This is a genomic window from Streptomyces sp. NEAU-YJ-81 (assembly GCF_017592595.1).
GTDB classification, from domain to species: Bacteria; Actinomycetota; Actinomycetes; order Streptomycetales; family Streptomycetaceae; genus Streptomyces; species Streptomyces hygroscopicus_B.
In genome coordinates this window covers 1-57671 of sequence record NZ_JAGFNO010000041.1, presented here as the reverse complement: position 1 = coordinate 57671, position 57671 = coordinate 1, and the positions used below count along the sequence as shown (strand labels likewise).

Below are 57671 nucleotides of genomic sequence, written 5' to 3'. Positions count from 1 at the left end.
GGTGTCCCACCTGAGCTTCATCGAGCGCTCCTCTTCCTCAGCGCACGGGTCATGCGCACCCTCACGATCCGGTCCACGCTGATGGCCGCCAGCAGCAGCGCACCCGCGATGGCGTCCTGCCAGAAGGAGTCGACCTTCAGCACGGCCAGGGCGCTGCCGATGGTGGTGAGCAGCAGCGCGCCCAGCGCCGCGCCCCACACCGTGCCGGTGCCGCCGACGATGGCGACGCCACCGACCACCACCGCGCTGACCACGGTGAGTTCCCAGCCGTGGGCGTTGTCGGCGACGACGGTGCCGAAGCGGGCCAGCCACAGCGCGCCCGCGAAGCCCGAGACGGCGCCGGAGAACAGATACGCACCGAGCACCCGCCGCCGGATCGGCACCCCGGCCAGCCGGGCGGCCTCCGGGCTGGAGCCGATGGCGTACAGCTCACGGCCGCTCCGGTAGGTGCGCAGCACGTACGCGGTCGCGGCGAGCACCGCGAAGGCGATCAGAGGGAGATACGGGATGCCCAGCACACTGCCGCTGCCGAGGTCCAGTACGGACTGCGGCACATCGGCCGCGTTGATCTGCTCGCCCTGCGCCCACCAGTAGTCGACGCCCTGAATGATGTAGAGCATCCCGAGGGTCACCACCAGCGCGGGCACCCGGCCGAAGCTCACCAGCGCACCGCTGACGATGCCGCAGCCCGCGCCGACGAGGAGGCCGAGCAGCAGAACCGTCAGCACCCCGTGGTCGGTGCCGGAGACGAACTTCCCGCAGGCGAAGGCGGACAGGCCCACCACGGAGCCGACCGACAGATCGATGTTGCGGGTGATGACCACCACCGACTGCCCGACAGCGAGCAGCACCAGGATCGCGGCGTTGAGCAACAGGTCCTTGATGCCCTGGTCATTGAGGAAGCGCGGCTCGGCGATCCAGGTGAACAGCACCAGCAGCAGGAGGGCGCCGGCGATGCTGATCTCCCGCGCGCGGAAGACGGCGTCGACGAGCGAGCGCGCCGAGCGCGCCGTCTCCGGCGCGGCGGCGGGCTTCCCGGGTTTCTCGACGGTCACGCTCACGTCCGTGTCCTTTCGCCGGTGAGGCCCGTGACGTCGGTGTCACCGGTGTCACCGGTGACACCGATGTCGCCGGTGAGCCCTGTCGCGGCGGCCATGACGGACTCCTCGGTGGCCTCGGCGCGCGGGATCTCGGCGACCAGCCGGCCCTCGTGCATCACCAGGACCCGGTCGGCCATGCCCAGCACCTCGGGCAGATCGGAGGAGATCATCAGCACCGCGAGGCCGTCGGCGGCCAGCGACGACAACAGCCGGTGCACCTCGGCCTTGGTGCCGACGTCGATCCCGCGCGTGGGCTCGTCGACGATGAGCACCGTGGGCTCGGTCGCCAGCCACTTGGCGAGCACGACCTTCTGCTGATTGCCACCGGAGAGCACCCCGACGTGGTCGGCGAGGCTGCCGTACTTCAGCTGGAGCCGGACCGCCCAGTCGGCCGCCCGGCCGCGCTCCAGCGTCCGTTGCACCAGCCCCGCGCGGCCCAGTTGGTCGAGGCCGGTCAGGCCGATGTTCCGTTCGATGGACATCTCCATCACCAGGCCCCGCTGGCGCCGGTCCTCGGGGACGAGCGCGAGCCCGGCGTCCATGGCGGCGGTCGGCGAACCGGGCCGCAGCACCGTCCCGTCGACCCGCACCTCGCCCGCGTCCGCCCGGTCCACGCCGAAGACGGCCTGGGCAACCTCGGTGCGCCCGGCGCCGACCAGCCCGGCGAGCGCGACGATCTCACCGCGCCGCACTTCGAAGGAGACGTCCCGGAAGACGCCCTCACGGGTCAGCCGCCGCACCGACAGCGCGGTTTCGCCGACCCGGCTGTCCTGCTTGGGGTAGAGCTCGGCCAGGTCCCGGCCGACCATGCGGCGGACCAGATCGTCCTGGGTCAGCCCCGTCAGCGGCTCGGAGGCCACCCACCGGCCGTCCCGCAGGATGGTGACCCGCTGGCAGAGCTCGAAGATCTCCTCCAGTCGGTGGGAGATGAAGAGCACGGCGGCGCCCTCGGCACGCAGCGTCTCGACGACCGAGAAGAGCCGGGCGGTCTCGCTTCCGGTCAGCGCCGCCGTCGGCTCGTCCATGATCAGCACCCGGGCGTCGAAGGAGAGCGCCTTGGCGATCTCGACGATCTGCTGATCGGCGATGGACAGGCCCCGGGCGGGCCGGTCCGGGTCGAGGTCGACGCCGAGCCGCGCCATCAGGGCGGCGGTGGAGGTCCGTACGGCCTTGTGGTCGATCCGGCCGAGGGCCCGGCGGGGCTGACGGCCCATGAAGATGTTCTCGGCGATGGACAGATCGGGGAAGAGCGTGGGCTCCTGGTAGATGACGGCGATGCCGACGTCGCGCGCGTCGGCGGGGCCGTGGAAGACCACCGGCTCGCCGTCCAGCAGCACCCGGCCGGAGTCGGGCCGGTGCACCCCGGCGAGGGCTTTGATCAGCGTCGACTTACCCGCCCCGTTCTCACCGGCCAGAGCATGGGCCTCACCGGCGAAGAGCTCGAGCGAGACATCGCGAAGGGCCCGTACGGCGCCGAAGGATTTGTTCACCCCCTCGAGGGCGAGGACCGGCACACCGGTCGAAGCAGGCTGGCTCACGGAGTCTCCTGACGCGTATGCAGGGGCAACAAATGAAATGTTTCAATGCCGGATTCCGGGAAGCTAGCCGCGCCCCATGCGGTCGTCAAGGGGGTGTGCACGGGATATACCCGCATCGTTTCAGCCCCCTTGACGCGCCCCGAGCCGCGGCCCTACGGTCCAGGCGCCTTGGGTTGAATCGTTTTCATCGATCGTTCTCATCCAGCCGTCCCTGGAGGAAGCCCATGATCAGCAGACGCCACCTGCTCGCCACCACCGCCGCCACCGGCACGGCCCTCACGGGCCTGCCCGCCCTCACCCCGTCCGCCGCCGCCGAGGACCGCCCCACCGCCGGGCTGCGGGTCCGGAGCACGACGGTGGAGTACGCGCCCCACCCGCTCGGCCTCGACACCCCCCGCCCCCGCCTGAGCTGGATCCTCGACTCGGACGCCCGCGACCAGTCGCAGAGCGCGTACCACATCCGGGTCGCCACCTCCCCCGACCGGCTCGGCGACCCCGACGTCTGGGACAGCGGCAAGCAGACCTCGCACCAATCGGTCCTGGTCCCCTACGACGGTCCGGCCCTGCGTCCGCGCACCCGGTACCACTGGTCGGTGCGGGTCTGGGACGACCACGGCCGCCCCTCCCCGTGGTCCGCTCCCGCCTGGTGGGAGACCGGGCTGCTGGGCGACGGGCAGTGGCAGGCGCGCTGGATCACCGCGCCCGCCGCGCTGACCACGCCCCCGGCCCTGGACGGCGCCTCCTGGATCTGGTTCCCCGAAGGGGATCCGGCCACCGAGGCCCCGGCGGCCACCCGGTGGTTCCGCGCCGCGGTTCAGGCCACGGGCACCGTCCGGCGCGCCCGGCTGGTGGTGGCGGCCGACGACGGCTTCACCGCCTATGTGAACGGCACGGAGGTAGCCGCCCGCGAGGCGCTGGGCGTGCTCAAGGCATGGAGCCACCCGGCCACCGTCGACGTCACCGAATTCCTGGACCGGGGCGCCGCCACCCTCGCCATCTCGGCCACCAACGCCGAGAAGGGCCCGGCGGGGCTGCTGGCCACCCTGGAGCTCACCACCGAGGACGGCACCACCACCCACCACCACACGGACGCCACTTGGCGCACGACCGACGCGAAACCCCCCGCCGCCTGGCCGGCCCCGGACTTCGACGACAGCGGCTGGGCCACCGCCAAGAAGCTGGCCGCCTGGGGCAGTGGGCCCTGGGGCAGGGTGCTCCCCCTCCAGGCCCCCGCCCAACTGCGCCGCACCTTCCGGCTCACCAAGCCCGTCGCGCGCGCCCGGCTCTACTCCACGGCACTGGGCCTCTACGAAGCGCACCTCAACGGCGTTCGCGTCGGCCGCGACCAACTGGCGCCCGGCTGGACCGACTACCGCAAGCGGGTGGCGTACCAGACCTATGACGTCACCGACGCCCTCCAGCGCGGGGCCAACGCCCTCGGTGTGACCCTCGCCCCCGGCTGGTACGCCGGGAACATCGCCTGGCTCGGCCAGGCCCAGTACGGCGACCACCCCGCCCTGCTCGCCCAGTTGGAGGTCGTGTACGCCGACGGCAGCACCGAGCGCATCACCACCGACCAGCAGTGGCGCGCGGCCGCCGGTCCGCTGCTGACGGCCGACGTGCTGATGGGCGAGGAGTACGACGCCCGTAAGGAGACCCCGGGCTGGTCCTCACCGGGCTTCGACGACACCGGCTGGCAGCCCGCCGTCACGGCCACGGACATCACCGCCGAGGTCGTGGCCCAGACGGACGCCCCGACCCGCGTGGAACGCGAGATCAAGCCCGTCAAGGTCACCGAACCCGCCCCCGGCGTCCACCTCTTCGACCTGGGCCAGAACATGGTCGGCAGCGTCCGCCTCACCGTCTCGGGCCCGGCCGGCCGGAAGATCCGGATCCGCCACGCCGAGGTGCTCAACCCGGACGGCACCGCTTATACGGCCAACCTGCGCACCGCCCGCCCCGTCGACACGTACACCCTCAAGGGCGGCGGCTCCGAGACCTACGAGCCGCGCTTCACCTTCCACGGCTTCCGCTACGTCGAGGTCACCGGCTACCCCGGAAAGCCCTCCCTCGACGCGGTCACGGGCCGGGTCATGCACACCGCCGCGCCGTTCACCATGTCCTTCCACACCGACTCGGCGATGCTCAACCAGCTCCACTCCAACATCACCTGGGGCCTGCGCGGCAACTTCCTGTCCATCCCCACCGACACCCCCGCGCGGGACGAACGGCTCGGCTGGACCGGCGACATCAACGTGTTCTCCAGCACCGCCGCCTACGCCATGGAGTCCGCCCGCTTCCTCACCAAGTGGCTCCAGGACATGCGCGACGGCCAGACCGACGACGGCTCCTTCCCCAATGTGGCACCCAACCTCGGCGACGTCGGCGACGGCGTCGCGGGCTGGGGCGACGCCGGGGTGACCGTGCCCTGGAACCTCTACCAGGCGTACGGCGACACCCAGGTGCTGCGCGAGAACTGGCCGGCCATGCGCCGCTGGATCACCTATCTGGAGCAGCACAGCACCGGCCTGCTGCGGCCCGCCGAGGGCTACGGCGACTGGCTCAGCGTCGAGGCGGAGACCCCCAAGGACGTCATCGCCACCGCCTACTTCGCCCACGCCACCGACCTCGTCGCCCGCACCGCACAGGTCCTGGACGAGGACCCGGCCCCGTACGAAGACCTCCTGGCCCGCATCAAGACGGCCTTCAACCGCGCCTATGTCTCCGCCGACGGCAGGATCAAGGGCGACACCCAGACCGCGTACGTCCTGGCGCTCTCCATGGACCTGCTCCCCGCCGCCCTCCGCAAACCCGCCGCCGACCGGCTCGTGGCCCTCATCCAGGACCGCGACTGGCATCTGTCCACCGGCTTCCTCGGCACCCCGCGGCTGCTCCCCACCCTCACCGAGACCGGTCACACCGACGTCGCCTACCGCCTGCTCCACCAGCGCACATTCCCCTCCTGGGGGTACCAGATCGACCGGGGCGCCACCACGATGTGGGAGCGCTGGGACTCCATCAAGCCGGACGGGAGCTTCCAGGACGTCGGGATGAACTCGTTCAACCACTACGCCTACGGCTCGGTCGGCGAGTGGATGTACCAGAACATCACCGGGATCGCCCCCGCCGCCCCCGGCTTCCGCGAGATCCTCATCCGGCCCCGCCCCGGCGGCGAAGTGCGCTCCGCCGAGGGCCGCTACGACTCCCTCTTCGGCCCGGTCACCACCCGCTGGTCCCAGGGCGAGGACTTCACCCTCACGATGTCCATCCCCGTCAACACCACCGCACAGATCTGGGTCCCCGCACGCCGCGCATCGGACGTGACCCGTCGCGGGGGCCGCCTCCTGCGCATGGCGGACGGCTGCGCGGTGTTCGCCGTGGGCTCGGGGACCCACCACTTCTTGACGCGTGGCCGACCGCGCGACTAGGTTTCTTGAATCGTTTCATGAAGGAGATTCATGTCTGACGTTCCAGCCGTGAAGGCGGCCCTCAAGAGCCAGGCGGTCGAGACGCCGTCATGGGCGTACGGCAACTCCGGAACCCGGTTCAAGGTCTTCGCCCAGCCCGGTGTGCCGCGCTCCCCCCAGGAGAAGCTGGACGACGCCGCCCAGGTGCACGCCTTCACCAAAGTGGCGCCCACCGTCGCCCTCCACATCCCCTGGGACCGGGTCGAGGACTACGGGGCGCTCGCCAAGTACGCGGAGGAACGCGGCCTGAAACTCGGCGCCATCAACTCCAACGTCTTCCAGGACGACGACTACAAGCTGGGCTCGGTCACCCACCCCGACCCGGCGGTCCGCCGCAAGGCGCTGGACCACCTCCTGGAGTGCGTCGACATCATGGACGCCACGGGCTCCAGCGACCTCAAGCTCTGGTTCTCCGACGGCACGAACTACCCCGGCCAGGACGACATCGCGGCCCGTCAGGACCGCCTCGCCGAGGCCCTGAGCGCCGTCTACGACCGCCTCGGCGACGACCAGCGCATGCTGCTGGAGTACAAGTTCTTCGAGCCCGCCTTCTACACCACGGACGTCCCGGACTGGGGCACCGCCTACGCCCACTGCCTGAAGCTCGGCCCCAAGGCGCAGGTCTGCGTCGATACCGGCCACCACGCCCCCGGCACCAACATCGAGTTCATCGTCGCCCTCCTCCTGCGCGAGAAGAAGCTCGGCGCCTTCGACTTCAACTCCCGCTTCTACGCGGACGACGACCTCATGGTGGGCGCCGCCGACCCCTTCCAGCTCTTCCGCATCATGTACGAGGTGGTCCGCGGCGGCGGGCTGACCTCGGGGGTCGCCTTCATGCTCGACCAGTGCCACAACATCGAGCCCAAGATTCCGGCGATCATCCGTTCCGTCATGAACGTCCAGGAAGCGACGGCCAAGGCCCTCCTGGTCGACGGTGACGCCCTGGCCGCCGCCCAGCGCACGGGCGACGTGCTCGGCGCCAACGCGGTGCTGATGGACGCCTACAACACGGACGTACGGCCGCTGCTTGCCGAGGTCCGCGAGGAACTGGGCATCGACCCCGACCCGATGGCGGCGTACCGGGGCTCGGGGTGGGCGGAGCGGATCGTTTCGGAGCGGGTGGGTGGGCAGCAGGCGGGGGGGGGGGCGTAGCGCCTGCGGCGGGCCCTTCCCCACCCCGCCCCTTCCCGAAACCGGGGGCAAGCCCCCGGGCCCCCGGGAACCCGGGGCTGCGCCCCGCACCCCCTGGGGCGCTGCCCCGAACCCCGGGGCGCTACCCCGGACCCCTGGGCTCGGCACCGAACCCGACGGGGCTCCACCCGAACTCGCCGGGAAACCGCCCCGAACCCGCGGGGCTCGCCCCGAACTCCCGGGGCGAAGCCACAAACCCCGGGGCACTACCCCAAACCCCAGGGGCTCCGCCCCAAACCCGACGAGGCTCCACCCGAACACCCCAGACAGCCATCCCAAACACGCGGGACTCCGACCCGGGCCCCAGAGGTTCGCCCCCACAGCCCGGGGCGCTGCCCCGAACTTCAGGGACTCCGACCCGAACTCGCCGGAGCCCGCCCGAACACCTCAGACAGCCGCCCCAAACACGCGAACCCCTTGGCGCCGCCCCCGACCACTATCGGCCCCCAAGCGCACCCCTGCGGGACACGCCTCCCGCCGCCACCGAAACCCGCTGAGACCGGTCCACACAAAGAGGACGACATGACCGCAGAACCCCACCCCGAGGCGGCCACGCTCCTGGAGCGCTCGCACCGCCTCGGCGCCGACCCCCGCAATACCAACTACGCGGGCGGAAACACCTCCGCCAAGGGCACCGCGACCGACCCCGTCACGGGCCAGGACGTCGAGCTGATGTGGGTCAAGGGCTCCGGTGGCGATCTGGGCACCCTCACTCACTCCGGCCTTGCCGCACTCCGTCTGGACCGGCTTCGCGCGCTCACCGAGGTCTACCCGGGGGTGGAGCGCGAGGACGAGATGGTCGCGGCCTTCGACTACTGCCTGCACGGCAAGGGCGGGGCCGCGCCGTCCATCGATACCGCCATGCACGGCCTGGTCGACGCCGCGCACGTCGACCACCTCCACCCCGACTCCGGCATCGCCCTCGCCTGCGCGGCCGACGGCGAGGCGCTCACCAAGGAGTGTTTCGGCAACCACGTCGTGTGGGTGCCCTGGCGCCGCCCCGGCTTCCAACTGGGCCTGGACATCGCCGCCATCAAAAGGGCCAACCCCCAGGCCATCGGCTGCATCCTCGGCGGCCACGGCATCACCGCCTGGGGCGACACCTCCGCCGAGTGCGAGGCGAACTCCCTCCGCATCATCCGCACCGCCGAGGAGTTCCTCACCGCACGCGGCAAGGCGGACCCGTTCGGCCCCGTCGTCCACCCCACGCTCCCCGAGTCCGAGCGCCGCGCCCGCGCGGCCGCCCTGGCCCCCGTGATCCGCGGCCTGGCCTCCACGGACCGCCCCCAGGTGGGCCACTTCACGGACAACGACACCGTCCTGGACTTCGTCTCCCGCGCCGAACACCCACGCCTGTCGGCCCTCGGCACCTCCTGCCCGGACCATTTCCTCCGTACGAAGGTCCGCCCCCTGGTCCTGGACCTCCCCCCGGACGCGCCCCTCGACACGACGATCGACCGCCTCAAGGAACTCCACGCCGCGTACCGCACCGACTACGCGGCCTACTACAACAACCACGCCACCCCCGACTCCCCTCCCATGCGCGGCGCGGATCCTGCCATCGTGCTGATCCCCGGCGTCGGGATGTTCAGCTACGGCAAGGACAAGCAAACCGCCCGCGTGGCAGGCGAGTTCTACGTCAACGCCATCAACGTCATGCGCGGCGCGGAAGCGGTCTCCACCTACTCCCCCATCGAGGAGTCGGAGAAGTTCCGCATCGAGTACTGGGCGCTGGAAGAGGCCAAGCTCCAGCGCATGCCGAAGCCGAAGCCCCTCGCCACCCGCATCGCCCTGGTGACCGGCGCCGGCTCAGGCATCGGCAAGGCGATCGCCCACCGCCTGGTGGCCGAGGGCGCGTGCGTCGTCGTGGCAGACCTGAACACGGAATCAGCGCACACCGTGGCCCAAGAACTGGGCGGCCCGGACAAGGCCACCGCCGTAACCGCCGACGTCACCTCGGAAGAGCAGATCAAGGCGGCGTTCGCTCAGGCAGCGCTGGACTTCGGCGGGGTGGACATCCTGGTCAACAACGCCGGGATCAGCATCTCCAAACCGCTCCTCGAAACAACGACCCACGACTGGGACCTCCAGCACACCATCATGGCCCGAGGCAGCTTCCTGGCCTCTCGCGAAGCGGCACGGACCTTCATCGCCCAGAACATGGGCGGCGACATCGTGTACATCACCTCCAAGAACGCCGTATTCGCGGGCCCGAACAACATCGCGTACTCCGCGACCAAGGCCGACCAGGCACACCAAGTCCGCCTCCTCGCAGCCGAGTTGGGCCAACACGGCATCCGCGTAAACGGCGTGAATCCTGACGGCGTAGTCCAGGGCTCCGGCATCTTCGCAAGCGGCTGGGGCGCGCAACGCGCCGCCGTCTACGGCGTCCCCGAGGAGAAGCTGGGCGAGTTCTACGCCCAACGCACCCTGCTCAAGCACGAAGTACTCCCAACCCACGTGGCGAACGCGGTCTTCACGCTCGTAGGCGGCGACCTGACCCACACCACGGGTCTGCACATCCCCGTCGACGCAGGGGTCGCGGCGGCGTTCCTGCGCTGACACGCGCGTGAGGGGGGCGGGGTCGCAGGGGTGGGGTCCTGGACGCTTACGTGTATTTGTGGCGCCGATCTCCGGCCCACTCAACGTCTCCGGTCAATGGCGCCGTAAATACGGTCCAGGACCCCGCCCCGGAGGCCCCGGCCCCCGCCCCGACGAACCACAGCAACCACCCACGCACCCCACCCACCACGAGGTCCACGTGTCCACCAAAGAGCACCGCTTCGCCGCCGTAGACCTCGGTGCGTCCAGCGGGCGCGTCATCGTCGGTGAGGTCGCCCCCGAACGCCTGACCCTCCACGAGGTGCACCGCTTCCCCAATAGCCCGGTCCGCGTCCTCGGCACCTTGCACTGGGACATCCTGTCGCTCTACCAGGGCATCCTGAACGGCCTGAAGGCAGCAGCGAACAGCGCCCCACACCCCCTGACCAGCATCGGCATCGACACCTGGGCCGTGGACTACGGCCTACTCGCCGCCGACGGCACCCTCCTCGCCAACCCCGTGCACTACCGCGACGCCCGCACCACCGGCGCGGCCGAAAAGGTCGCGGAAGCGCTCTCGCCCCAGGCCCTCTACGCCGCCACCGGCATCCAGCACCTCCCCTTCAACACCATCTACCAGCTCATCTCGGCCCAGGGCACCCCCGCCCTCACCGCCGCCCACCGCCTCCTCCTCATCCCCGACCTCATCTCGTACTGGCTGACCGGCGAGCCCGGCACCGAGCTGACGAACGCCTCCACCACCCAGCTCATCGACCCCCGCACCCGCGACTGGGCCACTCCCGTCGCGCGGGCCCTGGGCATCGATCTGACGCTCTTCCCTCCCCTGCGCCACCCGGGCGACCCCGCCGGAACCCTGCGCCAGGAAGTTCTCGCCGAGACGGGCCTCACCACCCCCCTCCCCGTGACCGCCGTCGGCTCGCACGACACCGCGTCCGCCGTCGTCGGCGTCCCGGCCACCACGCCCGACTTCGCGTACATCGCCACCGGCACGTGGTCCCTCGCCGGGCTGGAGCTGGACGCGCCGGTGCTCACGGAGGCGAGCCGCGCGGCCAACTTCACCAATGAGCTGGGCGTGGACGGCACGGTCCGCTATCTGCGCAACATCATGGGGCTGTGGATGCTCCAGGAGTGCGTCCGCGCCTGGGAGGCCCAAGGCAACACAGCCCGCCAAGCCGCCCATGGCACCCAAGCCACCCAGACGGAGGACCTCACCGCGCTCCTCCGAGAGGCAGCCCAAGCCACCCCTCTCCGCTCCGTGGTCGACGCCGGCGACCCCGCCTTCATCGCCCCGCACCACATGCCCGACCGCATCGCCGACGCCTGCCGCCGCACGGGCCAGCCCGTCCCCCGTACCCCGGCCGAGACCACCCGCTGCGTCCTGGACTCCCTCGCCCTGGCCCACCGCCGCGCGATCGACGACGCCGCGCGGCTGTCCGGCCGTACGGTCCGCACCGTCCACATCGTCGGCGGCGGTGTGCACAACGCGCTGTTGTGCCAGCTCACCGCCGACGCCTGCGGGCTCCCCGTCATCGCGGGCCCGGCCGAGGCGGCGGCCCTCGGAAACGTACTGGTCCAGGCCCGGGCGGCCGGAGCGATCACCGGTGGTTTGCCAGAATTGCGCTCGCTGCTTCACAGCACCCAGCCACTGAGGCAGTATGAGCCCACAGGTGATCATTCGGCGTGGGACCGGGCAGCCGCCCGGCTGGGCGACGCACAGGTCACAAGGGCCGCCACCGGCCTGGGCGACGAGGAGGAACCGTGCGCGTAGCGCTCTTCATCACCTGCGTCAACGACACCCTCTATCCACACACCGGCCGGGCCGTGGTCACGCTCCTCGAACGGCTCGGCGTGGAGGTCGGCTTCCCGGAGGGGCAGAGCTGCTGCGGCCAGCCGCAGTTCAACACCGGCTACCGCCACGAGACCGAACCGCTGGTGCGCCGCTACGCAGCCGCGTTCCGCGACTACGACTACGTGGTGGCCCCCTCGGGTTCGTGCGCGGCGATGGTGCGAGACAACTACCCCCGGATCGGCGCCAAGGCCGCCGCCGAGGGTCGTGGCCAAGAGCTCGCGGACGCGGCGGCCGAGGCCGTCCCCAAGACGTACGAGCTCACCGAATTCCTCACCGACGTCCTGAAGGTCACCGACGTCGGCGCGTACTACCCGCACACCGTGACCTACCACCCCACCTGCCACGGGCTGCGGATGCTGGGGCTCGGCGACCGCCCGCGGTCGCTCCTCGCCGCCGTGCAGGGGCTGAACCTGGTGGAGCTGCCGGGCGCCGACGAGTGCTGCGGCTTCGGCGGTACGTTCGCCGTCAAGAACGCGGCCGTCTCGGCGGCCATGGGCGCGGACAAGGCGCGCAACATCACGGCGACCGGCGCCGAGGCCGTGTGCACGGTCGACAACTCCTGCCAGATGCACATCGGCGGCACACTCGCCCGCCAGGGCTCCACGGTCCGCCCCGTCCACATCGCCGAGATCCTGGCCAGCACGGAAGGAAACGTCTGGTGAGCGGACACCGCCAGGTGAAGGCAGGCCATCAGGCGAGCGGACACCATCAGGTGTGCGAACCCCATAGGGAAGGAAACGACTGGTGAGCGGAACCCACCAAGCCACCTACCTGGGGATGCCCGCTTTCCCGGCGGCGGCCGACGCCTCGACCCGGAACACCCAGCTACGCGCCAACCTCCGCCACGCCACCCACACGATCCGCGCCAAGCGGGCCACGGCGGTGGCCGAACTGGACGACTGGTCGCCGCTGCGCGCCGCGGGCGCGGCCATCAAGGACCGTACGCTGCGCCATCTCGACCACTATCTGGAGCAGTTGGAGAGCGCGGTCACGGCGGCCGGCGGGCACGTCCACTGGGCGGCGGACGGGGACGAGGCGAACCGGATCGTCACCGAGCTGGTGCAGGCGACGGGCGAGCGCGAGGTCGTCAAGGTCAAGTCGATGGCCACGCAGGAGATCGGTCTGAACGGCGCCCTCGCCACCGCCGGGATCACGGCGTACGAGACCGATCTCGCCGAGCTGATCGTGCAGCTCGGCGACGACCTCCCGTCGCACATCCTGGTCCCGGCGATCCACCGCAACCGCGGCGAGATCCGCGACATCTTCGCGGAGAAGATGGCCGAGTGGGGCCGCCCGGCCCCGGAGGGGCTGACCGACGCGCCCGCCGATCTGGCGGAGGCCGCGCGGCTGCACCTCCGCGAGAAGTTCCTGAACGCCAAGGTGGGGATCTCCGGCGCCAACTTCATGGTCGCGGAGACCGGCACACTCGTGGTCGTGGAGTCCGAGGGCAACGGCCGGATGTGCCTGACCCTCCCCGAGACGCTGATCTCCGTCGTCGGCATCGAGAAGGTGGTCCCCACCTTCCAGGACCTGGAGGTCTTCCTTCAGCTCCTGCCCCGCTCCTCGACCGCCGAGCGGATGAACCCGTACACCTCCACCTGGACCGGCACCACGGACGCGGACGGGCCCCGCACCTTCCACCTCGTCCTCCTGGACAACGGCCGTACCGACACCCTCGCGGACACCGTGGGCCGCCAGGCGCTGCGCTGCATCCGCTGCTCGGCGTGTCTCAATGTGTGCCCGGTGTACGAGCGGGCGGGCGGCCATGCCTACGGATCGGCGTATCCGGGACCGATCGGCGCGATCCTCACCCCTCAACTGCGCGGCATCCAGAGCGAATTGGACGCTTCCCTCCCGTACGCGTCGTCCCTGTGCGGGGCGTGCTACGAGGTGTGCCCGGTCGCCATCGACATCCCGGAGGTCCTGGTGCACCTCCGTGAGCGCGTGGTCGAGGGCGGCCCCGTCTCCATCCGTGGCACCCGCACCGTCATCAAGCCCGCCAAGGGCCACGCGGCCGAGCGCGCCGCGATGCGCGCCGCCCGCTGGGCCCTGGACCACCCCCGGGTGCTGCGCACCGGCCAGCGCCTGGCCTCCCGCACCCGCCGGTTCCATCCGCGCCGACTGCCCGGTCCGGGGCGGGCGTGGAGCGATACGCGGGAGCTGCCGAAGGTGCCGGAGGAGTCGTTCCGCGACTGGTGGCAACGCACCCGGGGCGAGAGCGGCACGGAGGGAAGGAAGACGACATGACCCCGCAAGACCCCGGCAGCCAAAGCACCCAGCACTCCGGCACCCGAAGCACCCAGAACCCCGGCGTCCACAGCACCGAGGCCCCCGACACCCAGAGCCCCGGCTCCCGCGCCCTGGTCATGGCCCGTATCCGCCGCGCCCTGGCCGATGTACCGCGCGCCGAGACGCCCGACGCGGTGCCGGTCGAGCGCACCTACCACCGCGTCCACGGCGACCGCACCCCCACCGAAACCGTGGACCTCCTCGCCGAGCACCTGGCCGACTACCGCGCGATCGTCCACCGGGCCGACGCCCCCTCCCTCCCCGCCCTGATCGCCCGCCTCCTCGCCGATCGCGGCGCGACCAGCGTGGCCGTACCCCCCGGCCTTCCCGACTCCTGGCTGTCCGCCGTCCCCGACGCGGTGCGCCGGGTCCCGGACACGGCGGAGCTGACGCCGCACGATCTGGACGCGGTCTCCAGCGTGGTGACGGCCTGCGCGGTGGCCATCGCCGAGACCGGCACCGTGGTCCTGGACGCGGCCCCCGACCAGGGCCGCCGCCGCATCACCCTGGTTCCCGACCACCACATCTGCGTCATCCGGGTGCCCGACCAGGTAGTGGACTCCGTCCCCGAGGGCCTTGAACGCCTGGATCCGGGCCGCCCGTTGACCTGGATCTCGGGCCCGTCCGCGACAAGTGACATCGAACTCGACCGCGTCGAAGGCGTCCACGGCCCCCGCACCCTCGAAGTGGTCCTCGCAGGGCCGCCGGCCGGGCCGGAAACCGCTGGTCAGAGCTGACAAGGCACGGGACGCATACCCGGGCCACGCCGGGGCATATGCCATAGGGGCAGGCGAAGGAACACCCGCGCAGGCGATGCGGTCTTCCTCACATACCGCCGGTAACACCGCAGTTGGGCGGTTTACGCCGATGCCGTTGTCGGTAGGGGCCTCTACTCTTATGGCATGCGTCCCACTCCTACTCAACAACCTGCCTTACTGACCACCTCCTCCACCGACCAGGCCAACGAGGCGATTCGCGTCTTTCTGCGGGCCCGGGCAGGCCGGGCACTGCGGCCTTCGGAGCGGGCCGAGTACAGCCGGTTGCTGAAGATCTACACACGGGCGCTGCGCGGCGAGGTGGAGAAGGCCGCCTGAGCGGCACGAGCGGCACGAGCCGACCACATCTGAAAAGCGGGGGACGCCATGGGGGCTGTGGGCAAGGTCGTCTTCGGAGCGGTGGCGGCGGGGCTTCTGGGCGTCGCCGGGTACGGCGGATACAACCTCTACACGGGCGTGACCGGCGGCGATACCACCGCGGCCCATGACGGTCCGGTGACCGCGGACGAGACCCGGCGGACCGCCCGGGAATTCCTGGACGCATGGGCGGACGGCAATGACATGCTGGCCGCCGGGCTGACCAACGACGCCGAGGCGGCCATCGGCGCGCTGAGCGGCTATCGCGACGACGGCCATGTGCGGAAGGTGACGGTCACCCCGGGCACGGCGCGGGGCACCATGGTGCCGTTCACCGTCAAGGCCGAAGTGGTCTTCGACAAGACCCGTTCGAGCTGGACGTACGCATCGCGGCTGACCGTGGTGCGCGGCCGGACGACCAAGAAGCCGCTGGTCGACTGGCGGCCCTCGGTCCTCCATCCCAAGCTCGCGGCCGATGAGTCCGTACGGACGGATCTGGCGGACAATCCGCCGGTGCGGGTGCTGGACCGCGACGGCAAGGAGCTGCGGCAGGGCCGTTATCCCTCGCTCGACCCGGTACTGATCGCGCTGCGGGCGAGATACGGAGCGGACGCCGGGGGCACGGCGCGGGTGGAGGTGTCGGCGGTCAAGGCCGACGGGACCGCCGGAGCGACGCTTCATGTGGTGAAGAAGGGCACGCCGGGCACACTGCGCACCACCCTCGACGCCGGGGTGCAGAAGCGCGCGGAGAAGGCGGTGGCCACGCGCAACGGCGCCTCCGTGGTGGCGCTCAAGCCCAGCACCGGGGAGATCCTGGCGGTGGCCAACTCCGACCAGGCCGAGTTCAACGCCGCGCTGCAGGGGCAGACGGCGCCGGGGTCGACGTTCAAGATAGTCACCGCGGCCACCCTTCTGGAGGCGGGCAAGGTCAGCCCGGGCCACTTGGTGCCGTGCCCGAAGACGGCGGCGTACGCACAGGGCATGACGTTCCACAACGTCGAGGACAGCGAGAACCCCGGCGCCACCTTCGCGCAGGACTTCGCGGCGTCCTGCAACACCGCGTTCGTCTCGCTCGCCGGGGCCGTGCCCGATGGCGCGGTGGCCCAGGAGGCGCGGACCGTGTTCGGCCTCGGCCTGAACTGGCGGGTGGGCGTCACCACCTTCGACGGCGAGGTGCCGGACGGAAGCGGCGACGACAAGGCCGCCGCCATGATCGGCCAGGGCACGGTCCAGATGAACCCGCTCACCATCGCCTCCGTCGCGGCCACCGCCCAGACCGGCACCTTCAAGCAGCCCGTCATCGTGCCGCGCTCGGTCGACCACCGCGAGATCGCCACCAGCGACCGCAGCCTCAGCCCGGCCACCAGATCGCAGCTCAGGGCGATGATGCGGCTGACCGCGACGAGCGGCACCGCCGCCCGGGCGATGTCCGGGCTCACCGGCGACATCGGGGCCAAGACGGGTTCGGCCGAGATCAACGGCCAGCCCAAGACCAACGCCTGGTTCACCGCCTACCGGAACGATGTGGCAGCCGCCGCCGTGGTCACCGGCGGCGGCCACGGCGGGGATGCCGCCGGGCCCGTCGTCCGCGAGGTACTCAAAACTGGCTGACGGCGCGGTACTCAAAGCCGGTACTCACAACCGGCTGACGCGCGGTATTCAAAGCCACCATCCCCTGGCCTCCCCCGCTGCCTCAACCCTTCGTACAGGGGTTGGGCTAAGGGGTTGTCCATGGTCTGACCCACGCTCTAGCCTGGCGCGGCAGCCGCCAGAGCACAGCACGGCACCGCACCTGCCCGCGCAGAGGGGATTCCGGCGTGAAGCGCACATCCCGCGATATACGCACCGCCAACCGCTACGGGGTGCTGCGCCATATCGTCGCCCAATCCCCCGTCTCCCGGCAGGAGGTGGCCGCCGCGACCGAGCTGAGCCTGGCCACCGTGGCGAATCTCGTCGGTGAGCTGCTCGACCTCGGGATGCTGGTCGAGGTCGGCTACGAGGACTCCGACGGCGGCCGGCCGCGCGGTCTCATCGCGGTCAATGCCTCGGGCGCCGCGCTGATCGGCGTGGATGTGGCGGAGACGTATATCCATGTCGAGCTGTTCGATCTGGCGCTGACCGTCCTGGCCCGCGCGGACGAGGAGTTGCGCCCGGAGGAGAACGACCCGGGCAAGGTGGTGGCGCGTATCGCGGACGCCGTGTCCTCGGTGGTCGGGCAGGCGGGCGTGGCCGCGGACCGGGTGCTGGGCGTCGGCGTCAGCATGCCGGGGCAGGTGGACCGCGAGGGCGGGGTCTCGGTCTTCGCGCCCAACTGGGACTGGCATGACGTCCCGCTGCTGCGGCTGCTGGCCGAGCACATCCCCTACCCCCTCCACCTCGACAATCCGCTGCGCGCCTGCACCGTGGCCGAGCAGTGGTTCGGGGCGGCGCGCGGGCGGAACGACGCCGTGGTGGTCAACCTCGGTACGGGCGTGGGGGCCGGGCTGGCGCTCGGCGGCACCCTGCACCGCGGGGTCAGCAACAGCGCCGGGGAATGGGGGCACACCACCCTCATCCTGGACGGACGGCAGTGCCACTGCGGCAACCAGGGATGTGTGGAGACCTATGTCGGCGCCCCCGGCATCATGCGGAATCTGCGCGAGCTGAGCCCGGACAGCCCGCTGCTGCATCCGGACGACCAGACGGCCACCATCGAGGCGCTCGGCCGGGGCCTTACGGCAGGCGATCCGGTGGCCGTAAAGGTCGTGCACACCACCGCGCGCTATCTCGGCGCCGCCCTCGCCGATCTGATCAATCTGCTCAACCCGGAAGTGATCGTGCTCAGCAGCTGGGTCGCGGCCGCCCTCGGGGAGCCGCTGCTCGCCGAGGTGCGCGCGGCGGTGGCGGCGCGCGCGCTGCGCCGCCCGCTGGCGAACACCGAGATCGTGCTGTGCCCGATCCCGTCCAACCCCGTGAGCCTCGGCGCGGCGACCTTCGCCCTGGAGGGCTCGCTCGCGTCGGTGGGACTGAAGAACCGCCGCACCACACCAAGGAACCGCGGAGGAGAACGATGAGCTCCACGCAGCACACACCACTGCCCTACTACGAGGACGTCTCCCCCGGTGCGGGAGCGCTGCCGCCCCGCCCCTGGACCCCATCCTCCGACGCCGCGCGGCTGAGCCTGAACGGGACGTGGTCCTTCCGGCTGTCGCCGACCGCCACCGCCGAGGACGACTCCTTCGCCCGCCCCGGCTACGACGCCCGCGGCTGGGACGAGCTCCCGGTGCCCGGCCACTGGGTGCTGCACGGCCACGGGGCGCCGATCTACACCAATGTGCTCTATCCCTTCCCGGTGGATCCGCCGCACGTCCCCGCCGAGAACCCGACCGGCGACCATCTGCGCGTCTTCGACCTGCCCGGCGACTGGCCGGAGGGCGGGGAGGCGGTGCTGCGCTTCGAGGGCGTCGAGTCATGCGCCCGGGTCTGGCTCAACGGCGAGGAGCTCGGCACCTTCAAGGGCAGCCGGCTGCCGCATGAGTTCGAGGTCGGGGGTCTGCTCAAGCCGTCGGGGAACGTGCTGGCCGTCCGCGTCCACCAGTGGTCCTCCGGGAGCTATCTGGAGGACCAGGACCAGTGGTGGCTGCCCGGCATCTTCCGCGAGGTGACGCTGGAGCACCGCCCCGAGGGCGCGCTCGCCGACTACTTCGTCCACGCCTCGTACGACCACACCACCGGCGAGGGCACGCTGCGGATCGACTCCGACCCCGGCGGCCGGGTCACCGTCCCCGAGCTGGGTCTTGACCTGGCCACCGGGGAGAGCGCCACCGTCCCCGTCGAGCCGTGGACTGCGGAGACACCGCGGCTGTACGAGGCGCGGCTGACCACCGTGGGCGAGAGCGTCTCGCTGCGCGTGGGCTTCCGTACCGTGGTGGTCGAGGACGGGCTGCTCAAGATCAATGGGCGGCGGGTGCTCTTCCGCGGCGTCAACCGGCATGAGTTCCACCCGGAGAACGGGCGGGCCGTGGACCTCGCGACCATGCGCCGCGATCTGGTGCTGATGAAGCAGCACAACATCAACGCCGTGCGCACCAGCCACTATCCGCCGCATCCGGCCTTCCTCGGGCTCTGCGACGAGCTGGGGCTGTGGGTGATCGACGAATGCGACCTGGAAACCCACGGCTTCGGCGTCCTGGACTGGCGGAACAACCCGGTGGACGACGACCGCTGGACCCCGGCGCTGCTCGACCGCGCCGAGCGCATGGTCGAGCGCGACAAGAACCACCCGTCCATCGTGATGTGGTCGCTGGGCAATGAGTGCGGCACCGGACGCGGGCTGTCCGCCATGGCCGACTGGATCCGGGAGCGCGACCCGTCCCGGGTGATCCACTACGAGGGCGATCTGTCCTGCGCCGACACGGACGTCTACTCGCGGATGTACGCGCCGCACGAGGAGGTCGACCAGATCGGCCGGCGCACCGAGGCGCCGTGGGGCGATCCCGAGCTGGACGCGAAGCGCCGGGCGCTGCCGTTCATCCAGTGCGAGTACGCGCACGCCATGGGCAACGGGCCGGGCGGACTGGGCGAGTACCAGCGGCTGTTCGAGGCACATGAGCGCTGCCAGGGCGGTTTCGTCTGGGAGTGGATCGACCACGGCTTCACCCGGCGCGCCCCCGACGGCCGCTTCTACCACGTGTACGGCGGGGACTTCGGCGAGGAGCTGCACGACGGGAACTTCGTCTGCGACGGGCTGGTCTTCCCCGACCGCACCCCCTCCCCGGGGCTGATCGAGTACAAGAAGGTCATCGAGCCGGTGCGGATCGAGGGCGACGGGGCACAGGGCACGGTCCGGATCACCAACGGCCATGACTTCGCCGATCTGTCCCATCTCGTCTTCTCCTGGAGCTATGAGGCGGAGGGGGAGGCGATCGGCTCGGGTGAGCTGGCGGTGGAGCCGCTGCCGCCGGGCGAGTCCGCCGATCTGAAGCTCCCGGCACCGCCCGCCGCCGAGGCGGGGGCGGAGACCCGGTGGACCGTCGAGGCGCGGCTCGGGGCGGCGACGGCATGGGCCGAGGCGGGCCATACGGTGGCCTGGGCCCAGTTCCCCGCCGCCGCTCCCGGCACCGGCCGGGTGCGCGCCCTCGCCTCGGGGGAGGCGCCGCGCCGCGACGGCGACCGGATCGTGCTCGGCCCGGGTGTCTTCGACGCGGCCACCGGCGCCCTGACGGCGCTCGGCGGGCTGCCCGTCACCGAACCGCCCCGGCTGGACATCTGGCGCGCGCCAACCGACAACGACAACGGCGCGTCCTGGCAGCCGGACGAGCGCTGGGGCCTGATCTGGCGCCGGTTCGGGCTGCACCGGGTGCGGCACCGGACCGACGCGGTGGAGACGACGCCGGACGGTGCGCTGACCGTCCGTACCCGCGTCGCGCCCGCCGCCGTCGACTTCGGTCTGGAGACGGTCTACCGCTGGACCGCCGATGAGGACGGACGGCTGAGCCTGGCGGTGTCCGTCACCCCGCTGGGCGAGTGGACCTGCCCGCTGCCGCGCCTGGGCCTGCGGCTCGGGGTCCCGGCCGCGCTGGGCGAGGCCGAGTGGTTCGGCGGCGGCCCCGGCGAGGCGTACCCGGACACGCGTGCCGCCGCGCGGGTGGGGCGGTGGGCGCTGTCGGTCGACGAGCTCCAGACGCCGTACGTCCGCCCGCAGGAGAACGGCGCCCGGATCGATGTCCGCTGGGTGCGGCTGACCGCGCCCGACGGCTCGGGGGTGCGCATCGAGGGCGAGCCGGCCTTCTGGTTCACCGCGCGCCGCTGGACCACCGAGCAGCTCGACGCGGCCGAGCACACACCGGATCTCGACGCGTCGAACGAGACGGTGTGGGTGAACCTGGACCACGGGCAGCAGGGCATCGGCACCCAGTCCTGCGGCCCGGGGGTGCTGGACGAGCACCGCCTGGACGTGGCGCCGGCCGAGTTCTCGTTCACGTTTTCGCGGCTGAGCTGACACTCGCGTCGGCCGGGGCCGGTCGTGGCGACCGGCCCCGGGCCGTACGCGCCTGCACCACCCGCACCGCGCCCGCTGGTCAGAAGAGTGCGGGGGCAGTCCAAGAGGCTGCCCCCGCCGGGGGTTCGAGGGCGGAGCCCCTCAGAACGGGGTCTTCCCCCACCCCCGCCAGCACGTGTTTTCGGCCGCCTGCCGTACGCGGCCGCGTCAGGCGGCCTTACGCGCTTCTGTCGCGCAGCGCCTCGAGCGCCCGGTCCGCGTGCACGCTCATCCGGAACTCACTCTTGACGATCTCCAGCACCTTGCGGTCGGTGTCAATCACAAAGGTGACCCGTTTGGTCGGCACCGCCGCGATCCCGCGCTTCACCCCGAACCGCTCCCGTACGGTCCCCTCCGGATCCGACAGCAGCGGATAGCCGAAGGAGTACGCATGGGCGAACTCCGCCTGCTTCTCGACCGAATCGGCGCTGACCCCGACCGGCTGGGCGCCGAGTTCCTTGAACTCCGCCGCGATGTCCCGGAAGTGGCACGCCTGTTTGGTACAGCCGGGAGTGAAGGCCGCCGGATAGAAGAACAGCACCACCGGACCGTCCGCCAGCAGCCCACTGAGTGAACGGGCGGCGCCGTTCTCGTCCGGCAGCTCGAAGTCCTCGACCACATCACCGATGTCCATGGGTGCACGCTACCCGCCACCCGCCCGAGCGGCGGGGGAAACGGACGTGCGCAGCGGCACGTCAGCAGCGCAGCCGGGCGGTATGGCCGTCGATGCGCAGGATGCATTCGGTGAACAGCGTCATCGGGGGGCTGTCGTCGGTGGGGACCAGCCGCAGCCCGAGGTCCATGATGGACCGGATGACGTGGGCGGTACGGCTTCCGTCGGGGTCCGGTCCGCGCAGCGCGGACCATGCCTCGAAATGCGCCCGGACGGCTTCCCAGGCCGGTCCCGGCGTGAAGTGGCACAGAAAAACCGGCTGGTCGACCCCGTACTGGCGTAACTCGCCGACTGCGGCCTCACCTTGCATAAGCCACCATGTGGCACTCATCTCGTCCCCAACTCCGTACATGGGAGTGGATACCCATCATACGGGTGGGGAAGACCCGGCGAGGGTCGACTCCAGATCGAGGGCCCATGCCAGCAATCGCTCGTCCGCCCCCGGCCGGGCCACGCACTGCACGCCCAGCGGAAGGGAGCCCGCCGCCCGGCCCGCGGGCAGGGCGAGGGCCGGGACTCCCGCGTAGCTCCAGGGGAGGCTCATCACGGAGTTGCCGGTGCTCTGCAGGCCGTACGGCGCGGGGCCCGTGGCGGCCGGGGTGATCCACAGGTCGATGCCGTCCCGGTCCATGGCGGCCACCAGCCGGTCGCGGAAGGCGGCACGGGCGCGCAGCGCCGCGGCGTACGCGTCGTCGCCGATCCGCTGCCCCTGCCGGATCGCCTCGGCGGTCTGCTCGCGGTACCGCTCCGCGTAGCGCGGAAACCATACGGCGTGGGTCCGCGCCAACTCGTAACGGCCGATCACCACTTGATCCGCCCTGACCTGGTCGAAGTCATCCGGGAAGGGCATGCGGCGGACCGTGAATCCGGCCACCTCCAAGCGCCCCGCCCGCTCCTCGAAGGAGCTCCTGGCCTCGGCGTCGGCGCGGTCGAGGTACGGGCCGAGCGGGATGCCGAGCACCGGCCGCCGCCCCGTCGCCGCGCCGCCGTCGCCGGACGGCCGCCATCCGTCGCACAGCACGGCCGCCGCCGGGGCGAGGGTCGCCACGTCGGGGGCGAAGAGGCCCACGGTGTCGAAGGTCGGGGCGTTGGCGATCACGCCGTCGGAGGGGATGCGGCCGTGGGTCGGCTTGAAGCCGACGACCCCGCAGTAGGCGGCCGGGCGGATCATCGAACCGATCGTCTGGGTCCCGACCGCCAGCGGCACCATCCCCGCCGCGACGGCCGCGGCCGAACCGCTGCTGGAGCCGCCCGGAGTGTGGCCGAGATGGTGCGGATTACGGGTGGGACCGGGAGCGGTCACGGCGAACTCGGCGGTGACGGTCTTGCCCGCCACCAGCGCCCCCGCCGCCCGCAGCCGATCCACGAGCGACGCCTGCGGCCCGGCCAGCGCCTCGGCCGGAACGTCCGAACCGGCCCGCGTGGACAACCCGTCGGCGTGCACGATGTCCTTGACGCCCACCGGCACGCCGAACAAGGCCGGCCGCCCGCCCGAACCGTCCCACCGCTGATCGGCCATCCGCGCCTCACGCAATAACCGCTCACGGCGGCCGGGTTCGGGGACGAAGGCATGTATCTCGCCGTCCGCCGCCTCGATCCGGTCACAGACCCGCGCGGCCGCGGTGGCACAGGAGGTGTCCATGACCCCCGAGGCTACGCCGCCCCCTGCGTCAGTCCACCTCCTCAGCAGCCCTTGACCGTGGGGTGTCCCTGCTGGCGCCGGGCGGCCGGCCGGTGACGCGTTTGAAGGCACGGCTGAAGGCGGCCTGAGAGGTGTAGCCGAGGCGTTGCGCCACGGACTGGATCGGCACGGTGTCCTGGGCCAGCCACTGCCCGGCGAGGAGCATCCGCAGCTCCGTGGCGTAGCGGAGGGGCGGCATGCCGATCGTGGTTTGGAATCGGTCCGCGAAGACGGACCGGGAGACATTGCATTCCGCCGCCAGCTCGGCCACGGTCCAGTGATGCCCGGGCTGCCGGTGCAGGGCCAGAATGGCGCAGGCCAGGCGGGGGTCGCGCAACGCGGCCACGAGGCCGGAGGTGTTGTCGCATCCGCATTCGACCCAGCCCCGCACGATCATGGCCGCCGCCACTTCGGCCAGACGGGCGAGGATCCCGGCGAAGCCCACGCGTCCGGCGCAGACTTCGCGCCTCATGGACGTGAGGATCGGCATGAGCCCGGGGTAACGCTTCCCCTCGGCATCGACCAGCATGACATCGGGCATCAGCCGGCTCAGGCCCTGCATTCCGCCGAGGTCGAAATCCATGAAGCCGTTGAAGAAGATGGCGCTGGGGGTCGGGCTGGTGCTCGGGCAGGCATCCACATCACACACCGCATTGCTGAGCGGGACCGCATCGAAACTGTCTATGCCCCGGACCGGTATATCCGGACCGGAGAGCAGCTGATGAGACTCGCCGTGGGGCATGAATACGGCATTTCCAGCCGAAAGCTCGTGGACAGTTCCGTCCTCGGTGCGCAGGACGGCGGAGCCGACGGCGAGGAAATGAAAATAGGCGCGTCCTGGCTTGGCATCGAAATTGAGGCCGAACCGCGGGCCAGCATGGACACGACGATACCGGACACCGCGCAGCCGCATGCTGGTCAGCAGTTCGCTGATGAGGTCGGACGACAGGGCGAACTGCCCCGCAGGCCCTCCACCCGCAGGTGCCCCATCCGCAGGCGCCCCGCCCGGAGTCCCCCCGCCCGGACTCCCGGTCAAATATTGCAGACGTTCTGTCATAGCTCATCCTGAAATTCGTGCTTAGCCTTGACTCGAAGCTCTCATGCGATTCAGGGAGAAGCAAACAGTTGAGTAGCGATGTGCGCACCACCGTGCCCGATGCCAACCCTGGCGAAGCGGCCGATGGGGAATTGGTACCACCCGAACCGGCCGCACCGTCCTGGGCGGCGGTGTTCTCGCTGGCGATGGGTGTATTCGGATTGCTCACGGCGGAATATCTGCCGACCAGCTTGTTGACTCCGATGGCCGCCGACCTAGGAGTATCGGAAGCTCTGGCGGGGCAGGCGGTGACGGTAACGGCGGCGGCCGCGATGATTTCCGGATTGCTGACGGCGAGCCTGACCCGGAGAATCGACCGACGGATTGTGTTGCTCGGCTTCACCGTCCTATTGATCATATCCAATCTGCTGGTGGCCGTAGCCACCAATATGGCAATGCTGATGCTGATGCGGATCCTGCTGGGTGTCGCACTCGGTGGCTTCTGGAGCATGGCCGCGGCGGTGGCGATGCGTCTGGTGCCCGCGGCTCTGGTTCCGCGGGCGGTATCGATCATCTTCAGTGGCATCGCGGTGGCTACCATCGTGGCGGTGCCGCTCGGCAGCTACCTCGGCGAGCTGGCCGGCTGGCGCAGCACCTTCCTGGCGGCGGCCGCACTCGGGGGCGTGACGTTGGTGTTCCAGCTTTTCACGCTGCCCCGGATGGCGCCCCATGGCACGGCACGGCTGGGCACCTTGTGGGAGGTGCTGCGCCGCCCGGGTTTCGGGGTGGGCATCGCAGGAATGCTGCTGGTTCACATTGGGCACTACGCGCTGTTCACCTATATCCGGCCCGCTCTGGAAAACGTGGTGAAGGTCGACGTCGATGCGTTGGCGCTGCTGCTGTTCGTCTTCGGAGTGGCGAACCTCGTGGGCACACTGGTGTCCGGATGGCTTCTGGAGATCAGCCTGCGCCTGACGTTGACACTGACGCCGGCGCTGATGGGCGTCGCGGCACTGGGCGTGGCGCTCCTTCCCGCCGGGCAGGCCGGGTACGTATTTCTGGTGGTCCTCTGGGGCCTGGCCTTTGGCGGCGTGTCGGTGGCGTGGTCGAACTGGGCGACTCGCATGGTGCCCGACCAGGCGGAAAGTGCGGGCGGGCTCGTGGTGGTGGGCGTGCAGTCCGCTATCGCCGGCGGGGCCGCCGCGGGCGGTCTGATATTCGGTATCGGCGGCGTCGTCACCGTATTCACCGTCTCCGGCGTCGTGTTGCTCGCCTCCGCGTTGCTGATCCTCCTGCGGGTCAAAGCGCCCCGGCGCCTCGTAAGGAACTGATGCGTCGATGCGGTCCTGAGAGGTCCTGACCGCGCTTGGCCGCGCCCGGTCGCGGAACAGCCGCCGAAACGGTGGCCGTTCCGGGACCCTGCCGCCGGTGCCTGGTGGTGGTCGGCCGCGACCGTGTGGTTGCCCCCGGCGCCTCAGCGGGGCATGGCAGCGGCTCATTTAGAGTGAGGTGGTGACTTCGCCGAACAACCTCAGCGGCCCGTCTCGTGCGGGCGCGTCCCCGAGCCGCGGCCGCCGCCGTGAGAACGCCATCCTCGCGGTCGCGCTGGAACTGGTCAGCGAGGTTGGTTTCGATCGCTTGAGCGTCGATGCGATCGCGGCCAGGGCCCGCGCTTCAAAGGAAACGATCTACAGCCGATGGCGGACCAAGGATGAGATCGTCGCCGAGGCGCTGCGCCGTCAGAGTGAAGGGGACGAACCCGAGGCTCCGGACACCGGCAGCCTCAGGGGCGATCTCATGAAGGTCGTCGACGCGCAATGTGCCGCGCTGGGCGGCAAAGGTGACGTGTCGTTGCTCAGCTTGGTGGAGGCCGTCCGGGATCACGCCGGTCTGCGTGACACCGTCCGGGCACACATCGAGCACACCCATGCCGGGATCGGTGGGACGGTCGCCCAACGGGCGACCGCCCGCGGCGAACTGGGGTCCGGTGCTGACGTGCCTACCTGCATCACGCTCGCGCTGGGGCAGCTGCTGTTCTCGGCGTTGCTCGGCGGTTCGGTGCCAGGTCGCGCCGAGCGGGAAAAGCTGGTCGATCAGGTGCTGCTACCCATGCTCGCATCACAGGCTGATCTTCGACGGTAACCAGGATTCCGCTGCCCGACCGGTACGTCTCCGCGCGGTCCGGCTATCCGCCGATCCGCCGCGGCCTGCGGGAACGGGCACGCTCCACCGTCACCGCACCGGACACTCCTGCCAGCAGGACCAGCGCCAGGAACAGTTGCGGATGCATCCCCAGCACCTTGGGCTCGGTGGCCTCGAACTCAGGGTCCGACGCCGCGGTACCAGGGAACAACGACGCTCCGAACATGCCCAGCCACGGCACCGCCCCGATCGCCGCGGCCGTATAGAGCTGGGCTCGTTGATCGCCCCCGCGCCGCGACAGGACTCGCAGCCCGAGCCCTCCGCTCAGCATCCCCATCACGATGTACTGCGCATTGTGAAACTTCGCGTGTGGCGGCCAGTTCGGGTTGTGCAGATGCTGCCTGGCGCTCCGGGGAACGACGAAGTCGGCCAGCAACGGGCCGACCCCGGTGACCACCAGGGCAGCACCGACCACTGCCCGCGACACCTTCGACACCGGCTTGAGGGTCATAGTCATCCACGCTCCTTCTGTTCATCGGACCAGAATCCGATTCCGTTGTGAGGTAAGCCCGGCTCGGGACCGGGTCCGCCTTCGTGGGCAGCGGGCCCGGTCTGGTCGCTCAGGCCGGCTGGTGAGTCGGGTAGTCGGTGTAGCCGGCGGCGTCGCCACCGTAGGCTTTGCTCATGTCGGCCTCGGTGAGCGGCGCGCCGGTGGCGAGACGGTGCGGGAGGTCGGGGTTGGCGATGAAGAGCTGGCCGAAGGAAAGGATGTCGGCAGCTCCTTCCTCGACGAGCCGGAGGTGGTCCGCGCCGGTGCGCGATCCGGGGGTGTTCGGGTTGAGCATGAAGACCCCGGTCCAGGCCGCCCGGAGGACCGCCGTGAACTCGGGGGCCCCGGCCTCCATCACGTGGAGGTAGGCCAGTCCGAGCGGGTTCAGCGCGTCGACCAGCAGGGCGTAGGTCTCGGCGTAGTCATCCTCGACGATGTCGTTGAGCAGGTTGGCCGGGGAGATGCGCAGGCCGGTGCGGGACGCCCCGATCGCCTCGGCCACGGCGGTGACGACCTCGACCGTGAAGCGGATGCGGTTGGCGGGGCCGCCTCCCCACTGGTCGGTGCGCTGATTGGCGTTGGTCGCCAGGAACTGCTGCAACAGGTAGCCGTTGGCGCCGTGCAGTTCTACGCCGTCGAAGCCTGCCTCGATCGCGTTGCGCGCCGCGGCGGCGAAGTCCTCGATGGTCTGACGGATCTCCCCGTCGGTCATCTCATGCGGGACGACGAGATCTTCCAAGCCCTTGGGCGTGAAGATCTGTCCGTCAGCTCGGACCGCGGAAGGGCCAACCGGGGTGAGCCCGTCGCGGTAGTTCGCCGGGTGGCCGATCCGGCCGGTGTGCATGAGCTGGGCGAAGATCACTCCCCCCTGGTCGTGCACCGCGTCGGTGACCTTCCGCCACGCCTCCACTTGGGTCTTGTGGTGCAGGCCGGGAGTGTTGGGGTAGCCCTGGCCGATGACGCTCGGCTGAGTCCCCTCGGTGACGATCAGGGCGGCGCCGGCCCGCTGGGCGTAGTACTCGGCCGTAGTCGCCGTGGGGCTCTGGTCAGGCCCGTATGCACGGCTGCGGGTCATCGGAGCCATCGCGATGCGGTGCTTCAGCTCCAGCCGGCCGATCTTGATGGGCTCGAAAGCGGTGGTCATCGTCGTCTTCCTCTCTGGGATACGCGCAGGGAGCGACTGTCCCGCCTCGCATAACCGTACGCCACCGTACGGAATTCCCTGTGTGCCGCAGGTCACACACCTGCGTTTTCGCGCCCATACGATCTTCGAAATCAAGCGCGGGGGAGGAAGCCGTGACGGGTGACGGCATTGTCACGAGAGGGAAGCGCCTGGACGATGGCCCGGTGAGTGATGCCTGGGCGGGGGTCGACCCCGTCGCGCTGGAATGGGCCGTACGGGAGCGGGCCGGGCGGCCCGTGGCCGGGGTCGAGGACATGGAGAGCTACCTCGCGGCGCAGGTGGCGGATGTCTCGCACCGCGAGGTGATCGGGCCGCTGCTGAGCGGAGACGGACCCAGTGGTGTGGTCGTACGCCGCGGAGAGGTGCTCGCCCGCTGGGGCGACCCGGGCCGGGAGGAGATGGCCTTCAGCGTGACCAAGAGCGTGCTGTCCCTCGTCGCGGGCGTCGCCTTCGACGACGGACTGCTGCGGCTGGACGAGCCCGTGCACACCTCCGTGGAGCTGCCCCAGTTCGCGGATGAGCACGGGCGCGGGATCACGTGGCGGCATCTGCTGGACCAGACGAGCCAGTGGGAGGGCGAGCTGTGGGGAAAGCCGACGCGCGTGGACGCCCAGAGCGTCCGCGAGGGCACGGAGTCGGCGGGCGGGCCGCCCGGTGAAGGCTGGGCCTACAACGACGTTCGGGTGAATCTGACGGCGCTCGCGCTCACGGTCCTGTTGCGGCGTCCGCTGCCGGAGGTGCTGCGCACCCGTGTCATGCAGCCCATCGGGGCCTCCGGCTCATGGTCGTGGCACGGCTACGGCAAGTCCTTCGTGGACCTCGATGGCGCCCGCCTCCCCGTGGTGTCCGGCGGCGCTCACTGGGGCGGCGGGCTGTGGATCAGCGCGCTCGACCTGGCCCGCATCGGCCAACTCTGCCTGGAGGACGGGGTATGCGCCGGGCATCGGGTCGTGTCCCGACGCTGGATCGCGGAGCTGTGGACGCCGTGTTCCGTCAAGCCGGAGTACGGGCTGTCCTGGTGGCTCAACGACGGCCGCGTGGTGTGGCCACAGGCCCCGTCGACCGGGCGCTGTGCCCGGGGCAACGGCGGCAACCACCTCTTGTGGGTGGACCCGGCCCGTGACCTCACGCTCGTCTCACGCTGGGGAGCCGATGTGGAAGCCCTGATCGTGGCGGTCTCGGAGGCGGTCCGCCCCGGATGACGGCCTGAGGCCACCGCTCAGCGGGCTTCCACATCGGCTGTCTCCGTCAGCTACCGCCCGTCACCTTGACGTAGTCGACGACCAGCTGCTGCGGGAAGGAAGTGTTGCCGTCCGGGTCGCCGGGCCAGTAGCCGCCCACGGCCAGGTTGAGAATGATGTAGAAGGGGTGGTCGAAGACCCAGCGGTTGCCGTTCAGGTCGGCGGGGGTGCGGGTCTGGTAGACGTTGCCGTCGACGGACCAGGTGATCTTGTTGGGCGACCAGTCGATGGCGAAGGTGTGGAAGGCGTCGGAGAACTTGCCGCCGTTGGGGAGGGTGTAGCCGGCGCCGATGCCGCCCGAGCCGGAGTAGCCGGGGCCGTGCAGGGTGCCGTGGACGGTGCTGGGCTCGAAGCCCACGTTCTCCATGATGTCTATCTCGCCGCAGTTGGGCCAGCCGGCGCTGCCGATGTCATTGCCCAGCATCCAGAAGGCGGGCCACATGCCCTGGCCCTGGGGCAGCTTCATCCGGGCCTCGACATGGCCCGAGGCGGTGGTGAACTTCTGCGAGGTGTTGAGGCGGGCGGAGGTGTACTCGCACCGGCCGTACCAGCAGTTGTAGTTGGCCGGGTTCTCCTTGCGGGCGGTGATGACGAGGTTGCCGTTGCCGTCCAGCGCCGCGTTCTTGTTGCCGTCGGTGTAGTACTGACGCTCGTGGTTGTTGACGTTGTCGCCGGTCTCCACGCCCCACTTGGAGCCGTCGACCCCGCTGCCCGCCGCGCCGTCGAAGTTGTCGGTGAACTCGGCGGCGGCGGCGGTGTTGGCCTTGGTGTCGGTGGCCTGGGGGGTGGCCGTGGCCGGGGCGGTGAGCCAGGGGGTGGCGGCGAGTGCGGTCGCGGAGAGCAGACCGATCACGGTGTTGCGCACAGTTTTTCTCATGGAGCGGTGGTGCCTTCCTGTGTGGGGGATGGGACCGGTGGGTGCCGGTCCGGTGGGGGGAAGGTATGCGTCCGGCGGCTGGGGGCCGGGGTCCGCGGCGCTATGGCACGGGCGTACGGGTGGGAGGGGTGCCCATCAGCGCTCGTCGGGGAGTGGCGGTCGGGGGACGGTCGGGAGGGGTGCCCGTCAGCGCTCGTTGGGGGGTGGTGGCCGGGCGACGGGCGGGACGGTGCGCGTCCTCGGTGAGGAAGCGGCCGACGGGGACGGTGGCGGCGCCGAGCGCCACGGCGTGGGGGCCGAGCCGGCACAGCCCGATGGTGGTGTGGGCGTACGGCCGGCGCAGCGCCTGCGCGGCGACCGTCTCACGGATCCGGGGCAGCATACGGGCGCCGAACAGCAGCCCGGCCCAGCCGCCGAGGATGATCCGCTGCGGGTTGAAGAGGTTGACCAGGTTGGCGATCCCGGCGCCCAGATACACCGCCGCCTCCTCCAGCACGCGCTGTGCGGCGGATGAGGTGTCGGCGGCCGCGAGCAGCCCGGCGAACGTGGACTCCTTGTCGACGCCGGGGATGGTGCGGCCGCGCCGGGCCTGCCGGAAGCGCTCCAGGACCGCCTCTGCGCCGACGTACGCCTCCAGGCAGCCGCGCGCGCCGCACCGGCAGCGGCGGCCCCCGGCCTGGACGGTGGTGTGGCCCCACTCGCCCGCGCTGTTGGTGGCGCCCCGGTAGGGGGCGCCGTGGGTGATGACGCTCGCGCTGACGCCGGAGCCGATGACCGCGACGACGGCGTGCTGGACGCCGCGTCCGGCGCCGAACCACATCTCGGCGCGGCCCATGGCCTCGGCGCCGTTGTCGATGTGCAGGGGCAGTGCGGTGCCGGTGCTCAGCAGCCGCTCCAGGGGGAGGGCGTTCCAGCCGGTGGCCGATACGCCGATACCGACGCCGAGGATGTGCCCCTGGGGGATCCCGGCTTCCTCGACGACGGCGTCGAGACCGGTCAGGATGTGGCCGACGACGGTTTTGGCGTCGCGCCCTTCGGAGGGTAACGGGTAGACGACACCGGCCCGTTGGGTGAGGGCGAGGTCGAACAGCCCGACGCGGACCCGGGTGTCGGCGACCTCGACGCCGATGACGTACCGGTGCTCGGGGACCAGCCGCAGCCGGGCGCCGGCCCGGCGGCCCACCGCGACGAGGGCCGATTCCGCCTCGGTGACGGCGTCTTCGGTGGCGATGCCTTTGGTGACGGCGTCTTTGGTCGCGGCGTCTGTGATGACGGTGCCGTTGGTGACGGTGTCTTGGGTGATGAGGCTTTTGGTGACGGCGCCTTCGGTGACGACGCCTTCGGCGATCAGTTTGCCGATGACCGTGCGCACGGTGGTGGCGCTGAGCCCCGTACGGCGGACGAGCTCCTGGCGGGTGAGCGGGGCATGGAAGTACAGCGCCCACAGCAGTGAGGCGCGGCTGCCGTGCCGCGGATCGCGCACGGTGGTGCGCAGCGAGGGCTGGGCTGCCTGCGCCTGGGCCGTCATCGGTCACCTCCGGGGAGACACAATGTCCAGCCCTGTTCGAGTCATGTCAATAGGTCTGGACCTTCTTGTCTCAAAGAATTTGAGACGGGCCCTGACCCAACTCCCCCTGAACCGACAGAAGTCGAACCCTCAGCGCGCTCCGCCGGTGGCGAGGAAGTGTGCCAGCGGAAGGGTGGCCGCGCCCAGCGCCACGGCGTCGGGCCCCAGTTCGGCCAGCCCGATCTCGGTCTGCGCGTACGGCCGGTGCAGCGCGTAGGAGGCGGTGGCGGCCCGGATTCTGGGGAGGACCCGGCCGCCGAGGAGCAGTCCGGCCCAGCCGCCGAGGATGATCCGCTCGGGGTTGAAGAGGTTGATCAGATCGGCGATACCGGCGCCGAGGTAAGCGGCGGTCTCCTCCAGCACCTCGCGCGCCCGCGCCTCGGTTCCGGCGGCCCCTACGATCGCGGCGAACGCGGCCTGCTGATCCTCACCGGCGCCGTCCGCGCCGTGCTCCTCGGCACCATCGACGCCGCCTTCCCCCGCACCGCCCGCCGCCGCGCGGTCGCCGCGCGCCGCGCGCCCGTAGCGGTCGAGCACCGCCTGCGCCCCCACGTACGCCTCCAGGCAGCCGACCGCACCGCATCGACAGGCGCGGCCGCCGACCTGGACGACCGTGTGCCCCCACTCCCCCGCGCTGCTGGTCGCGCCCCGGTACGGCGCCCCGGCGGTCACGATGGCCGCGCCGACGCCGGAGCCGATCAGCGCGATCACCGCGTTGTCCGCGCCCCGGCCCGCCCCGAACCACATCTCGGCCTGCCCCTGCGCGGTGGCGCCGTTGTCGATGAACAGCGGCAGATCGGTGCCGGTGCGCAGCAGCCGCTCCAGCGGCACCGCGTCCCGGCCGGCGGTCGGGCCGTGGACGAGGACCTCGTCGCCCTGTTCGACGACACCGGGGACACCGACCCCGACGCCGATGACCGCCTCCGGCTCCGTGCCGCTCTTGGCGACGACCGCTTCGAGGCCGGTCAGGATGTGGCCGACGACCGGCTCCGGGTCCCTCTCCAGCCCGCCGGGCGTCAGCGGATGCTCCCACCGGGCCAGTTCGGTCAGCATGAGGTCGAACAGCTCCACGCGCACATGGGTCTCGCCGACGTCGACCCCGATGAGATGGCCGCTGCCCGGCGCGACCCGCAGCAGCGTACGAGGGCGGCCGCCGTCGGACTCGACGGACCCGGCCTCCTCCACCAGTGCGTCGGCGAGCAGTTCGCCGACGACGTTGCTGACCGAACCGGAGCTGAGCCCGGTGAGCGCCCCCAGTTCCTGACGGCTCACCGGGCCCTGGAAGTAAAGCTGGCGCAGCAGCGTCGAGCGGTTGCCGCGCCGCAGGTCGCGGACGGTCCGTCGGTTCATCTGACCCATCGGGCTCCTTCCCCCTGCCCGAACCTACCTGACGGGGCCGCTCTTGACGCCGACTGGTTTCATCGCTTAACTCACGGTCTGAATGAAGTCTCGCGCTTCACCTTTTGAACGGTCAATGGCGTCCGACCGTCAAGGACAGCCCCTGACCGCCGCCGCGCGGCCCCGCTACTCCGCGCCCGGCGCCTGAAAGAGCGCGAGCAGATCCTCCCGCCCGAACATCCGCGCCGTCTCGACGGCCGAGGGCGATCCGGAACGCGGGTCGGCGCCCTTGGCCAGCAGCACCCTCAGCACCTCCTCCTCGCCCTTGAACGCGGCCCCGGCGATGGGCGTCTGGCCCCGTTCGTTCACCCGATTGGGGTCGGCGCCGCGCTCCAGCAGGGCCGACACCGTCGCGGGGTGGCCGTAGTAGGCCGCGAGCATGAGCAGGGAATCGCCCTTGTCGTTGGTGAGGTTGGCCGGGACGCCCGCGTCCACGTAGGCGGCGAGCGTATCGGTGTCACCCTGCCGGGCCAGGTCGAAGACCTTGGCCGCCAGTTGCAGCACCTCCGGGTCGTGGGCGGGCTCGCTCTCGGGGTTCGATTGGGTCATGGCCTGTCGCCTCCGGCTTCGCTACCTCGGTATGTGATCACCCACCCTAAGGACGGCGACCGAGTCGTCCGAGGAGGTGGCCACCCCCGCGGGAGGAGGCGGTCGGCTCGGAGCGCCACGCCTCCATGGTGATGATTACACCGATAATCCACCCAATTGCACCTTTCGCCGGATGGATACATGCTGTGATCCTGGAACCACTCATGGTGACTGATCGCCCCCCATCAGCCAGGAGACCGTGATGATCCTGTCCATTTCCGGCGTCGTACTGCTCGGCATCGTCGTCTTCATCTTCTTCCGCAAGGACGGGCTGAAGGGGTCGCACGCCATCATCTGCGCGCTCTTCGGCTTCTATCTCGCGTCCACCGCGATCGCGCCGAGCATCAAGGCAGGCGGTGCGAGCCTCGCCAGCCTCCTGGGCGGGATCAAGATCTGACGTGGCACGGAGACCGCTCCCCCGCCTCCGCCTCGGCGGAGGCGAAGGCACCCCGCTCATCCCGCTCCTCCGTGGCCGCGCGTTCGCCCGCACCGCGGCCGACGGCGTCGCCGATGTCCTCCACCCCCTGGTCGCGCTCTCCCGGGGGATGCGCCTGCTCGCCGCCACCGGGCGGCGCAAGTGGATGGAGCTACCGGGCGACCGCCGTGGACCGGTATTCGTCCTCGTGATCGCCTGCGGCTTCGTCCTCTTCCTGCTCCCGTACGGGCCACTGACGGCGGCGATCAGCCTGATCGGCGCGGCGGGCTGGGCCGGGCGGGGGCGCGCCCCCGCCGCATCGGGGACGCCCGGCACGGACGGGGCCGAGCGGCTGCGCACGCTCTACGAGGCCCTGGTGCCGTACTTCTCCGCCGCCGAGGACCCCAGCCCGCTCTACAGCCATGGCGGCGACTGGTCCACGGTGTTCGACTCCTTCGCCTTCGACGAGGACGGACGGCTCACCCGACTGCGGCTCCGCTACCCCGCCTACTTCACCGACGGCGAGCCCGCGGCCCGCACCCGGATCGAGCAGTTGCTGTACGCGAAGTCGGGACGCGGCCGTGAATATCTGTTCGAGTGGGACGAGGAGGCCAACGGCCTCAACCTGACCGTGCTGCCCGCCCTGTCCACCGCGATCCACGCCCAGCGCTTCGTCACCGCGCCCGGCGAGACGGTGCTGGGCTTCACCGACCCGTCGTCGGTGCAGCGGACGCTGCCGGTGCTGGCGGAGCCGGAGCGCTGCGAGGAGAGCGCGGGGGACGCGGCGGGCACGGGGGTCGAGCGCGCGACGGGGGACGGACCGCAGACCCATGACGTACCGCCGGTGGTCTGGCGCACCGGCCCGCGGTCGACCGAACCGCATCTGCTCGCGCTCGGCCAGCCCGGAAGCGGCACCACGACCCTGCTGCGCTCCATCGCGCTGCAGGCGCTGCCCCATGGCGAGGTGCTGGTGGTGGACGGCGGCGGAACCGGCGAGTACGCGTGTCTGGGCGGGCGGACGGGGGTGCTCGCGGTGGAGTCCGGGCTGGCCGGGATGCTGGCCACACTGGAGTGGGCGGGCCATGAGACCGAGCGCCGGCTGATCGGCGCCAACCGCGCCCGCCAGTTGGGGCATTCGCCGCCGGACGACATCCAGCGCCCGCTGTGGATCCTGCTGGACCGGCCGTCGGTGATGAGTCAGCTCGCGGCGGCCGACGGCCGCACCGACCCGCAGGAGCTGCTGGCCGTGCCGCTGCGGCACGGACGGGCGGCGAACGTACGGGTCGTGGTGGCCGATCAGCTGGATGCCACGGAGGGGCTGAGCGACGCCGTGCGGCGCCACACCCGGGCCCGGGTGGTGCTGGGCCCGGTCTCCTCCGAGCAGGTCACGGCCGTCCTCGGGGCGCCGCCGCACACCACGCCGACACCCGAGGTGCCTCCCGGCCGCGGCTATGCCCGCCTCGGCGCGGGCCCGGTGCACCGCCTCCAGGTGCCGGCCACGCCCGATCCGTACGACGAGGCAGTGAGCGAGGCCGAGCGGCAGGCGGTGCTCCGGCTGCTCCCCGCTCCGGACCCGGCGGCGCCCACGACCCCGGCGCCCGTCGGCAGATGACCCGCCGGGGTGACCGGCCGGAGTGACCCGCCGAAGCACATCCCGGCGGGGCACATCCCGGCGGGGCACATCCCGGCGGGTCAGGCCACGTACGTACGGGGCGACTCGGCCTCGATCGTGGCGCCCGAGGCCACCAGGTCGGCGGCGGCGGCCAGCCGGGTGGCGGCCTTCTCGGCCACCGCTCCCCCGACGGTGAACGGAAGCCGGACGTACCCCTCGAACGCGCCGTCCACCCCGAAGCGGGGCCCCGACGGCACCCGGACCCCCAGCCGGGCGCCCGCCTCCGCGATGCGCGAGCCGGAGAGGCCGCCGGTGCGGGCCCAGAGGGTGAGCCCGCCGTGCGGAACGGTGAACTCCCAGTCGGGCAGATGGCGTCGGACGGCGTCGACGAGCGCGTCACGGTTGCCGCGGGCGAGCGCCCGGCGCACCTCGATGGCCTCCTCCCAGCCACCGGTGTTCAGCAGCCAGGCGACGGCGAGCTGTTCGATGACGGGGGTGCCCAGATCCGCGTAGGCGCGGGCGGCGACCAGGCTGCGGATGACATCGGGCGCGGCGCGCACCCAGCCGATGCGCAACCCCGCCCAGAACGACTTGCTCGCCGAGCCGACGGTGATCACAGTGCTGCCCCCGGGGTCGAAGGCGCAGACCGGGCGGGGCAGCGCCACCTCGTCGTCCAGGCGCAGCTCGGTCATGGTCTCGTCGGCGATCAGGATCGTTCCGGCGGCGCGGGCCGCGTCGACGAGCTGCCGGCGCTGCTCCTCGGTGGCCAGGGCGCCGGTGGGGTTGTGGAAGTCGGCGATGACATAGGCCAGCCGGGGCGCGGCGGCGCTGAGGACCTGGCGCCAGGCCGGGATGTCCCAGCCCCCGAGTTGGTCGGCCACCGCGACGGGCACCAGCCGGGCGCCCGCCTCCCGCATCAGCTGGAGGATGTTGGCGTAGCTGGGTGATTCGACGGCGACCCGCTCCCCGGGCCGGACCATCAGCCGGCAGGCGGCGGCGACCGCCCCCATGGCGCCGGTGGTGACCATGATCTGCTCGGGCATGGTCGGTATGCCGCTTGCGGTGTAGCGGTCGGCGAGCGCCTGGCGCAGGGCGGGCAGCCCGGCGGGGTAGTCGCCGTGGGTGCGGGCGTAGGGCGGGAGTTCGTCCAGGGCGCCGTGCATGGCGCGGGTGAGCCACGGTTCGGGGGCGGGCAGCGCGGCACAGCCGAGGTCGATGACGGACGCCGCGGCCTCGGGCGGGAGCGGATCGAGCCCCCGGGTGGGCAGCGGGCTTCCGGCGGGCATGGCGGTCCAGCTCCCGGCGCCGCGCCGGGACTCCAGGAACCCCTCGCCGCGCAGCGCCTCGTAGGCGGCGGCGACGGTGGTGCGGCTGACCGCGAGCGCCGCGGCGAGCTCGCGCTCGGCGGGGAGGCGTGCCGCGACCGGAACCCGGCCCTCCAGGATGAGCAGCCGTACGCCGTCGGCCAGGGAGCGGTAGGCGGGGACGCGGCGCCCCCCGGTCAGTGAGGCCGCGGCCCCGGCGGCCACGCCGTCACGGGTGTGCTGCGACCCGAGCAGCCGGGCCAGTTGGGGTGCGCCGACCGCGGACGTCCATGGACTCATCGAAAGCGGTCCACCTTTCGGAAATTGGCCGTAGAACTGGACTGGTTCCAGGCCACAGAGTGACATGCCGCAGGCCACTCACACCAGGAGCTCGCATTGTCCGATCACCTTCCACGCCGCCTTGTCCAGCTCTACGTGGGGCTCGTCCTGTACGGCGCGTCCATGGGGCTCCAGTTGCGCGCCGCCGTCGGTCTTGACCCCTGGGACGCCTTCCACCAGGGCATCGCCGAGCACACCCCGCTGTCGATCGGCACGGTGACGGTCGTCGTCGGCCTCGTCGCGCTGCTGCTGTGGATCCCGCTGCGCGAGCGACCGGGCCTCGGCACAGTGTCGAACGTGATGGTGCTCGGGCCGGTGATGGACGCCACCATGTGGCTGATACCGGAGCAGGAGGCGCTGGCGGTGCGGATCCCGATGCTGCTCTTCGCGATCGTGCTGTGCGGCGCGGCCACCGGGCTCTACATCTCGGCACGGTTCGGGGCGGGCCCGCGGGACGGGCTGATGACGGGGCTGCACCGGCGCACCGGGTGGTCGCTCCGGCTGGTGCGGACCGGGCTCGAGCTGGCGGTGCTGGCCACCGGCTTCGCCCTGGGCGGGTCGGTGGGGCTGGGTACGGTGCTGTTCGCGCTGACCATCGGGCCGCTGTCGCAGTTCTTCCTGCGCGTCTTCGCGATTCCCGCGCCCACCGGGACGTCGGGCCCCGGGATCGTGGCGCGCGGCGGTGCCGAGCCCCAGGTCCGGGACCTGATTTAGGGCTGACGCGATCGGGGCGGTAGTGTACGCCCTTGGCCTACCAGGCGGACCGTTACTGCGCGCTAAAGTACCAGAAACGCTGGGTGACATCTGCTGCCAGATGTGACAAACCGGGCGCCTGTGGGTAGAACAACGGGGCGGCACGACGGGCGACGCATGTCCCAATACGGGAATCTTCACCGCCGACCGGACGTTGACCGGATGACGACGACAGCGACACCTGTCCTGTGGGCGACAAGCCCGGGAGGCACGATTCATGAGTGAGCGAGCTCTCCGCGGCACGCGACTCGTGGTGACCAGCTACGAGACCGACCGCGGCATCGATCTGGCCCCGCGCCAGGCGGTGGAGTACGCATGCCAGAACGGCCATCGATTTGAGATGCCGTTCTCGGTAGAGGCGGAGATCCCGCCGGAGTGGGAGTGCAAGGCGTGCGGCGCCATGGCACTCCTGGTGGACGGCGACGGACCTGAGGAGAAGAAGGGCAAGCCTGCGCGCACGCACTGGGACATGCTCATGGAGCGGCGCACCCGCGAGGAGCTGGAGGAGGTGCTGGCCGAGCGGCTGGCGGTCCTGCGCTCCGGCGCCATGAACATCGCCGTGCATCCGCGGGACACGACACGTAAGTCTGCCTGAATCCGAGCGGCAGCACTGAGAGAACAAGGGCCGGGGGCACAGCGGAGCAGTGGCCCCGGCCCTTGTTCGCGTTCCGGCCCTTGTTCGCGTTGGCGTTGGCGTCGGGTGGGGCTGTGGCCACCGGTGGCCCAGCCCCGGCCCTGAGCAGGTCGGACGAAGTCCACTGCGGTTCGGCAGGTGGCCCTGAAGAGGGCGCGGGGCTGTATAGGTATGCGGCTCCGCCGCGGGGCGCGACCAGCCACGATGGCGCCGCGGACGACCGACGGCACGGCGCGGCACATCCAGCGGAGCGCTTAGCTCAGCCCCGGTCGCGTGGCTGCAGGCCGGGGCCCGGCTCTCCATCGCCGTCCCGGTCCCGGTCGTCCCCGTCCTTGATCACCTCGCCCTGGATGACCGTGCCCTGCTCCGCGCGCGCCTGCCCGCCCCGGCGCTCCCACTCCTCACGGGCCTGAAGGAAGGGGTCGGACGGCGATCCGGGGACGAAGCCCATCCGGCGCGACAGCGCGCTCTCCGCGCGGCGTCGCAGCAGCGCCCGGGTCGGCGGGAACAGGCACACCAGCGCGGCCACGTCCGATATCAGCCCCGGCACCATGAGCAGCAGCCCGCCGAGCATGGTGAAGGAGCTTCCTGGCCGCACCGAGGGCTCCTCGGCACCGCCCGGCCGCATCGACCCGGCCAGGCTCTGCCACGCCCGGCGGCCACCGCGCTTGACCACGGCCCCGCCCACCACCACGCCCGCGACCAGCAGCAAGAAGACGGTCAGCCCACCGGCCAGGTCCGCCACCAATGTCAGCAGCCAGATCTCCAGAACCAGCCAGGCGGCGATCCCCAGCGGCACGAAGGTGCGGGCGCGTGAGCGCTTCGGGCGGGTCGGGTCGCTCTGCTGGGATGCGCCGGTCATCATGCCTCCAAGTGTGCCCGGACCCGTGCGCGAAACGGAGCCCGGGGCCGCGTGGCCAAGGGGATCGAGGGGATCTCATGGGTTCCAACGTGCGAGGTGTCCCAGAGGCTCCAGCAGCCGGAAAAGGAGTCCGAAGAGGAGTCCAAGGACAGGTCCGAAGAGGAGTCCGAAGGAGACCGGACGGAATCCGCGGGGAATCGGCGGTGGCGGTCCGGGTACCCGCTGTCGGCGGAGGTGTCGAATGACGGGTGTGCTGGAGGTCCTGGTGTGGTGGGCGGCCCTGACCGGGATCTGGCTGGTGCTGATCGGCACCGTCGACCCCCTGGAGATCCTGGTCGGTTCGGCCGCCGCGCTGGCCGCCGCCCTGCTCGCCCGCGCCGGGCGCCGGGCGGTGGCGGGCCGGTGAGCACCTCCGAGGGCTGGCTGGCGGCGGCACTGGTGCCGCTGCTCGCGCTGGTGCCGGTGCTGTGGCGGATCGCCTACGGCTCGCCCAAGGACCGGCTGATCGGCCAGAACCTCACCTCGCTGCTGGCCGGGCTGGTGCTGCTGCTGGCCGCGCAGGGCTTCCACCGGACCTCGTACACCGATGTGGCGCTGGTGGTCAGCGTGCTCGGCCCGACCGGAACGCTGATCTACGCCCGCTTTCTGGGCGTCCTGCCCGACTCGCGGCTGGTGCGGTGGACGGCGCTGGTGGGGGTGCCCGCCACGGTGCTGCCGCTGTGCGTGGCGACCGGGCCCGGCCAAGCCATGGCGAAACTGCTGCTGATCGGCGCGCTGCTGATCGCGGGCAGCGTGGTGACCAGCGCCCGCGGCGGAAACGGGGGCATCACGGCATGACCGATGTACTGATCGTCGTCGCGCTGCTGCTGGTCGCGGGCGCAGCCACCGCCGCCGTGCTCAACCGGGACCCGGTGCGGCAGGCGCTGGTGCTGTCCTTCCTCGGCCTCGCGCTGGCCCTGCTGTTCACCTTCCTCCAGGCGCCGGACGTCGCGCTCTCGCAGCTCGCCGTCGGCTCCGCGGTGACGCCGCTGATGATCCTGCTGACCGTGCGCAAGGTGCGACGGCGCCCGGGGGACGGCGACGGCGCGGACCAGCGGGCGGGCCGTGAGCGATGAGCGCCCGGGTCCGGCTGTGGGTCTTCCTGGTGGGCGCCGCCGGGTTCGCCGTGCTGTTCGCCGTCGCCTGCTTCGGCCTACCGGCGTTCGGCACCGGCCACCATCCGTACGGCGTCCGGGCGGTGCACGCCTCCTTGAGCCATCACACGGCGAATGTCATCGCGTCCGTCAACTTCGATCTGCGCGCCTTCGACACGCTCGGCGAGGAAACCATCTTCTTCTCCGCCGTCCTCGGCACCGTGGTGCTGCTGCGCCAGGCCCGGGACGAGCACCGCAAGGATCCCGAGCCCGCCGTGGTCCACCCACGGGTGCGACGGTTCGCGCTGCTGACGCTGCCGCTCGCCCTGCTGGTGGGGCTGTATGTGATCGCGCACGGTCAGGTCAGCCCGGGCGGCGGCTTCCAGGGCGGGGTGGTCGCCGCCACCGCGCTGCATCTGCTCTACATCGCCGCCGACTACCGGGCCCTGGAGCGGGTCCGGCCGCTGACGCTCTACGAGATCGGGGAGGCCGCGGGCGAGGTGGCCTATGTCATCACCGGGCTCGCGGCCGTCCTCGCGGGGTCGGCGTTCCTCGCGAACGTCCTGCCGTTCGGCACCTTCGCGACCCTGTCCTCGGGCGGCACGGTGCCGGTGCTCAACGCGGCCGTCGGCCTGGAGGTCGCCAGCGGGGTCGTGGTCCTGCTGGCCCGCTTCCTGGACCAGGCCGTGGAGATCGAGGAGCCCGGGGAGGACGACGGGAGCCCGCGTGGCGCGGGAGACGGCGGAGACAACGGAGACGACGGAGACGACGAGAGGGAGCGAGCGTGACGGTCCTGCCGTACCTGGTCGCCGGATGGATCTTTCTGATCGGTGTGTACGGGCTGGTGACCAGCCGGAACCTGATCCATGCCGTGGGGTGCCTGGCGGTCACCCAGTCCTCCACCTATGTGCTGCTGCTCGCCGTCGGCTACCGCAACGGCGGCACCGCCCCGGTCTTCGCCGACGCGCCCACCGACAGCCGGGTGGTCGACCCGGTGGTCCAGGCGCTGGCCCTCACCGACATCGTGGTCGGCGCGACCGTGACCGCGCTGCTGCTCGCGCTCGTCGTCCAGCTCCGCAAACGCCATGGCACGGTCGACCCGGACGCCCTGTCCGAGCTGAAGGGCTGACCGGGTGGACACCGCGCGACTGCTGCCGCTGGTGGTGGCGGCACCGCTGATGGGCGCGGCGGTGCTGGTGGCCACCGGACGGCGGCTGCCCCGGCTCGCCTCCGACGTTCTGGGCTGCGCCTTCGCGACCGCCACCGCCGTACTGGCGCTCCTGGTGCTGTTCCGGGCCGGTCATCCCGGGCCGGAGGCGTATCCGGTGGAGTGGGTGGGCGGCTGGCGGCCGGTGGGCGGCGGCGCGGTGGGCATCGTGCTGGTCGGCGATCCGCTGGGCGCCGGGCTCGCGGCGCTGGCCTCGCTGCTCGTCGTCGCCGTCCTCGTCTACTCCTGGCGCTACTTCGAGCAGCCGCCGCGCCGTCACACCGGCTCCTTCCCCGCGCTGATCCTGGTGTTCCAGGCGGGCATGTGCGGTTTCGCGCTGACCGGCGATCTGTTCAACGCCTTCGTCTTCTTCGAGCTGATGGGCGTGGTCGCCTACGCGCTGACCGGCTTCCGGGTCGAGGAGCCCAAACCGCTGCAGGGCGCGCTGGCCTTCGGGGTGGTGAACTCCCTGGGCGCCTACGTCACCTTGCTGGGCATCACGCTGCTGTACGCGCGCACCGGGGAGCTGGGGTTCGCGCAGATCGGGCGGAAGCTGGACGCGGGCGGGCCGGACGGGCTGGTGCTCGCCGCGTTCGTCCTGGTGACGACGGGTCTGCTGGTGAAGGCGGCCGCCGTCCCGTTCCACTTCTGGCTGCCGGACGCGCACGCGGTCGCCCCGACGCCCGTGTGCATGCTGCTGTCCGGGGTGATGGTGGAGCTGGGTGTCTACGGGGTCGCCCGGGTCTACTGGACGATCTTCGCCGGGCCCGGCGGTCTCTCCCACCCCGACTTCACCCGCGCCCTGCTGGTGCTGGGCGTCCTCACGGCCCTGCTGGGGGCGGTGATGTGCTGGCAGCAGCGCCATCTCAAACGGCTGCTGGCGTTCTCGACCGTGTCCCACACCGGGCTGTTCCTGATCGGCGTCGCCGTGCTGACCCCCGAGGGGATCTCGGGCACGGCGCTGTACGTCCTCGGCCATGCGGGGGTGAAGGCGGCCCTCTTCGCCTGCGCCGGGGTGCTACTGGACCGGTACGCGTCGGTGGATGAGCACGAGTTGTTCGGCCGGGCCCGGGAGCTGCCGGAGGTCGGGGCCCTGTTCGCGGTGGGCGGTCTGGCCTTGAGCGGGCTGCCGCCGTTCGGCTCCGGGCTCGGCAAGGCCGTCGCCGAGGAGGCCGCGGGGCACACCGCCGCATGGCTGCCCGCGCTCTACGTCCTGGTGTCGGCGGTGACCGGGGGCGCCGTGCTGCGCGCCGGGCTGCGGATCTTCGCCGGAGTGGGGCGGCGGCCCCGGGACGGGCAGGAGAGCGGTCCGGAGACCACCGGCGAGGAGGAGCCCGAGACCGGCCGCCGCCTCGGGCGGATCCCGGTGCCACTGCTGGCGGTGCCCGCCGTGCTGCTGGCCGCGTCGCTGGCCATCGGGGTGATCCCGGCCGTCGCGTCCGCGGTGGGCCGGGCCGGGGCGCTGTTCACCGACACCGGCGGCTACCGGCGGTCGGTGCTCGACGGACGCGCCACGGCCGTCCCGGCGTCCGTGCCGCCGCACTGGCAGGCGACCGGGATCCTGCTCGGGCTGCTCTCCACTGCCCTCGCCATCACCCTGGCCACACTGGCGGTACGGCGGCCGGTCCACACCGGGACGGCCGCACTACTCGCGCCCGTACGGCGGCTGCAGTCCGGGCATATCGGCGATTACGTCGCCTGGTTGGTCGCCGGGACGGCGCTGCTCACGGTGCTGACCGTCCCCGGGGTCCGCTGAGACCGAGACGCGCTCGGTCCCGTGGTCAGCGGTGGCGCAGTGCCGAGATCAGCTGACTCTTGGACATCTGGGACCTGCCCTCGATGCCCGCCTTCTGGGCCTCGCGGTACAGATCCTCCTTGGTCCGCATCTCCATGCTGCCCGACTTGGCGCTCCCTCGGGCCGCCATGCCGCGCGCTGTCGACTTCCCGCTCTTCGTGGTCGCTTTAGCCATGTTCCGCCTCCTTCCGCCTCAAGTGTCCGGTACGGGACGGAAGGACGCCTGCGGGACTACTCCGAGCGCGAAAGCGGAGGGCCGGAGGCTCGGGCCGGCTCGGGCCCGGCGGACCGGAAGCCCGGGCCCGGGGCCCGAAGCCGGGCTCAGGGCTCCTTGCGGCCCAGCATCTTGTTGACCCGCGAGCCCACGCCCCAGGACATGACCCGCCAGGCCGCCTCCGTGACGATGTCGCGGCTCATCTTGCTCTCGCCGCGCTCGCGTTCGATGAAGGTGACCGGAACCTCGATGACATGGAAGCCCGCCTTGATGGCCCGCCAAGCCAGGTCGATCTGGAAGCAGTAGCCCTGGGAGGCGACCTCGTCCATGCCGATGCCCTCGAGCGTCTCCTTACGGAACGCGCGATAGCCGGCCGTCATATCGCGGATCGGCACATCGAGGAGGAGGCGGGAGTACGTGCTGCCGCCCCGGGAGATGAACTCGCGGGACTTGGGCCAGTTGACGATGCGGCCGCCGGGCACCCAGCGGGAACCGATCACCAGATCCGCGCCCTTGAGCGCGGTGAGCAGCCGGGGCAGTTCCTCGGGCTGGTGGGAGCCGTCGGCGTCCATCTCCACCAGCACGCCGTAGCCGTGCTCGATGCCCCAGCGGAACCCGGCCAGATAGGCGGCGCCGAGGCCCTCCTTGCCCTTGCGGTGCAACACCTTGACGCGGTCGTCCTCGGCGGCCAGCTCATCGGCGACCTTGCCGGTACCGTCCGGGCTGTTGTCGTCCGCGACGAGGATGTGCGCGTCCGGAACCGACTCCCGGACCCGCTCGACGATCGACTTGATGTTCTCCGCCTCGTTATAGGTCGGGATGATCACCAAGGTCGTACCGAGCGGACCGTACTTCCGCCGGCCACCGTCGTCCTGACGCTCGCGGCCCGGCTCCGCATCCGCGCCGTCGGTGAGCGGCTCGTCGGCTCCGGTACGCGGCTCGTCGGCTCCGGCAAGCGGCGCGTCGGCCTTCGTGCTGGGCTCGTCGGCTCCGGTACCCGGCTCCTCGGCCTTCGCGCTCGACTCACCAGCCTTCGCACTCGGCTCACCGGCCTTCGCACTCGGCTCATCGGCCTCGCGTGCGTCGCTCACGGCGTCGGATTGTTCGCTTCTCCGCCCGTGAGACGAATCATCACGGTCGTTGCTCCGGCGCGGCTCCTCGGCCTCGCGTGCGTCGCTCACGGCTACTGCCCCTTCTCGTCCGTACGTCCCCGACGGCCGATCGTGATCGCGGCCGCGCAGGACAGAACGCCCACCATAGCGAGCACCCACTCGGGGATCGCACCGACGCGGTCGGCCAGGGTCTTGCCGTCACGCAGCGGGATGCGCGCGGTGAGCACATCTTGCGTGAATTCTTTCGTCCGCTGCTCGATCGTGCCATCCGGGGAGACCACGGCGCTGATCCCGCTCGTGGCCGCGGTGATCACCGGCCGACCGTGTTCGATCGCCCGCAGCTTGGACATGACCAGCTGCTGCTCGGGCTGGCCGCTGCGCCCGTAGGTGGCGTTGTTGGTCTGGACGACGATCGCCCGGGCGCCCGCGTTGACCGTGTCGCGGACGATCTCGTCGTAGGCGACCTCGAAGCAGATCACATCGCCGAGCCGGGCGGGGCCGACCTTGAGCACGCCGGTGTGGTCGCCGGGGTAGAAGTCGCGGGGCACCCGCTGGAGCCGGGTGATGATCTTGCTGAGCTGCTGGCGGAAGGGGACGTATTCACCGAAGGGCACCGGATGCTGCTTGGTGTACGAGGCTCCGGGGCCGCTCTTCGGGTCCCAGACGATGCCCTGGTTCTCCACATAGCCCTGTTTGGTCGGATGGTCGACCAGGGCGCCGACCAGCACCGGAACGCCGATCGCCTTCACGGCCTCGTCCATCCGGGCGTATGCCTCCCGGTACTGGAAGGGATCGAGGTCGGAGGCGTTTTCCGGCCAGATGACGAGATCGGGCTTGGCGATCCGGCCCGCCTTGACGTCCTTGGCCAGGTCCAGGGTCGCGTTCACATGGTTATTGAGGATCTTCATCGGGCGGCCCAGGAAGTCCATCCCGGCCTGCTGCACATTGCCCTGGACGACGGCGATGTCGACCGAGTCGTCGGCGGCGGTGGGGATGGGCACCGCGAATCCGGCCACCGTCACGGCGGCGGCGACGGCCACGGCCCCGGCGGCGGGCAGGGCGCCGCGCGGCGAGAGGCCCCCGGCGCGGCGCAGCCGCCACAGGACGAGCGCGGCGGAGGCGAGCGCCCCGCCCGTCAGCGCGACGCCGAAGGTGACCAGCGGGGCGCCGCCCAGCGCGGCGAGCGGGGTGTAGGGCGAGCCGGTATTGGCGAAGGCCAGCCGGCCCCAGGGGAAGCCGCCGAAGGGCACCCGGTCACGGGCCCACTCCTCGGCGACCCACAGACAGGCCGTCCACAGCGGCCACAGGGCCGGTACCGGCAGCCGGGAGACCAGGGCCAGGCCCGCCCCCATCAGCGCGAGGAAGGCCGCCTGAATGACGGACAGGCCGATCACCGCGTCCCAGCCCACGACGCTGAGCCACTTCAGCAGCAGCAGGAAGAACGGCACCCCGAAGGCGAAGCCCGTCCAGGCGCCCTGGCGGGCGGTCCGGCCGTGGGTGAGCAGGGCCAGGGCGGCGACGGCCACCAAGGACAGCGGCCACACCCCGAACGGCGGGAAGGCGAGGCCGAGCGCGAGCCCGCCGGCCGCCGCGAGTGCGCTGCGCCGCGCCTCGCGGCGGGCGAGCAGGCCCAGACGGCGCAGCCGGCCGGGCCGCCGCTCTCCGCCGGACGGCTCGGACGCGGTCGCGGGCGCCGCGGTCCCGGTCTCGCCGCCCTCGGCGGTGTCACCGCCTTCGACGGCGCCGCCGGTGGGCGGCGTGACGGCAGGACCGGACCGCGGACCCGGACGGTCTGCGTCCGGCCCGGTGGGGGCGGTTTCGGCGGTGGTGTCGGAACCCGATGGCACGGTGCGGCCTTCCTACAGGTCGTGCTGTGGTGAAGTGACCGTATAACGCGGGCGCCCAGAAGTTGTCCCGAGGTGCGGATTGTGACCTCGGGCTATGGAAACGCTTCGGCCATGGCGGGGGTTCCTCGCCCGGCGGCGGCCCCGCCCCCGCGTGGGGGGGCGGTCCGCCGGTGTGCGCGTGCGGAGTGGGGGCCCGACGCCCTTCGGGCCGACCTGGGACCCGCTGGCTGCGGATCGACCGAGAGCCGTTGTCTACTGAGCGTCCGGGCCCCTCCCGGGTCGCACCTGCCGACCCGGCGATCCCTCCCTCGCCCCCGTGCGCTGGACCTGGCTCCCAGTGGCGGCGCACCACGGCGGCGCGTCTCCCTCTGGCCCAGCGGCGTTCGACGACTGCGTGAAGATTCCCCGGTCGGGCGTCCAGTGGTGGACGAGCCCGAACCTACCGGCCACCGACCGCACCCTGTCAACAGCCGGATGACCTGCGCCGTTTCCTCAAATGACCAGGTCAGTACGGACGATGTTCAGATGCCACGACAGGCCGGGGGCTCATCGTTCGGCGGTACGGGGCGCCCGCTCGTCACTCGTCCGGCCGGAGGTGGACGGTGCGTCCGCCCACCACCGTGCGCACGCAGACGGGCAGTTGACCGCCGGGGGTGAGGTCGGGCAGGCCGGGGGTGCCGGAGCGGGGGTCGGTCGACCATCCGGCGACCCGCGTGTCGGGCACCTGCACGATGAGTTCACCGGTACGCCAGATCGCGTAGTCGGCGGGCGCGCCGGGCACCAGGACGCCCGCGTCGTCCCGCCCGATGGCCCGCCAGCCGCCGCGGGTGTGGGCGGTGAAGGCGGCGCGGACGGAGATCCGGTGCTCCGGGGTGCGGTGGAAGGCCGCGGCCCGCACGGTGCCCCAGGGGTCGAGCGGGGTGACCGGGCTGTCGGAGCCGAGCGCCAGGGGCACACCGGCACGCAGCAGCGCCGCGTACGGGTTGAGGGTGCGGGCCCGCCCGGGGCCGAGCCGCTGGGCGTACATGCCCTCCTCGCCGCCCCACAGGGCGTCGAAGGCGGGCTGGACGGAGGCGGTGAGGCCGAGGTCGGCGAAGGCCGCGATGGTCCCGGGGGTGAGCATCTCGGCGTGTTCGACGCGGTGGCGGGCGGCGCGGACGCGGGCGAGCCCGGCCTTCTCCGCGGCGGCCCGTACGCCCTCGACGACGGCCGTGACGGCGGCGTCGCCGATGGCGTGGAATCCGGCCTGGATCCCGGCCTCGGTGCAGGCGATGACATGGGCGGCGATGGCCGCCGCGTCCAGATAGGCGGTGCCGGTGTGCGGCGTGTCGGCGTACGGCTGGTGGAGACACGCCGTGTGCGAGCCGAGCGCCCCGTCGGCGAAGAGGTCGCCCGCCGCGCCGATGGCGCCGAGTTCGCGCAGCTTGTCCAGGTCGGCGGCGCTGCTCGCGGCCTCGGCCCAGTAGCCGTACACCCGCGGTCCCGGCTCCCCGGCGGCGAGCTTCAGCAGCCCGGTGAGGTCGTCCTCGGAGGAGATGTCGGGCCCGGCGCATTCGTGGAGGGAGCCGATGCCGAGCGAGGCGGCGCGGGCGAGGGCGGCCCGCTGGGCGTCGGTGCGCTGCCGCTCGGTGACGGCCGCGTGGGCGGCGGCCCGGACGGCGTGGTGGGCGGCGCCGGTCAGGGGGGCGTCGGCGCGGTGGCCGGCCAGGTCCGACACGCCGGAGACGCGGTCGAGGAGGGCAGTGGTGACGACGGCGGAGTGCACATCGATGCGGGTGAGATAGAGCGGGCGGCCGCCGGTCGCCTCGTCGAGTTCGGCCCGCGACGGCGGCCGTCCCTCGGGCCAGCGGGCGGCGTCCCAGCCATGGCCGAGCAGCACCCGGTCGGCGGGGTGGGCGGCGGCGAAGGCGCGCACCCGCTCCAGCGCGTCGGCGAGCGTACGGGCGCCGGTGAGATCGAGTCCGGTGAGGGCGAGCCCGGTCGCGGTGGTGTGCACATGCGCATCGGTGAACGCCGGGGTGACCAGTGCCCCGTCCAGCGGGATGATCTCGTCCACGCCGTCCGCGAAGCTGTCCGCGGCCCCTTCGGAGCCGACCCAGGCGATGGTGCCGCGCTCGACGACCATCGCGGTCGCGAACGGATCGGCGGGGCTGTGGACCTCACCTCCACGCAGCAGGACGGTACGGCCCTCGGGGGCCTGGGCGGGGGTCGGGTCGTTCACGGCGGGCTGCCTCGGGGGGTATCAGATGAGGGGGCTAGGAAGGGGCCGGGTAACAGGGGCCGGGCGGTCAGACGCGCGGCGGGCGCGCCTCGTAGGGCGTGGAGAGGACCACGGTGGTGCGGGTGGAGACCCCGGCCAGCGAGCGGATCCGGCTGAGCAGGTGCTCCAGCTCCAGCGGGGTGGCGACGCGCACCTTGAGGATGTAGTTCTCATCGCCCGCGACGCTGTGGCACGCCTCGATCTCGGGCACCTCGGCGAGCCGCTCGGAGATGTCGTCGGGCGCGCTGGGGTCGAAGGGTTTGACCGAGATGAACGCGGTGAGGGGCAGCCCGACGGCCTCGGGGTCCACGACGGCGGCATAGCCGCGGATCACGCCCCGTTGTTCGAGGCGGCGAACCCGCTGGTGCACGGCCGATGTGGACAGGCCGGTGGCCTTGCCCAGGTCCGTGTAGCTCATCCGGCCGTCCTTGACGAGCAGCTCCACGATCTGTCTGTCCAACTCCTCCACAGCCGATCACCTTATGTGGTCGGGAGGGCTCCGGCACAACGGGTGGGCACACCGGGCAGAGATGCCCGTACGCCGCACCTGCACCGGGCATGTGACGAACGCCACATCTCCTCATGGGTGTCCTATGAGTTGCCGCGATTACCTATGCGGCCGCGAGGGAAATGCTTGCTGTGGTCGAGGCCGACGCGCCCGGCCAGCCCACCCGAGGGGGAAACACATGCCTCATCTCGAGCGCCTCGACACAGGCGACATCGATACCGACGAGCACAACGACACCTATGAGATGTTCCGGGTGATCTGCCCGGACTGCGCGCGCCCCATCGCGCTCCTCGCCGACGAGGACGTTCTTCCCGAGCACGCGCTCTGCTCCTCCCCGTGGGACCCGTTCGGGCTCACGGTCTGCGCCGGCACCGGCCGCCGGGCGGCCGACGCCGCCCCCGCCGACGCGTCGCTGGAGGCGCGGGAGCGGGACGCCGCGCTGCTGCTGACGCTTCCGGCGGGCCTGGACTGGCGGACGCAGCCGTTCTCGCACCTCGGCGGCCCCGGCTCGCAGCCGGTCCGCTCCCCGGTGACGCGGCGGTAGGCGAACGGCGGGGGCGCATACCGCGCCCCCCACCGAAACACCCGGCTCAGCCGGTCCCAGGACCCCTGGCTCAGCCGGTCTCAGGTCCCGCGAGAGCGCGGGCGATGACCACCCGCTGGATCTGGTTGGTGCCCTCCACGATCTGCAGGACCTTCGCCTCGCGCATATAACGCTCGACCGGGAAGTCCATCGTGTAGCCGTATCCGCCGAGCAGTTGGACGGCGTCGGTGGTGATCCGCATCGCGGCGTCCGTGCAGAACAGCTTGGCCATCGCCGCCTGCTTGGAGAACGGCCGCCCCGCGTCCCGCAGCCGTGCCGCCGCCAGGTACAGGGCGCGTCCGGCCTCGATCTGGGTGGCCATGTCGGCGAGCATGAAGCGCAGCCCCTGGAAGTCGGCTATCGGCCGGCCGAACTGCCGCCGCTGCGCGGTGTACGCGAGCGCCTCGTCCAGCGCCGCCTGGGCGACGCCGACGGCGCAGGCCGCGATGCCCAGACGGCCCGCGTCGAGCGCGGACAGGGCGATCGCGAACCCCTGGCCCTCCTCGCCGATGCGGCGGGCGTCGGGAACGCGCACCCCGTCGAGATGGATCTGGGCGGTCGGCGAACCGGCCATGCCCATCTTGTGCTCGGGTGCGGCCGCCGAGAGCCCGGGGGTGCCCGCGGGGACGAGGAAGGCGCTGATGCCCCGGGTGCGCTCGGGGCCGGTGCGGGCGAGCACGGTGTAGAAGTCGGCGATTCCGCCGTGGGTGATCCACGCCTTGGTGCCCTCGAGCGTCCAGGTGTCCCCGTCACGGGTGGCCCGGGTGGTGAGCCCGGCCGCGTCGGAGCCGGAGGAGGGCTCGGAGAGGCAGTACGCGCCGAGCAGACCGCCGCCCAGCATCGCGGGAAGGTGCTCGGCCAGCTGCTCCTTGCCGCCAAAGCGGGCGAGGGCGTGGCAGGCCAGGGTGTGGACGCTGACGCCGAGGCCGACGGTCAGCCGGGCCGCCGCGAGCTCCTCCAGGACCTGCAGATAGACCTCGTACGGCTGGTCGCCGCCGCCGAACTCCTCGGGCTGGACCAGCCCCAGCAGCCCGGACTCGGACAACAGGGTGAACAGCTCACGGGGGAAGCGCCCGGCGGCCTCCTCCTCGGCGGCCCGGGGCTTGATCTCCCGTTCGATCAGCTCGCGGACGAGCGAAATCAGGTCGCGGGCCTCCTCGGTGGGCAGCTCGCGTTCCACCGGCTGCGGGCCGTGGTCGGTCATGGCGGCGCTCTCCTCTCCCCTGTTCAGGCGCTGCGGCGACGTGCGCCGGGGTGTGGCGGCGCCGCCGGTGTTACTGCCGCCGGCCGGCCCGCCCGCTCGGATCGCGAGGGGTGGTGACCTGTACCGCGGCGGTTGGAGTATGCCCGATCCCGGGCCTTCCGCCACCAGTTGCCCGATCTTCGATCAACTTCGCACACGAACGCCCACCACCTTCTTACGCGCATTCCCACCAACGGCGCACGTGCGGAGCAAATTGGCCCAGACCATTGACCCCACTGGTCTAGTCCTTCTACCTTTTCCCCACCCTGCCCTGCGCGTTCATGTCAAGCTATGGGCAGGTCGTCGGGCAGTTCACTCTCCCCTCACCCCCCACCGAGGAGATTCCATGCTCAGACCAGGCAGACTGTCGGCCGCGCTCGCGGCGCTCTGTACGGCGGTCCTGACCGCCACTCTGCTCGCGGGCTCGGCCGCGGCCGGTGAACCCCAAAGCGCCGGCATAACCAAGGCCACGCCCAAGGCCGCACCCAAGGCCGCCGAGGCCCCCGCCGCGAAGGCCGCCGGTGACAAGGTCGTCGGCTACTTCACCGAATGGGGCATCTACCAGCGCAATTACCACGTCAAGAACGTCGAGACCTCGGGCTCGGCCGCCAAGCTCACCCACATCAACTACGCCTTCGGCAATGTCACCGGCGGCAAGTGCGCCATCGGCGACGCCTACGCCGACTACGACAAGGCGTACGACGCGGCGAGCAGCGTCGACGGCCAGGCCGACACCTGGGACGCGGGCGCCCTGCGCGGCAACTTCAACCAGCTGCGCAAGCTGAAGAAGCTCCACCCCGGCCTCAAGGTGCTGTGGTCCTTCGGCGGCTGGACCTGGTCCTCCGGGTTCACCGAGGCCGCCAAGAACCCCGCGGCCTTCGCGCAGTCCTGCTACGACCTGGTCGAGGACCCGCGCTGGGCGGATGTCTTCGACGGCATCGACATCGACTGGGAGTACCCCAACGCCTGCGGGCTGACCTGTGACACCAGCGGCAAGGACGCCTTCAAGAACCTGATGGCCGCGATGCGCGCCAAGTTCGGTTCGTCCAATCTGGTGACCGCGGCGATCACGGCCGACGCCTCCTCCGGCGGCAAGATCGAGGCCGCCGACTACGCGGGCGCCGCGCAGTACGTCGACTGGTACAACCCGATGACGTACGACTTCTTCGGCGCATGGGCCGCACAGGGCCCCACCGCCCCGCATTCGCCGCTCAACTCCTACAACGGCATTCCGCAGCAGGGCTTCGACACCGACGCCGCCATCACCAAGCTCAAGGGCGCCGGCATCCCGGCCTCGAAGCTGCTGCTGGGCATCGGCTTCTACGGACGCGGCTGGAGCGGCGTCACCCAGGACACCCCCGGCGGCACGGCGACCGGCGCCGCGCCCGGCACGTACGAGGCGGGCATCGAGGACTACAAGGTGCTCAAGAACTCCTGCCCGGCGACCGGCACGGTCGCGGGGACGGCCTACGCGCACTGCGGAAACCAGTGGTGGAGCTATGACACTCCCGCCACCATCGCCGGCAAGATGAACTTCAAGCAGCAGCAGGGCCTGGGCGGCACCTTCTTCTGGGAGCTCAGCGGCGACACCACCAACGGTGAGCTGATCAAGTCCATCAACTGACCCTCGTACGAACCCCGTACGCCCCCTGATGACGCGGGCGGGGAGCCCTCACCGGCTCCCCGCCCGCGTTGTCGTGTGCGGCGGGCCTACGTGCGCGGCGGTCCTACGTGCGCGGCGGGCCCGACCGGCGCGGCGGGCTCGACCAGCGGCCGACCGATCCTCAAGCGTTCAAGCGGCGTGCGAGGGGGCGCGGGAAGCGTAGGGGGAGATCCCTGGCAACGCCGCACTCCCGGTGTGAACACGCTCCATCCGGTGCCCGTACCTGAACGCGGCTTGTTCTGACTGTTGCGGGGCATCCGCCCCACAAGGAAATCTGAGCGCACGGGTGGCCCGCACCGCCTCGTGCGCATGAACCAAAGGAACGATCATGAGCTCCGAGCAGTGCCCGAGCTGTGGTGGCCAACTCGCCGTGAACCAGGACGGGTGGAAGATCTGCCACTCCTGCGGCTATGCGTCCCCGCCCGGGGTCGTGCCCGCCCCCGCTCTGCCCGCCCGAAGCTGACGGCAGACTCCCCACCCCGTCCGCCCCTTAGTACCGTCTCCTCGTATCCCCGAAGCCCCGAATTCCCGAAACCCTGGGACCCTGGACCTCTGAACATTCCGCCCCCCGTACCGCTGAGCGAGGCACCATGGTCAATCCCTGGCTGGCGATGGCGTCCGGCACCGACCCCGCCGAGCGCACCCGTGCCGTGCGCCGCGCCCATGAGGCGTTTCTGACCGAGGGGGCACTCAGCCCGGCCGTGCGGCCGGTGGTGGCGGAGTCCTGGCGGCGCTCGGCCGACGCGCGGGTCGCCCAGGAGCGCAACGCGCCGATCGACCTGGCGGACGACGCGCTGGACACCTATCGCGCGGACCATCCGCTGGCCCGGGTGATGCCGCTGTTCCGGGAACTGCTGGGCACCATCGCCCACGACGGCGCCCATCTGCTCGCGGTCTGCGACGAACAGGGCCGGATGCTGTGGGTGGAGGGGCACGCGGGCGTACGGAACCAGGCCGAGCGGATGAACTTCGTGGCCGGGGCGCGCTGGGACGAGAGCCATGCGGGCACCAACGCGCCCGGGACGGCGCTCACCGTCGACCATGCGGTGCAGATCTTCGCCACCGAGCACTTCAACCGCACTGTGCAGCCATGGACCTGCGCCGCCGCCCCCATCCACGATCCGCACACCGGACGGCTGCTGGGCGCGGTGGACATCACCGGCGGGGACCATCTGGCCGCCCCGCACAGCCTGGCCCTGGTCCAGGCGACCGCCCGCGCCGCCGAGGCCCAGCTGGGCGCCGGGGAGCCGCGGGCGCGCGGGCCGCGGATCAGTCTGACGGCGCTGGGCCGGGACGAGGCGCTGCTGGTCGTCGACGGGCGGCGGCTGCGGCTCGGGCGGCGGCACAGCGAGATCATGGTGCTGCTGGCCGGCCATCCGGAGGGGCTGTCCGGCGACCGGCTGACGCTGGAGCTGTACGGGCCCCGGGCCGACGACCGCTCCCCGGTGACGCTGCGGGCCGAGCTGTCGCGGCTGCGCCGCCTGGTGGGCCCGCTGCTGGGCTCACGCCCGTACCGGCTCTGCGCGCCCGTGAGCACCGATCTGGCCGACGCCGCCGAGGCGTTGGCCTCCGGCGACGCGTATACGGCGCTGCGGGCGTATCCGGGGCCGCTGCTGCCGCTGTCGGAGGCGCCGGGGGTGTGCCGGATGCGGCGGGTGCTGGAGGACGGGCTGCGGCGCACCGTGCTGTCCCACGGTGATCCGGAACTGCTGCGGCGCTGGGCGCAGACGCCGTGGGGCGAGGACGATCTGGAGGTCGCGGAGGCGCTGCTGACCGCGCTTCCGGCGCATGCGCCGGGGCGGGCGGTTCCGGCAGCGCGGGTCCGGCGGCTGCGGGAGCTGTACGGACTGGCGGGCGTTGCCCCGCACGGAGACGGCGCCCACCAAGGGGGCGTTGCCCAGCAGGGCGTTGCCCAGCACGGAGACGACGCCCACCATGGAGACGGTGCCCACCACGGAGGTGGCCCCCGACGCGGAGACGGCGCTGAACGGCAAGGAGGCGGCCACCAGGACGCAACGTCCCCGCAACGTGGCCGCGGCTAGCCTCCCCGTCGGCTCCGCCCGTGTCGGCGCGGGCGGGGCCGGGACGCGCACGAACGACGCGTCCGACAACGGGACCCCATCACGCGTACACCACGGGAGGCCGCCCCATGACGCGTTTCGCAAACCCCGGCTCCGAGGGCTCGGTCGTCAGCTATCAGCCGCGCTATGACCACTGGATCGGCGGCGAGTACGTACCGCCGGCCCGGGGCCGCTATTTCGAGAACCCGACCCCCGTGAACGGGCAGCCGTTCACCGAGATCGCCCGGGGCACCGCCGAGGACGTCGAGCGGGCCCTGGACGCCGCCCACGCGGCCGCGCCCGCCTGGGGCCGTACCGCACCCGCCGAGCGCGCCTCGGTGCTGCTGAAGATCGCCGACCGGATGGAGCAGAATCTGGAGGCGCTCGCGGTCGCGGAGAGCTGGGAGAACGGCAAGCCGGTACGGGAGACGCTGGCCGCCGATATCCCGCTGGCCATCGACCACTTCCGCTATTTCGCGGGGGTGATCCGGGCCCAGGAGGGCAGCCTCTCCGAGCTCGACCACGACACGGTCGCGTACCACTTCCATGAGCCGCTGGGCGTGGTCGCCCAGATCATCCCGTGGAACTTCCCGATCCTGATGGCCACTTGGAAGCTGGCCCCGGCGCTGGCCGCGGGCAACGCGGTGGTGCTGAAGCCCGCCGAGCAGACGCCGGCCTCGATCCACCTGTGGATGAGCCTGGTGGCCGATCTGCTGCCCCCGGGTGTGGTCAACATCGTCAACGGCTTCGGCGTGGAGGCCGGAAAGCCGCTGGCGTCCAACTCCCGGGTGGCCAAGGTCGCCTTCACCGGGGAGACCACCACCGGCCGGCTGATCATGCAGTACGCGAGCGAGAACCTGATCCCGGTCACCCTGGAACTCGGCGGCAAGAGCCCGAACGTCTTCTTCGACGATGTCTCGGCCGCCGACGACGACTTCCTGGACAAGGCGCTGGAAGGGTTCACCATGTTCGCCCTGAACCAGGGCGAGGTGTGCACCTGTCCCTCACGGGCCCTGGTCCAAGGCGGCCACTACCAGGCGTTCATGGACGCGGCCGTGGCCCGTACGGAGAAGGTGGCGCAGGGGCATCCGCTGGACACCGACACCATGATCGGCGCCCAGGCGTCCAACGACCAGCTCGAGAAGATCCTGTCGTATCTGGACATCGGCCGGCAGGAGGGCGCCCGCGTCCTCACCGGCGGCAGCCGCGCCGAGCTCGGCGGTGAGCTGGAGGGCGGCTACTACGTCCAGCCCACGATCTTCGAGGGCGGCAACCATATGCGGGTCTTCCAGGAGGAGATCTTCGGACCGGTGGTCGCGGTGGCGCGGTTCACCGACTTCGAGGACGCGATCGGCATCGCCAACGACACGCTCTACGGGCTGGGCGCGGGGGTGTGGACCCGGGACGGCACGACCGCGTACCGCGCCGGGCGCGCCATCCAGGCGGGCCGGGTATGGACCAACTGCTACCACGCCTATCCGGCGCACGCCGCCTTCGGCGGCTACAAGCAGTCCGGGATCGGCCGCGAGACCCACAAGATGATGCTGGACCACTATCAGCAGACGAAGAATCTACTGGTGTCGTACTCCCCGAAGAAGCTCGGCTTCTTCTAGACGCCCGAAAAAAGGCGCCTGACCGCCTTTCGCTCAACCCGCTCTCAACCGAGCCCGGCTTGCGCGCTAACTCCCAGTTCCTCCCACTGCTGTACCCCTCCTGACCAGTGCTTCCGGACCAGTCACGGACCAAGCCCCGGTTCAGCCCTCGGGTGCGTCACCTTGGCTGACGCGCTGCCACTCGCTCATGGACTGCTCGATGAGGCGGTTCGCCTGCTCTCGAAGGCCGTCGAGGTTGAGCATCCCCCATCCAGTCTTCGGCAAGTGGCATTGAGCCTTTTCCATCCTCAGGTTCCGGCGTGGTGAAGGACGAGGACGGCCTTCACGATGTCGGTGATGCGGGTCGTGCTGCAGCGCAGTTTCCGCAGCAGGCGCCATCCCTTGAGGGCGGCCATCGCCTGTTCTCCGACGCAGCGGGTTTTGGCGTGAG

The 57671-nt window shown here is 71.4% G+C and carries 50 protein-coding genes and 2 pseudogenes (1 of these 52 running past the window's edge); 29 read left to right on the top strand and 23 right to left on the bottom strand.

The genetic code is table 11. The features are described from left to right. The 3 genes in view from J5X86_RS44790 to J5X86_RS44780 are tightly spaced (each overlapping or abutting the next) and all read right to left on the bottom strand, a layout consistent with a single transcriptional unit that may run on beyond the window. Positions 1-21 carry the start of an ABC transporter permease gene (locus J5X86_RS44790; RefSeq protein ID WP_208522360.1) on the bottom strand. It extends 951 nt beyond the left edge of the window, so the window shows 21 of its 972 coding nt (coding positions 1-21); the start codon lies at positions 19-21; its stop codon lies beyond the left edge, outside the window. Then, entirely contained in the window at positions 18-1061 is a 1044-nt protein-coding gene (locus J5X86_RS44785; protein ID WP_078639691.1) for an ABC transporter permease, read from the bottom strand. Before J5X86_RS44785 ends, J5X86_RS44790 begins: the two co-directional genes overlap by 4 nt. Next, a complete protein-coding gene (locus J5X86_RS44780) occupies positions 1058-2638 on the bottom strand; it encodes a sugar ABC transporter ATP-binding protein (protein WP_208522359.1) in 1581 nt (526 codons plus the stop codon). The genes J5X86_RS44785 and J5X86_RS44780 overlap by 4 nt, the downstream gene beginning before the upstream one ends. Positions 2639-2862: 224 nt before the next feature. Here J5X86_RS44780 and J5X86_RS44775 point away from each other — a divergent pair, with 224 nt between their 5' ends. From J5X86_RS44775 to J5X86_RS44725, 11 genes are all read left to right on the top strand, one after another. Continuing rightward, positions 2863-6066, top strand: a complete 3204-nt coding sequence (locus J5X86_RS44775; RefSeq protein ID WP_208522358.1) for an alpha-L-rhamnosidase — start codon at positions 2863-2865, stop codon at positions 6064-6066. A gap of 30 nt (positions 6067-6096) precedes the next feature. Then, positions 6097-7257, top strand: a complete 1161-nt coding sequence (gene rhaI, locus J5X86_RS44770; RefSeq protein ID WP_208522357.1) for an L-rhamnose isomerase — start codon at positions 6097-6099, stop codon at positions 7255-7257. A gap of 561 nt (positions 7258-7818) precedes the next feature. Beyond that, on the top strand, positions 7819-9858 hold the full coding sequence (locus tag J5X86_RS44765) for a bifunctional aldolase/short-chain dehydrogenase (RefSeq protein WP_208522356.1): 2040 nt from the start codon (positions 7819-7821) through the stop codon (positions 9856-9858). A 199-nt stretch (positions 9859-10057) separates the two neighbouring features. After that, entirely contained in the window at positions 10058-11626 is a 1569-nt protein-coding gene (locus J5X86_RS44760; RefSeq protein ID WP_208522355.1) for a rhamnulokinase family protein, read from the top strand. Further along, on the top strand, positions 11617-12369 hold the full coding sequence (locus tag J5X86_RS44755; RefSeq protein WP_208522354.1) for a (Fe-S)-binding protein: 753 nt from the start codon (positions 11617-11619) through the stop codon (positions 12367-12369). The genes J5X86_RS44760 and J5X86_RS44755 overlap by 10 nt, the downstream gene beginning before the upstream one ends. Before the next feature lie 115 nt (positions 12370-12484). Beyond that, a complete protein-coding gene (locus J5X86_RS44750) occupies positions 12485-13954 on the top strand; it encodes a lactate utilization protein B (RefSeq protein ID WP_208522383.1) in 1470 nt (489 codons plus the stop codon). A 119-nt stretch (positions 13955-14073) separates the two neighbouring features. After that, complete coding sequence (locus tag J5X86_RS44745) at positions 14074-14733, top strand: LUD domain-containing protein (protein WP_208522382.1); 660 nt, start codon at positions 14074-14076, stop codon at positions 14731-14733. A gap of 165 nt (positions 14734-14898) precedes the next feature. Then, entirely contained in the window at positions 14899-15090 is a 192-nt protein-coding gene (locus tag J5X86_RS44740) for a hypothetical protein (protein WP_208522353.1), read from the top strand. A gap of 48 nt (positions 15091-15138) precedes the next feature. Continuing rightward, positions 15139-16740, top strand: coding sequence for a penicillin-binding transpeptidase domain-containing protein (locus J5X86_RS44735; protein ID WP_208522352.1), 1602 nt, complete (start codon positions 15139-15141; stop codon positions 16738-16740). Positions 16741-16946: 206 nt separating this feature from the next. Continuing rightward, on the top strand, positions 16947-18182 hold the full coding sequence (locus J5X86_RS44730; RefSeq protein ID WP_208522351.1) for an ROK family transcriptional regulator: 1236 nt from the start codon (positions 16947-16949) through the stop codon (positions 18180-18182). Next, positions 18179-21109 (top strand): glycoside hydrolase family 2 TIM barrel-domain containing protein, encoded by a 2931-nt coding sequence (locus J5X86_RS44725; RefSeq protein ID WP_208522350.1) that lies wholly within the window; start codon positions 18179-18181, stop codon positions 21107-21109. Before J5X86_RS44730 ends, J5X86_RS44725 begins: the two co-directional genes overlap by 4 nt. A gap of 217 nt (positions 21110-21326) precedes the next feature. Here the strand turns inward: J5X86_RS44725 and J5X86_RS44720 are convergent, their stop codons facing one another. The 4 genes from J5X86_RS44720 to J5X86_RS44705 all read right to left on the bottom strand — a co-directional run bounded on the left by J5X86_RS44720 (position 21327) and on the right by J5X86_RS44705 (position 24559). Further along, positions 21327-21782, bottom strand: coding sequence for a peroxiredoxin (locus J5X86_RS44720; RefSeq protein WP_208522349.1), 456 nt, complete (start codon positions 21780-21782; stop codon positions 21327-21329). Positions 21783-21843: 61 nt separating this feature from the next. Further along, on the bottom strand, positions 21844-22152 hold the full coding sequence (locus J5X86_RS44715) for a hypothetical protein (RefSeq protein ID WP_208522348.1): 309 nt from the start codon (positions 22150-22152) through the stop codon (positions 21844-21846). A gap of 36 nt (positions 22153-22188) precedes the next feature. Next, the gene (locus J5X86_RS44710; protein WP_208522347.1) at positions 22189-23463 is read right to left on the bottom strand and encodes an amidase; all 1275 of its coding nucleotides are present in this window, start codon (positions 23461-23463) and stop codon (positions 22189-22191) included. 28 nt (positions 23464-23491) lie between these two features. Continuing rightward, on the bottom strand, positions 23492-24559 hold the full coding sequence (locus J5X86_RS44705) for an AraC family transcriptional regulator (protein WP_208522346.1): 1068 nt from the start codon (positions 24557-24559) through the stop codon (positions 23492-23494). A gap of 80 nt (positions 24560-24639) precedes the next feature. Here J5X86_RS44705 and J5X86_RS44700 point away from each other — a divergent pair, with 80 nt between their 5' ends. Then, positions 24640-25869, top strand: a complete 1230-nt coding sequence (locus tag J5X86_RS44700; protein ID WP_308124923.1) for an MFS transporter — start codon at positions 24640-24642, stop codon at positions 25867-25869. Positions 25870-26050: 181 nt separating this feature from the next. Beyond that, the gene (locus J5X86_RS44695) at positions 26051-26680 is read left to right on the top strand and encodes a TetR/AcrR family transcriptional regulator (protein ID WP_208522344.1); all 630 of its coding nucleotides are present in this window, start codon (positions 26051-26053) and stop codon (positions 26678-26680) included. Between the two features lie 43 nt (positions 26681-26723). Here J5X86_RS44695 and J5X86_RS44690 read toward each other — a convergent pair whose 3' ends face one another. Next, entirely contained in the window at positions 26724-27197 is a 474-nt protein-coding gene (locus J5X86_RS44690; RefSeq protein WP_208522343.1) for a DUF6640 family protein, read from the bottom strand. Between the two features lie 103 nt (positions 27198-27300). Next, entirely contained in the window at positions 27301-28374 is a 1074-nt protein-coding gene (locus J5X86_RS44685) for an alkene reductase (RefSeq protein ID WP_208522342.1), read from the bottom strand. 203 nt (positions 28375-28577) lie between these two features. Between J5X86_RS44685 and J5X86_RS44680 the strand changes: the two genes are divergently transcribed. After that, entirely contained in the window at positions 28578-29615 is a 1038-nt protein-coding gene (locus tag J5X86_RS44680) for a serine hydrolase (RefSeq protein ID WP_308124922.1), read from the top strand. A gap of 52 nt (positions 29616-29667) precedes the next feature. Here J5X86_RS44680 and J5X86_RS44675 read toward each other — a convergent pair. From J5X86_RS44675 to J5X86_RS44660, 4 genes and pseudogenes are all read right to left on the bottom strand, one after another. After that, positions 29668-30531 (bottom strand): annotated as a pseudogene (locus J5X86_RS44675) (family 16 glycosylhydrolase); the annotation flags it as partial. A gap of 100 nt (positions 30532-30631) precedes the next feature. Then, the gene (locus J5X86_RS44670; RefSeq protein WP_208522341.1) at positions 30632-32059 is read right to left on the bottom strand and encodes an ROK family transcriptional regulator; all 1428 of its coding nucleotides are present in this window, start codon (positions 32057-32059) and stop codon (positions 30632-30634) included. Positions 32060-32188: 129 nt separating this feature from the next. Beyond that, entirely contained in the window at positions 32189-33457 is a 1269-nt protein-coding gene (locus tag J5X86_RS44665) for an ROK family transcriptional regulator (RefSeq protein ID WP_208522340.1), read from the bottom strand. Between the two features lie 165 nt (positions 33458-33622). Continuing rightward, positions 33623-34045 (bottom strand): ankyrin repeat domain-containing protein, encoded by a 423-nt coding sequence (locus tag J5X86_RS44660; protein WP_078639709.1) that lies wholly within the window; start codon positions 34043-34045, stop codon positions 33623-33625. Between the two features lie 241 nt (positions 34046-34286). Here J5X86_RS44660 and J5X86_RS44655 point away from each other — a divergent pair, with 241 nt between their 5' ends. Both J5X86_RS44655 and J5X86_RS44650 read left to right on the top strand, forming a co-directional pair. Continuing rightward, positions 34287-34481: a hypothetical protein gene (locus J5X86_RS44655; RefSeq protein WP_059146566.1), complete on the top strand. Its 195-nt coding sequence runs from the start codon at positions 34287-34289 to the stop codon at positions 34479-34481. Position 34482: 1 nt separating this feature from the next. Further along, positions 34483-36111: a hypothetical protein gene (locus J5X86_RS44650; protein WP_208522339.1), complete on the top strand. Its 1629-nt coding sequence runs from the start codon at positions 34483-34485 to the stop codon at positions 36109-36111. 80 nt (positions 36112-36191) lie between these two features. Here J5X86_RS44650 and J5X86_RS44645 read toward each other — a convergent pair whose 3' ends face one another. Then, positions 36192-37715: a PLP-dependent aminotransferase family protein gene (locus tag J5X86_RS44645; protein WP_078639711.1), complete on the bottom strand. Its 1524-nt coding sequence runs from the start codon at positions 37713-37715 to the stop codon at positions 36192-36194. Positions 37716-37811: 96 nt separating this feature from the next. Between J5X86_RS44645 and J5X86_RS44640 the strand changes: the two genes are divergently transcribed. Both J5X86_RS44640 and J5X86_RS44635 read left to right on the top strand, forming a co-directional pair. Beyond that, on the top strand, positions 37812-38468 hold the full coding sequence (locus tag J5X86_RS44640) for a YitT family protein (RefSeq protein ID WP_208522338.1): 657 nt from the start codon (positions 37812-37814) through the stop codon (positions 38466-38468). A gap of 256 nt (positions 38469-38724) precedes the next feature. Then, on the top strand, positions 38725-39102 hold the full coding sequence (locus J5X86_RS44635) for an RNA polymerase-binding protein RbpA (protein WP_078639713.1): 378 nt from the start codon (positions 38725-38727) through the stop codon (positions 39100-39102). A 298-nt stretch (positions 39103-39400) separates the two neighbouring features. Here J5X86_RS44635 and fxsA read toward each other — a convergent pair whose 3' ends face one another. Continuing rightward, entirely contained in the window at positions 39401-40006 is a 606-nt protein-coding gene (gene fxsA / locus J5X86_RS44630) for an FxsA family membrane protein (RefSeq protein ID WP_374229445.1), read from the bottom strand. A gap of 238 nt (positions 40007-40244) precedes the next feature. On the opposite strand from fxsA, the gene J5X86_RS44625 reads away from it, so the two are divergent. The 6 genes from J5X86_RS44625 to J5X86_RS44600 are packed head-to-tail and all read left to right on the top strand — an operon-like array spanning position 40245 to position 44099. Then, positions 40245-40409, top strand: coding sequence for a hypothetical protein (locus J5X86_RS44625; protein WP_208522337.1), 165 nt, complete (start codon positions 40245-40247; stop codon positions 40407-40409). Further along, positions 40406-40840 (top strand): MrpF/PhaF family protein, encoded by a 435-nt coding sequence (locus J5X86_RS44620; RefSeq protein ID WP_208522336.1) that lies wholly within the window; start codon positions 40406-40408, stop codon positions 40838-40840. The genes J5X86_RS44625 and J5X86_RS44620 overlap by 4 nt, the downstream gene beginning before the upstream one ends. Further along, positions 40837-41118, top strand: a complete 282-nt coding sequence (locus J5X86_RS44615) for a Na(+)/H(+) antiporter subunit B (RefSeq protein WP_078639716.1) — start codon at positions 40837-40839, stop codon at positions 41116-41118. Before J5X86_RS44620 ends, J5X86_RS44615 begins: the two co-directional genes overlap by 4 nt. Next, complete coding sequence (locus tag J5X86_RS44610; protein WP_208522335.1) at positions 41115-41924, top strand: MnhB domain-containing protein; 810 nt, start codon at positions 41115-41117, stop codon at positions 41922-41924. The genes J5X86_RS44615 and J5X86_RS44610 overlap by 4 nt, the downstream gene beginning before the upstream one ends. Further along, positions 41921-42265 (top strand): sodium:proton antiporter, encoded by a 345-nt coding sequence (locus tag J5X86_RS44605; protein ID WP_078639718.1) that lies wholly within the window; start codon positions 41921-41923, stop codon positions 42263-42265. The genes J5X86_RS44610 and J5X86_RS44605 overlap by 4 nt, the downstream gene beginning before the upstream one ends. Positions 42266-42269: 4 nt before the next feature. After that, positions 42270-44099: a complex I subunit 5 family protein gene (locus J5X86_RS44600; protein WP_208522334.1), complete on the top strand. Its 1830-nt coding sequence runs from the start codon at positions 42270-42272 to the stop codon at positions 44097-44099. 25 nt (positions 44100-44124) lie between these two features. On the opposite strand, the gene J5X86_RS44595 is transcribed toward J5X86_RS44600, so the two are convergent. From J5X86_RS44595 to J5X86_RS44575, 5 genes are all read right to left on the bottom strand, one after another. Continuing rightward, positions 44125-44313: a Rho termination factor N-terminal domain-containing protein gene (locus J5X86_RS44595; protein ID WP_059146576.1), complete on the bottom strand. Its 189-nt coding sequence runs from the start codon at positions 44311-44313 to the stop codon at positions 44125-44127. Positions 44314-44459: 146 nt separating this feature from the next. Further along, positions 44460-45182, bottom strand: a complete 723-nt coding sequence (locus J5X86_RS44590; protein WP_208522365.1) for a polyprenol monophosphomannose synthase — start codon at positions 45180-45182, stop codon at positions 44460-44462. A 353-nt stretch (positions 45183-45535) separates the two neighbouring features. Then, positions 45536-47311, bottom strand: coding sequence for an apolipoprotein N-acyltransferase (gene lnt / locus J5X86_RS44585; protein ID WP_208522333.1), 1776 nt, complete (start codon positions 47309-47311; stop codon positions 45536-45538). A gap of 577 nt (positions 47312-47888) precedes the next feature. Further along, on the bottom strand, positions 47889-49532 hold the full coding sequence (locus tag J5X86_RS44580; RefSeq protein WP_208522332.1) for an amidohydrolase: 1644 nt from the start codon (positions 49530-49532) through the stop codon (positions 47889-47891). Between the two features lie 67 nt (positions 49533-49599). Then, positions 49600-50040, bottom strand: a complete 441-nt coding sequence (locus J5X86_RS44575) for an Lrp/AsnC family transcriptional regulator (protein ID WP_020866923.1) — start codon at positions 50038-50040, stop codon at positions 49600-49602. A gap of 217 nt (positions 50041-50257) precedes the next feature. On the opposite strand from J5X86_RS44575, the gene J5X86_RS44570 reads away from it, so the two are divergent. Beyond that, the gene (locus tag J5X86_RS44570) at positions 50258-50623 is read left to right on the top strand and encodes a hypothetical protein (RefSeq protein WP_208522331.1); all 366 of its coding nucleotides are present in this window, start codon (positions 50258-50260) and stop codon (positions 50621-50623) included. A gap of 70 nt (positions 50624-50693) precedes the next feature. On the opposite strand, the gene J5X86_RS44565 is transcribed toward J5X86_RS44570, so the two are convergent. Beyond that, on the bottom strand, positions 50694-51866 hold the full coding sequence (locus tag J5X86_RS44565; protein WP_208522330.1) for an acyl-CoA dehydrogenase family protein: 1173 nt from the start codon (positions 51864-51866) through the stop codon (positions 50694-50696). 385 nt (positions 51867-52251) lie between these two features. On the opposite strand from J5X86_RS44565, the gene J5X86_RS44560 reads away from it, so the two are divergent. From J5X86_RS44560 to adh, 4 genes are all read left to right on the top strand, one after another. After that, a complete protein-coding gene (locus J5X86_RS44560; RefSeq protein WP_208522329.1) occupies positions 52252-53529 on the top strand; it encodes a glycoside hydrolase family 18 protein in 1278 nt (425 codons plus the stop codon). Between the two features lie 367 nt (positions 53530-53896). Continuing rightward, positions 53897-54031, top strand: a complete 135-nt coding sequence (locus J5X86_RS52245) for a hypothetical protein (RefSeq protein WP_279595772.1) — start codon at positions 53897-53899, stop codon at positions 54029-54031. Positions 54032-54158: 127 nt separating this feature from the next. Continuing rightward, positions 54159-55610: a GAF domain-containing protein gene (locus tag J5X86_RS44555; protein ID WP_208522328.1), complete on the top strand. Its 1452-nt coding sequence runs from the start codon at positions 54159-54161 to the stop codon at positions 55608-55610. Between the two features lie 107 nt (positions 55611-55717). Beyond that, a complete protein-coding gene (gene adh / locus J5X86_RS44550; protein ID WP_093466315.1) occupies positions 55718-57241 on the top strand; it encodes an aldehyde dehydrogenase in 1524 nt (507 codons plus the stop codon). A gap of 141 nt (positions 57242-57382) precedes the next feature. Here the strand turns inward: adh and J5X86_RS52240 are convergent, their stop codons facing one another. Together J5X86_RS52240 and J5X86_RS44545 are read right to left on the bottom strand one after the other, a co-directional pair. Further along, the gene (locus J5X86_RS52240; protein WP_279595771.1) at positions 57383-57505 is read right to left on the bottom strand and encodes a hypothetical protein; all 123 of its coding nucleotides are present in this window, start codon (positions 57503-57505) and stop codon (positions 57383-57385) included. Positions 57506-57528: 23 nt separating this feature from the next. Next, positions 57529-57671, bottom strand: a pseudogene (locus J5X86_RS44545) (IS5/IS1182 family transposase); the annotation flags it as partial.

Coding starts and splice junctions, on each gene's coding strand:
- J5X86_RS44670 (WP_208522341.1), bottom strand. CDS start 32,059: ATGACGGCCCAGGCGCAGGCAGCCCAGCCCTCGCTGCGCACCACCGTG.
- J5X86_RS44665 (WP_208522340.1), bottom strand. CDS start 33,457: ATGGGTCAGATGAACCGACGGACCGTCCGCGACCTGCGGCGCGGCAAC.
- adh (WP_093466315.1), top strand. CDS start 55,718: ATGACGCGTTTCGCAAACCCCGGCTCCGAGGGCTCGGTCGTCAGCTAT.
- J5X86_RS44595 (WP_059146576.1), bottom strand. CDS start 44,313: ATGGCTAAAGCGACCACGAAGAGCGGGAAGTCGACAGCGCGCGGCATG.
- J5X86_RS44625 (WP_208522337.1), top strand. CDS start 40,245: ATGACGGGTGTGCTGGAGGTCCTGGTGTGGTGGGCGGCCCTGACCGGG.
- rhaI (WP_208522357.1), top strand. CDS start 6,097: ATGTCTGACGTTCCAGCCGTGAAGGCGGCCCTCAAGAGCCAGGCGGTC.
- J5X86_RS44635 (WP_078639713.1), top strand. CDS start 38,725: ATGAGTGAGCGAGCTCTCCGCGGCACGCGACTCGTGGTGACCAGCTAC.
- J5X86_RS44690 (WP_208522343.1), bottom strand. CDS start 27,197: ATGACTATGACCCTCAAGCCGGTGTCGAAGGTGTCGCGGGCAGTGGTC.
- J5X86_RS44715 (WP_208522348.1), bottom strand. CDS start 22,152: ATGAGTGCCACATGGTGGCTTATGCAAGGTGAGGCCGCAGTCGGCGAG.
- J5X86_RS44740 (WP_208522353.1), top strand. CDS start 14,899: ATGCGTCCCACTCCTACTCAACAACCTGCCTTACTGACCACCTCCTCC.
- J5X86_RS44710 (WP_208522347.1), bottom strand. CDS start 23,463: ATGGACACCTCCTGTGCCACCGCGGCCGCGCGGGTCTGTGACCGGATC.
- J5X86_RS44655 (WP_059146566.1), top strand. CDS start 34,287: ATGATCCTGTCCATTTCCGGCGTCGTACTGCTCGGCATCGTCGTCTTC.
- J5X86_RS44720 (WP_208522349.1), bottom strand. CDS start 21,782: ATGGACATCGGTGATGTGGTCGAGGACTTCGAGCTGCCGGACGAGAAC.
- J5X86_RS44750 (WP_208522383.1), top strand. CDS start 12,485: ATGCCCGCTTTCCCGGCGGCGGCCGACGCCTCGACCCGGAACACCCAG.
- J5X86_RS44765 (WP_208522356.1), top strand. CDS start 7,819: ATGACCGCAGAACCCCACCCCGAGGCGGCCACGCTCCTGGAGCGCTCG.
- J5X86_RS44560 (WP_208522329.1), top strand. CDS start 52,252: ATGCTCAGACCAGGCAGACTGTCGGCCGCGCTCGCGGCGCTCTGTACG.
- J5X86_RS44615 (WP_078639716.1), top strand. CDS start 40,837: ATGACCGATGTACTGATCGTCGTCGCGCTGCTGCTGGTCGCGGGCGCA.
- J5X86_RS44705 (WP_208522346.1), bottom strand. CDS start 24,559: ATGACAGAACGTCTGCAATATTTGACCGGGAGTCCGGGCGGGGGGACT.
- J5X86_RS44610 (WP_208522335.1), top strand. CDS start 41,115: ATGAGCGCCCGGGTCCGGCTGTGGGTCTTCCTGGTGGGCGCCGCCGGG.
- J5X86_RS44725 (WP_208522350.1), top strand. CDS start 18,179: ATGAGCTCCACGCAGCACACACCACTGCCCTACTACGAGGACGTCTCC.
- J5X86_RS44685 (WP_208522342.1), bottom strand. CDS start 28,374: ATGACCACCGCTTTCGAGCCCATCAAGATCGGCCGGCTGGAGCTGAAG.
- J5X86_RS44570 (WP_208522331.1), top strand. CDS start 50,258: ATGCCTCATCTCGAGCGCCTCGACACAGGCGACATCGATACCGACGAG.
- J5X86_RS44735 (WP_208522352.1), top strand. CDS start 15,139: ATGGGGGCTGTGGGCAAGGTCGTCTTCGGAGCGGTGGCGGCGGGGCTT.
- J5X86_RS52245 (WP_279595772.1), top strand. CDS start 53,897: ATGAGCTCCGAGCAGTGCCCGAGCTGTGGTGGCCAACTCGCCGTGAAC.
- J5X86_RS44555 (WP_208522328.1), top strand. CDS start 54,159: ATGGTCAATCCCTGGCTGGCGATGGCGTCCGGCACCGACCCCGCCGAG.
- fxsA (WP_374229445.1), bottom strand. CDS start 40,006: ATGATGACCGGCGCATCCCAGCAGAGCGACCCGACCCGCCCGAAGCGC.
- J5X86_RS44745 (WP_208522382.1), top strand. CDS start 14,074: ATGGCCCGTATCCGCCGCGCCCTGGCCGATGTACCGCGCGCCGAGACG.
- J5X86_RS44775 (WP_208522358.1), top strand. CDS start 2,863: ATGATCAGCAGACGCCACCTGCTCGCCACCACCGCCGCCACCGGCACG.
- J5X86_RS44645 (WP_078639711.1), bottom strand. CDS start 37,715: ATGAGTCCATGGACGTCCGCGGTCGGCGCACCCCAACTGGCCCGGCTG.
- J5X86_RS44660 (WP_078639709.1), bottom strand. CDS start 34,045: ATGACCCAATCGAACCCCGAGAGCGAGCCCGCCCACGACCCGGAGGTG.
- J5X86_RS44565 (WP_208522330.1), bottom strand. CDS start 51,866: ATGACCGACCACGGCCCGCAGCCGGTGGAACGCGAGCTGCCCACCGAG.